Raw genomic sequence first — 53689 nt, forward strand, 5'->3', positions numbered from 1 at the left:
AACCTGACCCTGGCCGACACCAACACTGAAGCGGCCAACAGCCAGGCGCTGTCGACCCGCCAGTCCATCGCGGTCTCGGCGCTGTCGCTGGCCAACACCTCGCAGCAAAGCGTGCTCCAGCTGCTCCGCTAATAAGTATCTGTAATTACAACAATAACTACGAGCGGCGGGGCTTCGGCCCCGCCGCTTTCTTTTTGGCGCAGGAACCGCGTGAGACCGGGGGAGGGGGCGCTAACCCCGCATTAACCGTATCCCTTAAACCGGCGTTAACCATACTTTAAAGGACAGGCTCTAATACTGGACAAAAGCCCGCTTCCAGACCCGCGTGGCCGATTCGTATCCGGTTCAAGAGGAAGACCTGCCAATGTCCAACATCGTTCTCTCGGCGTCCGTTCGCCAGAACCTGTTGTCGCTGCAGTCGACGGCCGACTTGCTGGCCACGACGCAGGAGCGGCTGTCGACCGGCAAGAAGGTCAACACCGCGCTCGACAATCCCACCAACTTCTTCACGGCGCAGGGACTGGATAACCGGGCGAGCGACATCAGCAACCTGCTCGATGGCATCAACAACGGTGTCCAGGTGCTCCAGGCCGCCAACACCGGCATCACCTCGCTGCAGAAGCTGATCGACTCTGCGAAGTCAATCGCCAACCAGGCGCTGCAGACCACGGTCGGCTACTCAACCAAATCGAACGTCTCCACCACGATTCCCGGTGCGACGCCCGCCGATCTCCGCGGCACGACCTCCTATGCCAGCGCGACCGCCAACAGCAACGTGCTTTATACCGGCGCACCTGGCGGCGTGACGCCGGTAACGTCAGGCGCCTCGCTCGGTGCGTCGCTCGGATCGACCGCCGGCACACTGACCGGCGCGGTTGCCAAGGCAGCCGACAACGCCACGAACCTCGCCGGCACCAACACGCTGATCGGGGCGACCGCCGCGACCACGTTCGGATCGTCGCCGGCAGACGGCGACTCGATCACCGTGAACGGTAAGACGGTCACGTTCCGCACCGGTGCTGCACCTTCGGCGCAGCCGACCGGCTGGGGCCTCGACCCGAGCGGCCATATCGCCACGGACGGCACTGGCAATTCGATCATCTACATGGGAACGACTGGCGCTCCCACAGCTACGGTCAATGACCTCCTCAGCGCGGTGGACCTTGCCAGCGGGGTCAAGACAGCGACGATCAGCGCAGGCGCCGCCACGATCGCGACGAGCGGCGCGACAGTCGGTACGGCCCAGACGCCGTCGTCCATTACCGCGGGCGCGGTTACGCTGAAGAGCTCGACCGGTTCCGATTTGAGCGTGACTGGCAAGGCCGACTTCCTGAAGGCGCTCGGACTGACCTCGGCGACCGGCGCAGGCAATGCCAGCGTGAGCGCCAACCGCCAGACGACTGCGGGTTCGCTCGGCAGTCTCGTCAAGGATGGCTCGACGCTGAACATCGACGGCCACACCATTACCTTCAAGAACGCCGAGACGCCGCAATCGGCCACGAGCGTGACCTCCGGCGGCGTTAGCGGCAACATCGTCACCGACGGCAACGGCAACTCGACCATCTATCTCCAGAGCGCGACGCTGACTGACCTGCTCAATTCGATCGACCTTGCTACCGGCGTGAAGACCGCCAGCATCTTCCTGGGTGCCGCGACGCTCTCGACCACCGCAGGCCAGATCCCGTCCTCGGTGAATACCAGCGGCCAGCTGGCGCTCTCGACCGGCATCAACGCCGACCTCTCGATCACCGGCACCGGCAATGCGCTCGCCGCATTCGGCCTCAGCGGCAACACCGGAACGGCGACCGCCTTCAGCGCGGCGCGCACCTCCGGCGTTGGCGGCGTCAGCGGCAAGACGCTCACCTTCAGCTCGTTCAACGGCGGCACGCCGGTGAACGTCACCTTCGGTGACGGCACCAACGGCACGGTCAAGACGCTCGACCAGCTCAACGTGCAGCTTCAGGCCAACCATCTGACGGCGACGATCGACGCCAATGGCGTGCTGACCGTCACCACCGTCAACGAATACGCCTCTTCGACACTCGGTTCGACGGCCGCGGGCGGCGCGGTCGGCGGTACGCTCACCGGTGTGCTCGCCTTCACCACCGCACAGCCCCCGATCCAGGATCCCGTCGCACAGACGGCGCGCTCCGGTCTGGTCAGCCAGTTCAACAACATCCTGGCGCAGATCGACACGACCTCGCAGGACTCCTCCTTCAACGGCGTCAACCTGCTCAACGGCGACACGCTGAAGCTGGTCTTCAACGAGACCGGCAGCTCGACGCTCGGAATCAATGGCGTGGTGTTCAACGCAGCGGGGCTCGGCCTCAGCAATCTCGTCCCCGGCACGGACTTCATCGACAACGGCGCAACCAACAAGGTGCTGACGAGCCTGAACGCGGCCTCGAGCACGCTGCGCTCGGAAGGTTCCGCGCTCGGCTCCAACCTCTCGATCGTGCAGGTGCGCCAGGACTTCTCGAAGAACCTGATCAACGTGCTGCAGACCGGCTCATCCAACCTGACGCTCGCCGACACCAACGAGGAAGCGGCGAACAGCCAGGCGCTGTCGACCCGCCAGTCGATCGCGGTGTCCGCGCTGTCGCTGGCCAACCAGTCGCAACAGAGCGTGCTGCAGCTGCTCCGCTAATCTCGGAGCGCAAGATACTGAATCGGAATATCGCGGCGGGGCTCATGCTCCGCCGTTTTTATTGAGATCGGTAAGGCAGGATCGCGATTGATGCGCATCATGGAAGCGTGTTTACAGCATGCATCCGCGCATCTAGCTTCACGACGAAGGACTCCGGGCCCGTATTTATCCGGAGCCCCTCCAAGCACTCACGTAAGCAAATCTTAAGCGGTGCTGCCTAGGGTCGGGAAAGAAATCCTTAAGCGCGTTCAACGGGCTGGGTAACCTCCAGGGTGTGATTGATGTCGAATTCCGCTGCCTCGGCCTACGCGCGTGTTGCAACGACCACCGCATCTCCTCGCGACATCGAAGCGCAGACCCTGCTCAAGGCCGCGAACAAGCTTCAGGATGCGATCAACAGCGCCGAGCCGTTCAGCGAGCAGACCACGCAGGCTCTGATGTTCAATCGCAAGCTCTGGACGATTTTCCTGAGCGAGGCCATGCGCGAGAACAATCCGCAGCCGATCGACGTCCGGCAGAAGATCGCCAACATCAGCGTGTTCGTGCTGAGCCAGACCGCCGCACTGCAGATGAGCCCGCAGTTCGATCATTTCCGTCCGCTGATCGAGATCAACCGCAATATCGCCGCTGGTCTGTCCGGCCGTCCGTGATCGAGCACGGCTCGTTTCTTCGGCAACACCAAATTCATGCTGACGTATACCGGCAAGACGCAGATCAGGAACGTCGTCACCGGTCCCGCGACCGGTTCGAGCGATCTCGATGTTGCCGTTGCGACGCTCGACGCCTGATTGTCAGGCGCTGCGGTCCGTGCTGGCCGGACGCGAGGGCTCGGATTTCAAATCCTGCGCATGGAAATAGGCCCGCCGGCGCAGCATTGCTTCGTCGGGGAACTGGTTGACCACCGCGTCGGTCCTGTCGTTGACGACCTGGAAGACGAACGACGCCGCCGCCTGGTCGAACACGACCTGGCGTGAGACGTTCTCGTTGCTTCGCAAATCATTGCGTGCAGGCGCGCTCGCCTCGCCAGCGGCCACTGTCTGGCTCACGGGCAGATCGGTTTGTACGGCCTCGTTCGCCGCCGCATTCGACGTCGCTACGATCTGCACGGCAACCGGTATCCCCACCGGCCTGATGCTGAAATCTGTACTCATGGCAGCCTCCTGGTTGCCTCACGTGAGTCAAATCCCAACCCCTCTCAATACGCAACCATGGAACACCGGGATTGAACATCCGGTAAGGAAACGTGCCTAACCGCGCGACGATGTTGCCGCGCGGTTTTTCATAAAATTGTCGCTTGTTGTTGCGCGCGCTCAGAGCGAGCGGCTGACCGCGAGCGGCGTGATGTGGCGCGGGCCCGGCGTGGCGCGTCGTCCCGCGGCCGTATAGGTGTTCGGCACGTTGCGCTTCTGGATCTCGGCGTTGACGCCGCGCACGACGCTCTCCGACACGGCGTGAGCGGTTGCGAGCACGGTGAGGTTGACCTGGAGCATCGCGCGGAATGCATCGTGGTGCCGATGCAGCGTCGAGAGCAGCTCGGGCGCGGATTTGGCGAGCTGGGCTTGGTTCGCCTTCAACCGGGTGACGGCGCCGACATAGTTTCGCGACAGCTCCTGCTTCTTGCTCTCGAGGGTCATCGCCTCGCGGACTTGGCCGGCGCGCACGAGCTCGGTCTCGCGCTCGATCAGACCGAGCAGGGCGCTCATCGCATCCATCAACTGCTCGGCGATCTTGCGCGACTCGGCGCTGCCGGGTGCGGTGTTCGGGCGCTGCGCTTGCACGGGCTGACGCGAGGCGTTGAAATGGTTCATCTCGTTTGACCTTATGCCGTGCGGATCGTTTTTGCCTGCTGCATGATCAGGGTGCGATAGACGTCGCTTGCGATGCCGACGCCGCCGGCGTTGGCGAAGTTCTTGGAATATTGCTCGGTCAGCATCGAGCGCCACACGCCGGTACCAGGCGTGTCGCCGAACGGGCCTTCGCCCTTCAGGCCCGAGGTCATCTGCGAGAACATGCTGTTGAGGAACATCGCCTCGAAGTCGGTGGCGATCTTCTGCGCCTTGGCCTGCTGCTTCGGCGAGACCTTTTGCAGTGCCGCGGCGAGATCGAAGTCCGGCCGGCCATTGCGGCTCTCCACCGAGAAGGCGGAGCTGGCGAGCCGTGCGGTGTTGACCATGCCGGTCTGCATCACATCACCTCGATGTCGGCTTCGATCGCACCGGCGGCCTTGATCGCCTGCAGGATGCTGATGAGATCGCGCGGGCCGATGCCGAGACCGTTAAGGCCGTCGACGAGCTGCTGAAGCGAGACGCCGTCCTTGACGACGGCGAACTTCTTGCCGTCCTCGGTGACGCTGACGCTGCTGCGTGGTGCGACCACGGTCCGCCCCCGCGACAGCGGGTTGGGCTGGCTGACCTGCGGGCTCTCGGAGATCGTGACGGTGAGGTTGCCCTGTGCGACCGCAACGGTGGCGACGCGGACGTCGCGACCCATCACGATGATGCCGCTGCGTTCGTCGATGATGATCTTGGCGGCGAGATCCGGATCGACCTGGAGCTGCTCGATCTCGGTGAGAAAGGCGACGACGTTACCCTTGAACTCCGGCGGGATCGCAAGCTGCACGGTCGATGGGTCGATCGGCTCGGCGGTCTTGACGCCGAGATAGTCGTTGATCGCGGCGGCGATCCGCTTGGCCGTGGTGAAGTCGGCATTGCGTAGCGCAAGCCGGACGTTCGGCAGGCGATTGAGCGCAAATTCGATCTCGCGCTCGATGATGGCACCGTTGACAATGCGTCCGACGGTCGGCACGCCACGCACGATTTTCGCCGCCTCGCCTTCGGCCTGGAAGCCTGAGATCGCGAGCGAGCCCTGTGCGACCGAATAGACGTTGCCGTCGGCGCCGAGGAGCGGGGTGACGAGCAGGGTGCCGCCCTGGAGATTCTTGGCGTCGCCGAGCGCGGAGACGGTGACGTCCATGCGCGTGCCCTGGGTGGCGAAGGCCGGCAGATTGCCTGTCACCATCACGGCGGCGACGTTGCCGGTGCGGATGGTGGCGCCGCGGATGTTGACGCCCATGCGCTCGAGCATCGCTTGCAGCGACTGCTTGGTGAAGGGGATGTTGTTCAGGGTGTCGCCGGTGCCGTTGAGACCGACGACGAGCCCGTAGCCGATGAGCTGGTTCTGCCGCACGCCTTCGATGTTGGCGAGATCCTTGATGCGCGATGTCGCGCTTGCAGAATTGACCGAGAGCGCCAGCGCTGACAGCGCGGCGCAGGCCACCCCCACAAGTCTCACCCAACGAACGCTTGGCATCCTCTGCTCCCCGAGGCTCCTCAAATCAAAGGACCATCACGACACTCCCATGACGAGCTGGTCCGACGCTGTCCTTGCGAGCGCTGTGCCAACTCGGGGCAGCGGGGGTAGGTCGCTGAATAGGTTGAATAAATCTGTTTCGAGCGACCTCAGCCTGCGTTGTCCCTGAGGAGCGAAACTGCCGCCTGTCGGCAGATTTTGCCGGGCTGTTTACGGGCCGTTAACCATAAAACGGCGAATGTGGCGCATCGATCACCCGGATTGCTTCGGATGCGCATCTACGGACCGAATGGCACCACGCTTGGAACGCCGGCCAGCCAGGCCAGGCGGACGAGCTCCGGCACCTTCGTGCTGCCCGACACCTCGTCGGCGCCGGAGACGCGAGGCGCCGCCGCACCGAAGGCGGCCGCCAACATCGACGGGCTGCTCGCGCTGCAAGGCATCGAGGAGGATCCGGTCGAGCGTCGCAAGCGCTCGGTCGTGCGCGGAAAGACCGCGCTCGACGTGCTCGACGATCTCAAGATGGGGCTCCTCTCCGGCAAGCTCGATGCCTCGACCGTGATGCGGCTGCGTGACGCTGCGGCGAACCTGAAATCGTCCTCCGGCGATTCCGGCCTGGATTCGGTGCTGTCCGAGATCGAGCTGCGCGTCGAGGTCGAGCTCGCCAAGGCCGGGCAGGCGTAGCGGCTTACGCCGCTTCATCCTTCAACTGCGCGTCATAGCGGCGCTGGGCGGCGAGCACGTCTTTCAGATTCTGTTCGGCCCAATCGCGCAGCGGATCGACGGCGGCGGCGAGCGTCACGCCGAGCTGCGTGATCGAATATTCCACGGTCACCGGCACGGTTGCGATGGCGTGACGCTTGATCAATCCGTCGCGCTCGAGCGACTTGAGAACCTGGCTCAGCATCTTCTGCGAAATGCCTTCGATCGTGCGGCGCAATTGATTGAAGCGCATCGGATCCTCGCGCAGCAGCAGCAGGATCAGCACCGCCCATTTGTCACCGACGCGGTCGAGGATCTGTCGCGTGGGGCAGTTCGCTGCATAGACGTCTGGCTTCATCGTCGGGTCCTCACGATCCATTCCGCTGATTTGCCGGCCGCCGCCGGTTACTCCCGTGTAATCAGGTAAGCACAAAGTGCTCTCTTAACACCAGCGCTCTTTGCGATATTTAGTCACCGTTGGTTACTACAGAAGCAAAGGAGCCTTGCATGAAAATCGCAGTTGCCGGCGCCTCGGGCCGGGCCGGGTCGGAGATCACCAAGGAACTGTCCCGCCGCGGCCACGCGGTTACGGCCATCGCCCGCAACCCGGAGAAGATCGCGGTCCTGCCGAACGCCACGCCGACCAAGGGGGATGTGCTCGACCAGCCAGCCCTTGCCAAGCTGTGGGCCGGGCACGACGTCGCCGTGAGTTCCGTGCACTTCCTGGCCAGCGACGCGCTCAAGCTGATCGGCGCGGCCAAGGACTCCAAGGTCGGCCGTTACCTCGTCGTCGGCGGGGCCGGCAGTCTGGAGGTCGCTCCGGGCGTCAAGCTGGTGACAACTCCCGGTTTTCCGGCTCAGTACAAGGCTGAGGCGGAGGCGGGTTCAGCCTTTCTCGACCTGCTGCGGCAGGAAAAGGAGCTGAACTGGACCTTCATCTCGCCGTCGGCCCTGTTTATCGAGGGAGAGCGCACCGGCAAATTCCGGCTTGGGACGGATCAGCTTCTCGCAGATGCGAACGGAAAGAGCTGGATCACCTTCGCGGATTACGCCATCGCGCTCGCCGACGAGATCGAGCGGCCGGCCCATGAGAGCCAGCGTTTCACGGTCGGCTACTAGGCCGTCGGCCGCTCCCGGGCCCTCCAGGATAAACCTTCCTGTGCAAGGGCTTGGGGGCGCCGGTCAGGCGATCAGGGAAACATTGTCTGTCACAGGAGGCCGCTATATAACGCCCCGCTCAGCGGACCCCGTTCCGTGTACGAGTCGTTGCTTAGACAGATAGGCCGCCCTTGGAAAAGTTGAAAAACTACCGACCGACCGAAAAAGAGCCTTTCATGAACGACAGGCAGAAGGAGTACTTCCGCCTGAAGCTCCTCGCCTGGAAGGATGAGATCCTCAAAGAGTCCAAGCTCACCCTGCAAGCCCTGCAGGAGGAGAATGTGAACCACCCCGATCTCGCCGATCGGGCATCGTCCGAAACCGACCGCGCCATCGAACTCCGTGCCCGCGACCGCCAGCGCAAGTTGATCGCCAAGATCGACGCCGCGCTCCAGCGTATCGAGGACAACACCTACGGCTATTGCGAGGACACCGGCGAGCCGATCTCGTTAAAGCGGCTCGAGGCCCGTCCCATCGCGACGCTTTCGGTGGAGGCGCAGGAGCGCCACGAGAAACGCGAGAAGGTCTATCGCGACGAATAGAGTCCGAGCCGCAGCGATGCGGCTCTTTGTTTTTTGAACGCAAGGTGCGCCTTTTCGCGCCGTGATCAGCATTTTGCCTGTCGCTTGCAACCGCGCGTTTCGGCGCGCGGGCGCAATCGCGAAAAGTGAATCGCGATCAATGGGCTAGACTCAACTCCTCCGAACTCACGTGAGTTCGGATGAGAAACAGCCTTCACTTCAGGTGCGAGAGGTTTTGCGAGTCGCATCAAGGACATCGACTCGAATGCTGAGGCGCTGATCCAGCAGCTTCATACATTGCTGCAATCAGGCCTGTTGCGACGCTACAAGGCGTGCATCCCCATAAAGCCCGGACCAGCTCAATATTTCCTTAAACGCCGGCGCCGCCCGTGAGGCTTGCCATGATGTGGAACGATCAGCGTCCGCATCTCATCCAGCCTGGGCTGGCATGACGTGCTGCCGCGCGGCGCCCTGCGCTTGTCACGCCCCGGCGGGGATGCTGAAGTGCCGCCCTCGATTGTGGTGTGTAGGAGCCGGCGCCGATGGACAGAATTCTCGCAGCCGCAAAGGCGATCGCGCTGGCGCGCCGCAACCATGCGCCGCTAGCGGCGCTCGAAGTTCCTCCGGCCGATGAAGCCGAGGGCTATCAGGTCCAGCGGGCGCTGCACGATCTGCTGCTGCCGCATGCCGGCCCGCTGGTCGGTTACAAGATCGGCTGCACCAGCCAGGTGATGCAGGATTACATCGGGATTCCACACCCATGCGGCGGCGGCGTGTTCCAGAAAGGCGTGCACGACAGCGGCGTGCAGCTCGCGGCTGCCGACTATGTCCGCGTCGGCGTCGAATGCGAGATCGCGGTGCGGCTGAAGCGCAATCTCGCCGCCGGCGAGGCGCCGTTCACGGCCGAATGGGTCGGCGAAGCCGTCGAGGCCTATCATCCCGCGATCGAGATCGTCGACGACCGCTATGTGAAGTGGGAAACGATGGGCGCGCCGACGTTGATCGCCGACGATTTCTTCGCCGCCGGCTGCGTGTTGGGCGAGATCGTGCCGCGCTCGTCGGTGCCGGACCTGAAGGCCGTCAAAGGCCGCGCTATCGTCAACGGCGAAGAGGTCAGCCACGGCACCGGCGCCGACGTGCTCGGCCATCCCCACAACGCACTCGCCTGGCTCGCCAACCATCTCGCCGCCGAGGGCAAGGGTCTTCACGCGGGACAGCTCGTCCTGACGGGGAGTCTGGTCAAGACGCTGTGGCTGAAGGCCGGCGACAAGGTGCGGATGGAGCTGGACGGGCTGGGCGTGGTGGAGGCGGAGTTTACGTAGGCTCTGCGGGCACCGCGTCGTCATTCCCCGCGAAGGCGGGGAATCCAGTACGCCGCGGCTTCTCGGTTCATCGCTGACGTCTCGAAATACTGGATCGCCCGCCTTCGCGGGTGATGACAGTCGAAGGGGCGGAGAGGGGATAGCGGCGTCGCTACAATCGCGCGTCGCCGAGCGCTGTATGCAGCCATCGCCAAAATACATGCGGCCCTCGCCAGGGGAGCTAGCGAGGGCCGCGTCGTACATCGTCGTCCGCGCCTAGGTTCGCGAACACGATGTGGGAGCTCGGGAGAAGCTAGAAGGGCAGCAGCACGTCCATGACTTGCTGGCCGTAGCGCGGTTGCTGCACGTCCATGATCTGGCCGCGGCCGCCGTAGGCGATGCGGGCCTGCGCGATCTTGGTGGAATCGATGGTGTTGTCGCTCTGGATGTCTTCGGGACGGACGATGCCGGCGACGATGAGCTCGCGGATTTCGTAGTTGACGCGGATTTCCTGCTTGCCCTCGACCACGAGGTTGCCGTTCGGCAGGACCTGGGTGACGACCGCCGCGACGTTGGTCTGCAACGCTTCCTTGCGGTCCACGCTTCCTTTGCCCTCGCTGGACGCGGTCGAGTCGGCGGTGAGGATGCGGCCGGGCAACACCTTCTGCGCTTGGGCCCCCAATGTCTTGGCGCCGATGAAGTCGGTGATCCCGGAATCTTCCTTGTTGGTGCGGCTGCGCTGGGTGTCGTTTTCGATATTGGCCTTGTCGGTGATGTTCACGGCCACCGTCAGGATGTCGCCGACCTGATGGGCACGCTGGTCCTTGAAGAAGGCCCGGCTGCCGCTGCGCCACAGCGAGTTCGGATTGTAGGAGGCGACCTCGGGCTTCGGCATCGGCATCTGCACCGGCTTGTAACCGGGCTGCGTCGTCGGATTGTCGATCGCCGACAATTTCGGCTGCTCGCCGATCTGCGACAGACGGTCGATCGAGGAGCAGCCGCTCGCCAGCGCGCACGTCGCCAGCAGCAGGGCAGAGATCGCGATGCGACGGGGACGAAAAGCCGAACTGAACGTGGACATGACTTACTCTGACTTGGCTGGAGCTTGCGAGACGCGAACTTGCGGGATCTGGGCTTGTGCGATCTGGGCCGGGGATGCCGGGGCTTGGACCAGGTTCCGGACGAGGGCTGCGGTATCGACGGGGGCGGGCGCCTCGTCGCGCTTGAGCGAGGAGGTCTGTTCGACCGCGGCCGGCATCGGCGCGGCCTGGCTGGCGCCCTGGACCGTCACCTGGCCGCGGCCGCTGACGACGCCGCTCAGCGTGCGCTTGGTCTGCAGGTTGAGCACGCTGATGGTATCGCCCTCGGCGCCGCTCTCGATCGCCTTGCCGCGCGTGGTGAGATAGATTCCGGGAACCTGGTAGATGACGGTGACGTTCTGGTCGCGCTGCACGAAGTCGGGCTTGACGATGTCGGCGACGCGGATCGGCGTCCCCGCCCGCATCGGCCGGCGGAGCTGCATGCCGAGCGTGCGATCGCGCGAGGCGGCCTCACCGGTGACCTCGGCCTTCGGCCGCCGCTCCATGGCGACATCGGACGCCTTCAGGAGATCGACGCGGTCGATGTCGCGCGTCAGCACGGCCACTTCCACCGTTTCGATCGCGGTGCCGGTGAAACGCAGCTTGGTCGGTGCCGGATTGTTGTCGTTGTTGATCTCGAAGGCGATGTCGAAACGGCCGCTGCGGGCGTCGTAGCGGGTTGCCACCGGCTGCAGCACGCCGGTGTTGGAGGCATCCAGCCGCATGTCGGCAATGCCGCGGTCGAACGTGACGGTGATGTTGGCGGCATCGCCAAGTCCAAAGCGGCGCTCGAGCGCCGAGGCGACCGCGGTCTCGAGGTCCTTGTTCACGAGCGTGCGGGCGAGACGGGTGACCTGGACCTCCTTGATGTCGCCGGTCATCACGCCGATCACCTGCTTTGCGCGCAACACCGCCAGCACGTGGGCGACCGGCAGCGCACCGGTGGTGCCGAGATCGGGCGAGCGGTAGACCGGGATCAGCGCGGCCGAGCCGGCATTGTCGATGAGATCGCCGACCCGCACCACGTCCGAGGTCACGGTGATGCTCGCGCGCAGCGTCGGCGTCGCGATGAAGTCGTCGGCGGCCCGTGCGGGCAGCGCCAGCACGAGGAGAGCGGAGATCGTGGCGAGGGTGGTGCGGATCATCGTCATCACCTCAGCGGAACAACGCCGTGGTCGACTGCATCATCTGATCGGCGGCGCTGATCACCTTGGCGTTCATCTCGTAGGCGCGCTGGGCGGCGATCAGGTCGCTCATCTCCGAGACGACGTCGACATTGGCCTGCTCGAGGCTGCTCTGGGTGATGTTGCCGAAACCCTCGGAGCTCGCGGTACCGTCCTGCGGCGGGCCGGAGGAGGGCGTCTCGGTGAACTGATTGTTGCCGACCGGCTGGAGGCCCGCCTTGTTGATGAATCGGGTCAGGCCGATCTGGCCCTGGACGGCCGAGGTCGACGAACCCGGCAGCGTCACCGAGACCTGGCCCTGCACGTTGATGGTGAGGCCCGAGGCGTTGTTCGGGATCGTAATCGTCGGTTGCACCGGGTTGCCCTGCGCCGTGACGATGCGCCCCTGATTGTCCATCTGGAAGGTGCCGTCGCGGGTGTACTGGTAGCTGCCGTCGGGCATCAGGATCTTGAAGAAACCTTCGCCCGTGATGGCCATGTCGAGGTCGTTGCCGGTCTGCGACAGCGTGCCCTGGGTCATGCTGCGCGGCGTGCCGACGGTCTTGACGCCGCCGCCGATGTCGACGCCGACCGGCAGGATGGTGCCCTGGTCGGACGACTGGGCGCCGACCCGGCGGACGTGTTCGTAAATCAGATCCTGGAACGCCGCGGTCTGCTTCTTGAAGCCGGTGGTGCGCAGGTTGGCGATGTTGTTGGAGATCACCTGAACGTTGAGTTCCTGTGCCGCCATTCCGGTTGCTGCGGTGTGAAGCGCCTGCATGTCAGTTCTCCCTCAATCAGGCCGGAACGTCGGCGAGCTTCTCGATCGCCGACTTGTGCATGTCACTCTGCTGCTGGAGCAGGTTGGCGATGGCGGTGTAGCTGCGCATGACTTCGACCATGCGGCTCATCTCACCGACCGAGTTCACGTTCGACTTCTCGACATAGCCCTGCTGCACGGTCGACTTGGTGTCGGCCTGCGGGACCGCGGAGCCGATGTCATAAAGGTTGGCGCCCAGCTTGGTCAGCTTGGCCGGATCGTCGAACGACGCCATGCGGATCTTGCCGCGGATCGAATCGTTTTTGGCCGTGCCCTCGAGCACCGTGACGGTGCCGTCCGGCGCGACGTTGATGTCGTGGTCGGTCGGCTGGAAGGTGATCGGGCCGCTGGTGCCCAGCAGGAGGTTGCCGTCGGAGGTGACGAGCTGGCCGGTGCTGTTGAGCGAGAATTTTCCGTCGCGGGTGTAGCGCTCGGCGCCATTGGCCTGAACCGCGAAATAGGCGTTGCCGCTGATCGCCATGTCGAGCGGATTCTTGGTCGGCTCCATCGGCCCCTGGCCGACGTCGCGGAAGGTGCCGCGGTCCTGCACATAGGAGACCCGGCGGTCGGAGCCGACGAAATTGTCCTCACGCGCGTTCGAGTTGAGGTACTCCTCGAACAGCGAATGATCGGCCTTGAAGCCGTTGGTGTTGGCGTTGGCGACGTTGTTGGCGATGACATCCATCTGCCGTTCCAACGTCATCTGTCGTGACAAGCCGATCAGAAGCGCGTTCTGCATCGGAAATCTCCCCTGAGTGAGATCTGCCAGCTCGCTCTCCCAAGCGCATTGGCCGATCCCGTGAACGAGACCTCGGGTTCTCCCAAACCCTGGGTCTCGGTCCTTTCTCAGCGAAACTCGTGCCAGGCGGGAAAATTATGTACTTTCAATGCCTTGTCTGTTTTTCGAGGATGCGGGGAGGCGGCAGAAAGGGTCTGTTAGCCATGTTTGCCCGGCAGATTTTTCCTAGTGAAGGCCCAATCGAAAGGTTCCGTTAACCATTATTACCGTAGCGTTTGCGCGTAAGAGGAGCACTGCGCTGGGGCATTTGTATCGCGTCACTGTCTGCCAGGAGCTTCGCTCTTTCGACCCTTTTGAGAGATGAGCGAGCGCGGCGATCATGGCAGAGAATGAAGCGGAAGGCGGCGGAGCCGCTGAGGGCGCGGAAGCCGCTCCGCCCAAGAACAAGTTCAAGCTGATGATCATGGTGGTGGGCCTGCTCGCCGTTCTCGGCGGCGGCGCCGCGACGTGGTTCTTCTTTTTCCGTCACGGCGACGACGAGCATCACGCCGAGGCGGCGCCTCCGCCGAAGCCGCCGGCTTTCGTCGAGGTTCCCGACATCATGGTCAACCTCGCCGGCGCGCCGGGCGAGCGCGTGCAATATCTGAAGCTCAAGATCGTGCTGGAGCTGAAGGAAGAGAAGCAGGTCGAGGCGATCAAGCCGACGATGCCGCGCATCACCGACATCTTCCAGACCTATGCGCGCGAGCTGCGCTCCTCCGACCTCAACGGTTCCGCCGGCATCTTCCGCCTCAAGGAAGAGCTGACCAAGCGCGTCAACGCCGCGGTGGCTCCGGTCCAGGTCAGCGCGGTGCTGTTCAAGGAAGTCGTGATCCAGTGAGCATGACGGGCTAGGGATCATGGCAGGCACCGACCAACCAGACCAGGATGCAATTGCCGCCCAATGGGAGGCCTCGCTCGATTCCGAGGATCCCGCTGAGGCCGCGAAGGCTGCTGCCGAAAACGAACTATCCGAGACCATGGCCCTGCAATGGGCGGCCATGGTCGAGGATGGCAGCCGCGATCTCGGCGCCGGCAAGAATTCCGGCGAACGCGTGCTGTCGCAGGAGGAGATCGACAACCTCCTCGGCTTCGCGGTCGGCGACGTCACGCTCGACGATCATTCCGGCATTCGCGCCATCATCGATTCGGCAATGGTCTCCTACGAGCGTCTGCCGATGCTCGAAATCGTCTTCGACCGCCTGGTGCGATTGCTGACGACGTCCTTACGCAATTTCACCTCCGACAACGTCGAAGTCTCGCTCGACCGCATCACCTCGGTGCGCTTCGGCGACTACATGAACTCGATCCCGCTGCCCGCCGTCCTCACCGTCTTCAAGGCCGAAGAGTGGGACAATTTCGGCATGGCCGTGGTCGATTCCAGCCTGATCTACTCGATGATCGACGTGCTGCTCGGCGGCCGCCGCGGCTCGAGCCAGCTGCGCATCGAGGGCCGGCCCTACACCACGATCGAGACAGAGTTGGTCAAGCGGCTGGTCGAAGTCGTCATGGCCGATGCCGAACAGGCGTTCCGGCCGCTGTCGCCGGTGACCTTCACCATCGACCGGCTCGAGACCAACCCGCGCTTCGCCGCGATCAGCCGTCCTGCCAACGCAGCGATCCTGGTGCGGCTGCGCATCGACATGGAAGATCGCGGCGGCAACATCGAGCTGTTGCTGCCATACGCGACCATCGAGCCGATCCGGGGCGTCCTGCTCCAGATGTTCATGGGCGAAAAGTTCGGCCGCGACCAGATCTGGGAAGGCCACTTCGCAACCGAGATCGTCCAGGCCGAGATCTCCGTCGACGCCGTGCTCTACGAAGCCGACATTCCGCTCAAGCAACTGATGCGGCTGAAGGTCGGGGACACGCTGCCGCTGGACATGCGCGCGGATGCCAGCGTCACCGTTCGCTGCGGCGACGTCACCATCACCGAAGGACGCATGGGCCGGGTCGGCGACCGCGTCGCGATACGGGTGACGAAACCCTTGCGCAAGCCAAGTACGACACTTGCGATGTTCGAAAAGGTCGACGAGCAGAACAAGATGATGGAGGCCCCATGAACCACTCCCTGGGAATGGCGATCGAGACGCTGGTGGCTATCCTGCTGATGCTGACCATCGTCTACTGCGTCACGCTCAACAAGCGACTGACGCGGCTGAAGGCGGACGAGCATTCGCTGAAGGCGGTCATCGGCGAGCTGATCACCGCAACCGAGATCGCCGAGCGCGCGATCGGCGGGCTGAAGCTCGCCGTGCGCGACGTCAACGAGAACCTCGGCAGCCAGCTTGCGGCGGCGACCCAGATGTCCGAGCAGCTCTACAAGCAGCTCGGCGAAGCCGACAACGTGGTGCGGCGCCTGTCCAAGATCGCGATCGCCGCGCGCCCCGTGACGAACCCGGAAACGGTCGCCGCGCCCGCAGCCAAGCCTTCATCGGCGAAGGCGGTGGCGGCTGCGGCCGAAGCCTTCTCCGAGCGCCGACGATCCAACGGTCTTGCGGCATAAAGTCAGGGTATGAAGTCTTTTCGCAACATCCGCGTCATTCCGATCGTGCTGGTTGCCGTCGCTGGCTTGGCCACGCTGAAGGTCACGGGTCTTGTGATCAACGGCGGCTATGTCTTCGACTATAAGCCGAGCCAGACCAAGAAGTCGTGGGCGCAGGAGAATCTGAACTTCCCGGCCAGCCGCGAGGATCCCGATATCACGGGCTCGACCCATGGCGCGCCGAAGGAGGCGCCGAAGCCGGCCGCACCCGACACCAAGTCCGAAGGCGCCGCGGTCAAGGAGGAAGCCCAGCCGCAGATCTCCGCCTCGGAGCGCGCGATCCTGGAACGCCTGCAGTCGCGTCGCCAGGAGATCGAGGCCCGCCAGCGCGAGATCGACATCCGCGAGAGCCTGTTGAAATCCGCCGAGAAGCGCATCGAAAACAAGGTCGAGGAGATGAAGGCGGTAGAAACCCGTATCTCCGCGACGCAGGCCGAGCAGAAGGCCGCCGAAGCCCAGCGCATGAAGGGCCTCGTCACCATGTATGAGGGCATGAAGCCCAAGGACGCCGCGCGGGTCTTTGACCGGCTCGAGATGGGCGTGCTGATTGAGATCGCCTCGCAGATCGCGCCGCGAAAAATGTCGGACATCATGGGATTGATGTCCCCGGAGGCCGCCGAGCGGCTGACGGTCGAGATGGCCCGCAGGGCCAGTGGCGGCGGCGATCAGTCCGCCTCGGCCGGCGAGCTGCCCAAGATCGACGGCAAGCCGACGCAAAAGCCGAATTGAGGGCTCATACTTAAGAAGTCCTTAATTGCCAAAATCTACAGTCTGGGGCAGGGGCCGGCAGCAATGCCGGCGTGGACCGTCGAACCGGAAGTAATGCCGCCAATGGCGCGAGACGCTGCCGCTGGATTTGTGTCGCGAGCCCGCGCCCTGGCGCGGAGGCTGTCGCGTCATGTCCGCGCGGCGCCGCTGCTGGCAGCCAGCCTGCTGATCGGCTTCACGGCGCCTGTCCGGGCGGCCGACGCGATCAGGGGCGAGGCGACTTTCTCGGCCAGCGGCGGCTTTGCCCGTCTCGTGATCAAGCTCGGGGAGGACGTCCCCTCCGAGGTTACGACGGCCGGCTCCATTCTCGTCATCCGTTTCGACCGGGCGGTCGACGTTCCCGTCGATCGCGTCCCGGAAGGCGCGCCCGACTACGTCAACTCCGCCCGCCGCGATCCCGATGGCGGCGCCATCCGCCTGTCGCTGGCGCGGCGCGTCACCGTCAACACCATGAATGCCGGCGAACGTACCTTCATCGACCTCTTGCCGGAGGGTTGGAAGGGGCCGCCGCCGAGCTTGCCGATGGACGTGGTCAAGGAACTCGCCGAGCGCGCGCGCGTCGCCGAACGCGCGCTGCGCGCCCAGCGCGCCGCGGCGGAGAGTAAGAAACGGCCGCAGATCCGCGTGCGCGCGTCGGTGCAGCCGACCTTCGTCCGCTTCGTGTTCGAGATGCCGGATGGCGTCGGCGTATCCTCCGTGCTCAATGAACAGAAGCTCACGCTCGCCTTCAACGCCAACCTGAATTTCGATCTGGCGGACGCGGTCGTCGCAGCGCCGCCGAACGTCGCCTCGATCAAGCAGAAGGCCGACATCGACCAGACCAGTGTCGAGATCGCGCTGATCGGCGATTCCGACGTGCATTCGTTCCGCGACGAGAAGAACTACGTCGTCGACATCTCCTTCCAGCCGGACAAGGGCAAGATGGCCACGTCGGCGGAAGCTGCGATCGCGCAGGCCAAGCCCGCCGCTCATGGACCGGCGCCTGCGCCTGAAAAGCCGGCGGCCGAGAAGCCCAAGGACGCGCATCGCGAGATCGCGCCGCCGACGTCCGAGACGATCGCGCGCGAAGCCAGGATCGATGCCAAGCCCGAGGTGAAGCCGGAAGCGCCCGCCGCCATGCCGCCCGCTGAAGCGCCGAAATCGGTGCCGGCTCCTGCATCCGAAGCCGCGCCCGCTGCGCAAGCCCCCAAGGAAGCGCCCAAGGAAGTTTCGAAGTCTGTCGCGCCAGTTGCAGACGCTGCGGTCGCGCCCGCCAAGCCGGTCATGGCCGAAGCGCCTCAAGAGGTCGTGAAGGATGCTGCCAAAGAGCCGGTCAAGGAGCCCGTCAAGGCCGCGCCAGCAGAGGCGCTCGCTGCGCCGCAGCCGACTGGTGCCAGCGTCGATGTCCGCCGCGACAGCGACGGCCTGCGGGTAACTTTCCCGCTTCAGGTCGCAACCCCTGCGGCGGCGTTCCGCCGCGGCGACACCGTTTGGCTGGTGTTCGATACGGCAAAGCCGATCGACGTCGAGGCGATCCGCACCAAGGGCGGCGCGATGATCGGCGAGGTCGGCCGCGTCCCGCTCGAGAAGGGACAGGCGGTGCGCATCCGTCTCACCCGGCCGCTGGTCTATTCGCTGTCGAGCGAGGAGGTCGGCAAGCAGACCAACTGGCTCTTGACCCTCGCCGACAAGATCCAGGCGACGCCGCTGCCGCTGATGATCTCGCGCAACATCACCGACCCGGCGCTCGCCAACATCGCGATCCCCTTCGCCAATCCGGGGCTCCTGCACAAGCTCACCGATCCCGATGCCGGCGACACGCTCTATGTCATCACCGCGCAGCGGCCGGTGCGCGGCTTCATCAAGCGGCAGGACCTCGTCGATCTCGCGCTGCTGGAATCCGCGCATGGCATCGCGATCCGGCCGAATTCCGACGAGGTCGGCGTCGAGGTCGGGGCCGACAAGGTCATCCTCGGCAAAAAGGGCGGGCTAACGCTGTCGCCGGTCGACATCTCGGCCGAGCGCGCGCCGACCGCAGTGCGGCCGGTCTTCAGCCCCGAAGGTTGGCGCAAGGGCCAGTCGGAAAATTTCATAGCGCGCCAGAACGAGCTGATCACGGCGATCGCCAACCTCGAACCGGCGATGCGTTCGCTGCCGCGGCTCGACCTCGCGCAATTCTACATGTCGCGCGCGATGTATCACGAGGCGAAGGCCGTCACCGAATTGATGCTCGCCGATCCTCTCAACAAGGAGGAGAGCGGTGCGCTGATCATGCATGCGATCGCGAGCATCCTGATCGGTCGGCCGGCGCAGGGCCTGAAGGACCTCGCCAACCCCGTGATCGGCAACAGCCACGATTCCCAGCTCTGGAAAGCGCTCGCCTATGCGCGCCAAGGCAAATGGGCGGACGCGCGCGAGAAGTTCAAGAACGTCGAATTCGCCATCGCCTCGCTACCGCTCGACATCCAGCGCATCGTGACGATGGAGGCGATGCGGGCTTCGCTCGAGGTGAAGGACTATGCGGGCGCCTCCAAGCGCCGCAGCGAGCTCGAGGTGGTCGGCGTCTCGCCCGAGGCCGCGCCCGGCTTTGCCGTGCTGCGCGGCCGGCTTGCCGAGGCGCTCGGCCACGACAGGGACGCGCTCGACGACTACAAGTTCGCGGTCGGCTCGTCCGACCGGCCGGCTGCGGCCGAGGCCAAGCAGCTCGAGGTCGCGCTGCGGCAGAAGCGCGACGAGATCAGCAAGGAAGACGCGTTGCGCGAGCTCGAAACGCTCTCGATGACCTGGCGCGGCGACTCGATTGAGGTCAAGACGCTGCAGATGCTGTCGCAGATGTTTGCAGAGAACGGACGCTACCGGGACGCGCTCACCGCGGCGCGCACCGCGACAAAGCTGCAGCCGAACGCGGAAGCCTCGCGCCAGGCGCAAGACCTCGCCTCCGACCTGTTTACGCAGCTCTTCCTGGGACCCAAGGGCGACGAGCTGCCGCCGATCGAATCGCTCGGGATGTTCTACGAGTTCCGTGAGCTGACGCCGATCGGCCGCCGCGGCGACGAACTGATCCGACGCCTCGCCGACCGTCTCGCCTCGATCGATCTGCTCGACCAGGCCGCCGAGCTCCTGCAATACCAGGTCGACCATCGCCTCGAAGGCGCGGCGCGTGCGCAAGTCGCCGCGCGCCTCTCCATGATCTATCTCGCCAATCGCAGACCCGACATGGCGATCACGGCGTTGCGCGCGAGCCGGATCAGCGACCTCTCAGGCGAGCTCAGGCAGCAACGCCTGCTGCTGGAGGCGCGTGCACAGAGCGACGTCGGCCGCCACGATCTTGCGCTCGATATCGTCTCCAACGTTACAGGCCGCGAGGTGCTGCGCCTACGCTCGGATATCTTCTGGGCGGCGCGGCGCTGGCGTGAATCCGCCGAGCAGATCGAGCTCTATTACGGCGAGCGCTTCCGTGACTTCAAGCCGCTCAACGCGGTGGAGAAAAGCGACATCATCCGCGCCGCCGTCGGTTATGCGCTCGCCGACGACTCGATCGGCATGTCGCGCTTCCGCGAGAAATATGCGCCGCTGATGAGCGAGAGCGCCGATCGGCTCGCCTTCGACATCGCGAGCAAACCGACCGGCGCTTCCAGCGCCGAATTTGCCGATATCGCCAAGCTGGCTGCCAGCGTCGACACGCTCGACGGCTTCCTGCGCGAGATGAAGCAGCGCTTTCCCGACGCCACCGCCCGCGCGCCGGCCTCTCCACAGGCCAAGGACGAGTCCGACCACACCGGCTCGCTGCCCACGATCCCCGTCGTGCGCCAGATCAAGATGCCGCGATAGGATCGCCGCTCCTTCTTGGCCTCGCGACAGGGACCCGTGAGCCAGCTCTCAAGTGACGGGCAGGGCCGAAGACTATCGCCCGCGTACTCATCAACCCGATCAGTCCGCGAGGACGTAGGCCTTGTCCATTCAGTCTTTGAGACCGGACATCGCCCGTTTGCCTTTGCTAGTCGGCTGAGGGCTCCAGGTCCCTTGTGAGAAACATATGCCCCGTGAACCGATCGTAGGGCGTGGAAACAGGGAAGCAGCTAAGGCCAGCAAGCGACGTTAACGGGCCTAATTGAGCTTTCCCCGCACCTGATAAATTGCCGAGGCCAAGCTCGAGGCAAGCACTAGCACAAGACCAAGCCCGATCATGGGGTTGCTTGCGATCACCGCCGCAAGCGATACGCCTAGCGCCGCGGCCAACATCTGCCAGAAACCTAACAGGGCCGAGGCAGCACCGGCGCGATCGCCGAATGGCGAAAGAGCTTGCGCGCTGCAGAGCGGATTGACCATGCCCATGCCCAGCAGGAATACACATGCGCCGACAAGAAATGGCAAAAAGCGCCCGTCGAAAAGCGCGAATAGCAACACCATGCCGCCGCCGACACAGGCCAGCGCGAGACCGATGCAAATCGATCGGTCGAGACCAAGGTGCGGAACAATTCTGGTAGCGATAATGCCAGCACTAAAGACGATCATGACAGTGCCTGCGAAGAACAGGCCGAGTTGCATGGGTGTGAAGTCGAGGCCTTCTATCAAGACACGCGGCAACGCCGAAAACATTGCAAACAGCGCACCTAAGATGAGGCTAACAGTTGCGGCAGGAACCAGGAAACGGCGGTCAGTCAATAGCGACCAGTAATTCTTGGAGATCGTCGAGAAATCGAACTCGGCCCGTGGCGCGTGGTGCGTTTCTCCGAAAGCCGCAAGAAATGCTGAAGCGGCGACGACGGCGAAGATTCCGACGAACACAAAGGCTGAACGCCAGCCAAAAAAATGATCCAGCGCGCCACCGACCAGGGGCGAGAATCCGGGCGCCGCTGCCATCGCAACCATAACAAAGGTGAGCACGCGCGCTAGCTTTTCGCCCTGGAAAAGATCTCTTGCGATAGCTCGCGAAAGGACAGACGTGGCACATGCGCCACCGGCCTGCACAACGCGACCAATCAATAGTGCCGCCAAATCATTGGCTAACGCGCACCATATGCTACCTGCGAAAAATACAGCAAACCCGATCATCACGGGTATGCGCCGGCCGAAACGATCCGACAACGGACCGACAACGAGTTGTCCGACCGCGAACATGGCGAGGAATATGGTGATAGTTGACGTTACCTGAGCGCTGGTGACGCCTACCGCGACGGCGATACTCGGTAGCGAAGGCAACAGAATGTTGGTGGCCAACGTGCCACTCGCAGACAACGCAGCAAGAACGGCGACCTGAAGACCAAGCGGCACGACCCGAGCGAGCAGATGGTTTTCGACGTTGCTGGTCATAAGCCGCTTCGGATCTAGGGATGATGACCATCATATCAATGACCCAATGAATGCGCAACCTGAGCATATTCCGATATGTCACGAGCCGCCGAACGCGCTGACGATGGCAGGCTTCCGCCTTACGCTGGTAAGCTCAAGTGCACGCCTACAAGCATCGGGCTAGAGAGGATAGGGTCGCTGACCGCTGCCCAGGACCGCTACCCCCCGTAACTCTGCACCAGACTGCCTGCCACCAGCGACCAGCCGTCGACCAGCACGAAGAAGATCAACTTGAACGGCAGCGAGATCGTTGCCGGCGGCAGCATCATCATCCCCATCGACATCAGCACGGACGCGACGACGAGGTCGATGATCAGGAAGGGGAGGAACAGCAGAAAGCCGATCTCGAAGGCACGCTTCAGCTCCGAGATCATGAAGGCGGGGACGAGGATGCGTAAGCCGAGCTCGTCGGGGGTTGCCGGCGGCGGCTCGCCGGAGAGGTCCAGGAACAGCTTGAGGTCCTTCTCGCGCACGTTCTTCTGCATGAAGCCGCGCAGGGGGACGGAGGCGCGCTGAAGCGCGTCCTCGACGCCGAGCTGATTTGCGACGAGCGGACGGATGCCTTCGTCGTAGGATTTTTGCAGGACGGGTCCCATCACGAAGAAGGTGAGGAACATCGCCAGGGCGATGATCACCGAGTTCGGCGGGGCGGTCGCTGTGCCCATCGCGGTGCGCAGCAGCGACAGCACGACCACGATGCGCGTGAACGACGTCATCATGATCAGGATCGACGGTGCGATCGACAGCACCGTGAGCAGCGCGATCAGCTGGATCGCGCGCTCGGTGACGCCGCCACCGCCGGCGCCTCCGCCGCCGAGATTGATGCTGATGTCCTGCGCATGTGCCGGCATCGCGAGCGAAGCCGCGCCGATCAGGACAGAAAGAAGAAAAACTCTACGCGGGAGGGCCGGCAGCCTCACGAAGACGGCTTCGGACGGCCGAGCAACGAGGCCATCTCGTCTTCGAGATTTTCAAAGCTGGTCTTTTCCGGAGCCGGCTTTGCGGCAGGTGCCGGTGGCGCCGGCGGCTCGCTGCGGGCCACACGCGGAGGAGCGGCCGGGGGCTCCGGGGCGACCGGTGGGGCAAGCGTCTCGCCGGCGGGGCGGCGCAGCGCAGCTTCGAGCCGCTGCGCCATCTCGGCGAGATTCTGCTCGGCGCTCGATGGCCCCCCAGGAGCGGACGCCGGCGGCGGAACGGGCGGAGCCTGCGGCACAGGCGGAGGAGGCGCGGCTACGCGCTCGGAGCGCACCGGAGGCGCCTTTACCGGCTCGCTCTGGCGGGGCGGGCGCGGCATCAGAGGGGGTTCGTTGCGCGCAACGCGCGGCGGAATAGGTTCGGGACGCGGCTCGCGCTCGGGGCGCGGCGCGAGCGGCTCGGAGGTGAAGCCGGCCAGTGGCGGCTCGTTGCGGCGTTCGGCCAGCCCGGGAGCGGGCCGGCGCACTTCGTCGGCGAAGGAGGGACGCGCGGGCCGCGGTGGCGGCTCGGGCATTTGCGGCTCGGGATGATCGAGCAGCTCGGGCCGCGGTGCTTCGTCGGCCCAGCTGCTGGTATCATGCATCGGCGCAAGACGCGGCGGCTCGGCGGCATTGGAACGCTGCGGGAGCTGGTCGCGGCCGGGTGCTGCGCGCACGATGTTGGGTTCGACGACGATGTCGGTGGGGCCACCGATCATCAGAAGATGCTCGACATTGTCACGCCGGACCAGCACCAGACGGCGGCGGCCGTCGACCGCGGCGGCATCGATCACGGCGAGCCGGGGCATCCGGCCGCGCTGGGTGTTTGCGCCAAGCCGGCTGGTGGCGAATCGGCGAACCAGCCATGCAGCGACGCCGATCAACGCCAGAACGACGATGAACGCGACGATGAAGGTGATAGGGCTGCCTTGCATACTTGTCCCCGACAAATGGCGCTTGTCTCGGGCCAGTGGTCAGATGCGCCAACCACCGGCTTACGTTGCCCCAAACTGCGATTTCTTAACGTCCCACGGCAAGTTTTGCCGTCCCCAACTCTTAATAACCCATGAATCGCTCGATCCAAAACGACTTCTTGACCTGTGAATGCGCCGCCAAGCGGTTGGGTTAATGCCGCTTTTGGAGGCGTAGAATCACGGGGCACGCGCAGTGGTGTCCCGCCGGGGGACAGCTGCCTGCGACCTCCTTAACCGGCTGTTAACCATACAGGCGGCAAATTCTGCCTAGCTTCGGACCATGGGTCCTGCGAGGCGGAAGGAGCCGCAACGATGTCCATCAACGATCTTCCGGTGCTATCGGCGCTTCGCACCAAGATGCAATGGCACCAGGAGCGCCAGCGCGTCCTGTCCGAGAACGTCTCCAATTCCGACACGCCCAAATTCCGTCCGCGCGACCTGGTCGAGCCGAAGCTGGACAAGAGCGGCGCCGTCACGGGTTCGATGGGTCCCTTGGCGCTCACCCGCACCAGCGGTTCCCATATGGCGCCGTCGGGCGCGGCCTCCGGATTCGACCAGAACAAGAATGCGGGTTTTGAGACACGCCCCGCCGGCAACGCCGTCAATCTCGAAGAGGAGATGATGAAGGCCGCCAGCAACCAGATGGATTATGCGGCGGCGACCTCGCTCTATTCGAAGAGCCTGCACCTGCTCAAGACCGCGATCGGCAAGGGCTAGGGCTGGAGATAGACCATGGCGAATGACAGCAGCGACTTTGCCCGTTCGATGGCGATCGCGACCTCCGGTCTGCGGGCGCAGGCCGGGCGCATGCGGGTGATCTCGGAGAATATCGCGAATGCGGATTCGACCTCGCAGACCGCCGGCGGCGATCCTTACCGGCGCAAAGTGCCGACCTTCTCCTCCGCGCTCGACCGTACACTCGACGCGCAGGTCGTCACCCTCGGCAGGATCAAGCCCGACCAGTCCAATTTCCGCACCAAATACGAGCCGAACAATCCGGCGGCGGATGCGACCGGTAACGTCAAATATCCCAACGTGAACTCGGTGGTCGAGATGACCGACATGCGCGACGCGCAGCGGTCGTACGAGGCCAACCTCAACATCATCAGCGCGACGCGCCGGATGATCCAGCGCACCCTCGACATCCTCAAGAGCTGAACAGGACATTTGAACCATGGCAACACCGACAATTGCCGCCAACGCCTATGCAAACCTCGCTCGCGTGCTGGAGAACAGCGGTGCCGGCAAGGGCAGCGAGCCGAGCGGGCAGTCCTTCGCCTCTCTTCTGAAAGATACTGTCGGCAGCGTCCTGGAGTCCGGCCGTAAATCGGACGCACAGACGGTGGCGATGGCCGCCGGGAAGGCCAACGTGATGGACGTGGTGACGGCGGTCGCAGATACCGACGTCGCCGTGTCCACGCTGGTCTCTGTCCGCGACCGCGTGATCGCGGCCTATGAAGACATCATGAAGATGCCGATCTGATTTTTCTGGTTCGTGTGTCCTCATCAAGAGGTGGGGATGAGAGTTGAATAAAGGAACTGCGAAATGACCGGACCGGAAACCCTCGACGTCGCGCGTGATGCGATCTGGACGATCGTGATCGTGTCGTCGCCCCTGATGGTGGTCGGCCTCGTGGTCGGCGTCGTCGTGTCGCTGTTCCAAGCGCTGACGCAGATCCAGGAGCAGACGCTGATCTACGTGCCGAAAATCCTGGCCATCTTTGCCACAATGCTGTTGGCCTTGCCATTCATGGCAGACGCACTGCATTCCCACATGCTGCGGATATCGTCGCGAATCATCGGCGGCTGAGGCACTATGCGCCTATCATGCGCATCGACGTCTCGCTGCTGCCGGCGCTTGCCGCCTCCTTCATGCTCGCCTTTGCCCGGGTCGGCGCGATGGTGATGCTGTTGCCGGGCCTGGGCGAGACCAATATCCCGACACGGATCAAATTGTCGATCGCGCTGCTGCTCACGCTGATCATCCTGCCGCTGCATCGCAATGCCTATCAGGTCGACATGGGCTCGATCGCGCCGCTGCTGGTCCTGATGCTGCATGAGATCGTGATCGGCATCGTGCTGGGAGCGACCGCGCGGGTGACGTTGTCGGCGCTGCAGGTTGCCGGTGCCGTGATCGCGCAGCAGATGGGGCTCGGCTTCGTCACTTCGGTCGATCCGACTCAGGGACAGCAGGGCGTGCTGGTCGGCAACTTCCTGACGATACTGGGGGTGACATTGCTGTTCGCCACCGACAGCCATCATCTGGTGATCGCGGCGCTGAACGACAGCTACACGATCTTCGCGCCGGGCGAGACCGTGTCGAGCGGCGATGTCGCCGCACTGGCGACGCGCGCCTTTGCCGCCGCGTTCCGCCTGGGCTTGCAACTTTCCGGACCGTTCCTGGTGTTCGGCCTCGTCTTCAACATCGGACTCGGCGTGCTGGCGCGGCTGATGCCGCAGATGCAGGTCTATTTCGTCGGCGTGCCGCTGTCGATCTTCGCCGGCTTCCTGGTGCTTGCCGTCGTGCTCACGGCGATGATGGGCACCTTTCTCGACTACTTCATCGGTGTCATGCACCAGATGATGCCACTCAAGTGACCGGGTGATCGATGGCGGAAGACAACGATCCAGAGAGTCAAACAGAAGACCCGACGCAAAAACGTCTCGAAGAGGCGCTCGAACGCGGTGACGTCGCCAAGAGCCAGGAGATCAACACCTGGTTCATGATCGCGGGCGCCACGCTCGTCGTCTCGAGCTTCTCGGGATCGGTCGGCAGCGGGCTGTTGGCGCCGATGCGCAACCTGCTCGCCAATTCCTGGATGATCAAGACCGACGGCAGGGCTCTGCTCGCCCTGATGCAGCAGATCGAAGTCGCGGTGCTGGCGGCGGTGGGCGTGCCGCTACTGATGCTGGTGCTGGCGGCAATTGCCGGCAACGTGCTGCAGCACCGACTGGTCTGGTCGGCCGAATCCCTCAAGCCCAAGTTCAGCAAGCTGTCGCCTGCCGAAGGCCTCAAGCGCATCTTCGGCAAGCAAGCGGCGGCGAACTTCCTCAAGGGTCTCGGCAAGCTGATCGTGCTCGGCGCGGTCATGACCGTGATCCTGTGGCCGGAGCGGCATCGCATGGAGGCGATGGTCAGGCTCGATCCGGCTGCCCTGCTCGGCGCCTCCACCAGCCTGACCATTCATCTGCTCGGCGCGGTGGTCGCGGCGCTCGCGATCATCGCCATCGGCGACTATTTCTTCCAGTATCGCAGCTGGTTCCAGCGGCAGAAGATGTCGCTCCAGGAGATCAAGGAAGAGTACAAGCAGTCCGAAGGCGACCCGCACATCAAGGGCAAGCTCAGGCAACTGCGCCAGCAGCGCTCCAAGAAGCGCATGATGGCGGCGGTTCCCAAGGCCTCGGTGATCATCACCAACCCGACCCACTATTCGATCGCGTTGTCCTACGAGCGCGGCATGTCGGCGCCGATCTGCGTCGCCAAGGGCGTCGACAACCTCGCTTTCAAGATCCGGGAGATCGCGCGCGAGCACGACATCCCGATCGTCGAGAACGTGCCGCTCGCCCGCGCGCTCTACGCCACCGTCGAGATCGACGAGGAAATCCCGACCGAGCACTACCATGCGGTCGCCGAAGTCATCGGCTACGTCATGCGTCTAAAGAGCGGATTCGGTGCCACCCGGCAATAAAACCCCTGAAAAGTACTGGAAATGGCCGTAATCTGGGAATCAGCGTACCTTTCGCCCCTGCTGCCCTTGCGCCTGCGGGTCCGATTCAGGCAGGGAGGACCCTGCGCGCCCTGTAGCGCGTTGATTCTCTGCCGACAGGCTGTGCCAGCTTGAGATGACTGCCGAGACCGACCACGACCTCACACGCGAGCCCGTTGCGGCGCACGAGCCGGCGCCGCGCTCGGGCAGCATTGCGCTGGTGCTGCTGGTGGCCGCCGGTCTCGTCGCCGTTGCCGTGGGGTTGATGACGCTTGGGCGCGCGCAGGCCCAGCCCTATATCCTCGGCATCCTCGCCGTGCTGGCCATGGTCGGCCTGTTCAACCTGTTCGCCTTCGCCGCCGGCATCATCCGCTTCGTCGACCGCAATCTCGACGATCCCGTGATGGGGCGCATCGCCGACCACGCCTTCGACGGCCTCGCCGTGACCGACCCGCGCGGCCATGTGGTCTATTCCAATGCGGCCTACCTGACGCTGACCGGCGCCGCCGGTCCGCAGGACGTGCGCCCCGTGGAGCGCGTCTTCATCGGCAACCCCGACGTCTCCGAGGCGGTGTTCCGCCTGTTGAAAGCCGCGCGCGAAGGCAAGCGGCAGCAGGAAGAGGTCCGCATCTCCGGCAATGATGGCAGCCAGGGCCGCTGGCTCCGCATGCGGGTGCGGCCCCTCGGCACCGGCAAGCGCGAGACGAGATACGCGGTGTGGTCGATCGCAGACATCACCCGCGACCGCGAGCGCCAGGAGGACGTGTTCCAGGAACTCCAGCACGCGATCGAATATCTCGATCACGCGCCCTGCGGCTTCTTCTCGGTCAATCCGGCCGGGGAGCTCGCTTACGTCAACGCGACGCTGGCGAACTGGCTCGACTACGACCTCGCCGAGATCGGCTCGGGCGGGCTGAAGCTCACCGACATCGTCTCCGGCGACGGTGCTTCGCTGCTCACCGCGATCGTGGCGGTGCCGGGCGAGGTCAAGACGGAAGTCTTCGACATCGACCTGCGCATGCGTACCGGCAAGACCATGCCGGTTCGGCTCTATCACAAGCTCGCCTTCGGCGCCGACGGTGCGCCGGGCCCGTCGCGCACGCTGGTGATCAGCCGTGCCCGCGACGAGCGCAGCGATCCCGACCGCGCCGCCGAAGTGCGCTTCATGCGCTTTTTCGACCATACCCCGATGGCGATCGCCACCGTCGACCGCGGCGGCAACGTCGTGCGCGCCAATGCGCGCTACGCCAAGCTCGGGCAGGCACTGGGGCTCGACAGCGCCAGCAAGTCGATCTTCCGCGCGGTCAATTCGCGCGACCGGCATCTCTTGATCGCGGCCATCAACCAGGCTGCGGAGGGCCAGGCCGACGTCGCGCCGGTCGAAGTGGCGCTCGAAGGAACCAGAGAGCGCTGGGGCCAGTTCTTCGTCACGCCGGTGGATGCGGCCGAGAACGACGCCGAAGTCGCCATTGTGCACATGCTCGAGACCACCGAGCGGCGCGCGCTGGAGAACCAGATCAACCAGTCGCAGAAGATGGAGACCGTCGGCCAGCTCGCGGGCGGCATCGCCCACGACTTCAACAACGTGCTCTCCGCCATCATGATGGCGAACGACTTCCTGCTGAACGCGCACAAGCCGACCGACCCGTCGTTCCAGGACATCATGCAGATCAAGCAGAACGCGACGCGGGCCGCCACGCTGGTGCGACAGTTGCTGGCGTTCTCGCGCCGGCAGACGCTGCGGCCGCAGGTGCTCGACCTCGGCGATGCGCTCTCCGATCTCGCCATGCTGCTGCGCCGGCTGATCGGCGAGAAGGTCAAGCACGAGACCATCCACGGCCGCGATCTCTGGCCGGTCAAGGTCGACGTCTCCCAGTTCGAGCAGGTCATCGTCAACCTCGCGGTCAACGCGCGCGACGCCATGCCCGACGGCGGCAAGCTGATCATCCGCACCGCAAACGTCACCACCGAGGAAGCGGCCAGGCTGGCCTACAAGGGCATGCCAGCCGCCGACTATGTGCGGATCGAGGTCGCCGACACCGGTACCGGCATTCCCGCCGACATCCGCGACAAGATCTTCGAGCCGTTCTTCTCGACCAAGGAGGTCGGCAAGGGCACCGGCCTCGGGCTCTCCACCGTCTATGGCATCGTCAAGCAGACCGGCGGTTTCATTTACGTGGACTCCGAGCCCGGGCAGGGCACCTCGTTCCACATCTTCCTGCCGCGCCATCATGCCGAGCCGGAGGTGCAGGTCGAGCAGCCGGCGCCGGTCGTTGGCGCCAGCAATGGTGCCGCGAAGGAGGCCGGGTCCGTGGCGGACGCCAAGCCCCGCACCGATCTCACCGGACAGGGCACCATCCTCCTGGTCGAGGACGAGGAGGGTCTGCGCGCGCTCAACGCACGCGGGCTGCGCTCGCGCGGCTACACCGTGGTCGAGGCCGAGAACGGCGTCGAGGCGCTGGAGGTGCTGGAAGAGCAGAGCGGCGGAATCGATCTCGTCGTGTCCGACGTCGTCATGCCGGAGATGGACGGCCCGACATTGCTCAAGGCGATGCGCGAGAAGAACCCCGACATCAAGTTCATCTTCGTTTCCGGCTACGCCGAGGACGCGTTCGAGAAGAGCCTGCCCGAAGGCCAGCAGTTCGACTTCCTGCCCAAGCCGTTCACACTTAGCCAGCTCGTGGCGGCCGTGAAGGAGACGATGGCGAAGGCGGGGTGAGGGCGCGGGCTCCACATTCTCCGTCATTGCGAGGAGCGAAGCGACGAAGCAATCCAGTTGCCTCCGCGGAAACAGCCTGGATTGCTTCGCTTCGCTCGCAATGACGGAAAAAAGCTGAACTGCTGTCGCCAAACCGACCGGTAGCCGGCGACCGCGGCTCCTTTGCACACCCGGCCAAGCCGCCGCCAAATATGGGCTTTTGCCACATCCCCGCGACTGAGGGCCGCAGCCATAAGTTCCGATAGTGGCTTCCTTTTTACGGAAGGCTGCCCATCTTAGGGGCACATCCCCATGCCGGGGATCTGGGAAACCAACATGAATTTCTCGCAACGCTCCCGCAGTCTCTTCAAGACGATTGCCGTCGTGCTGGCGCTTGCGCTGCCGACTGCGCTGGCGATCTCGTCCGCCGACGCGCGCGTCGGTGGCGGTATGTCGTCGGGTTCGCGCGGTTCGCGCACCTATTCGGCCCCGCCATCGACCACGACCGCGCCGGGCTCGACCTCGCAGTTCAATCGGACCTACACCCAGCCGGGCGCAGGCATGAATTCGGCTGCCGCCGCACCCGCGCGTGGCGGTCTGTTCGGCCGGGCCGGCGGCTTCATGGGCGGCCTTGCGGCCGGGTTCCTCGGCGCGGGCCTGCTCGGCATGCTGTTCGGCGGTGGCCTGTTCGGCGGCCTCGGTGGCCTGTCGTCGATCATCGGCCTGATCATCCAGATCGTCCTCGTGGTGCTCGTGGTTCGGCTGGCGATGTCCTGGTGGCAGCGCCGCCACACCCCGCAGGCGGCCTATGCCAATGCTGACGCCGGTGCCGGTCCGGGACCGCAGGCGAACAATCGTAGTGGTCTTGGCGGTGGCTTCGGCTTCGGCGCCAACAACGCACCGCTCGAGATCAAGCCGGACGACTATGAAGCGTTCGAGCGCCTGCTCAGCGACGTCCAGTCGGCCTGGTCCAACGAGGACGTGGCCAAGCTGCACACGCTCGCGACGCCGGAAATGGTCTCCTATTTCGAGCAGGACCTCGGCCAGAACCGCGCGCGCAATGTCGTCAACAAGGTCAGCGGTGTGAAGCTGTTGCAGGGCGACCTCGCGGAATCCTGGCGCGAAGGCGAGACCGATTACGCGACGGTGGCGCTGCGCTTCGCGCTCACCGACAAGACGCTCGACCGCAATACCGGCGCGATTGTCGCCGGCAGCGAGCAGCCGGGCGAGGCCACCGAAGTCTGGACCTTTGCCCGACGTCCGGGCGGCACCTGGGAATTGTCGGCGATCCAGCAGACCAACTGATCGCCCGTATAGCGACAAACGAGGGCGTCGTGCTTCGGCACGGCGCCCTTTTTGTTTGAGCGGCGCGTTTCCGGTCAGGCGGCCATTTGGGGGAAGCACTTAATTGCTTGTTGGCCGCGCAGAGCTGCCGCAATTTCGCGCCTGCCGGTTGGATGAGGAGATATTCCGTGAGCCAGTGTGTCGCGCGCCTCAGGACAAACTACGAAGGCATTGCCAGGAGTTCGTCCCTGCTGCTGGAGGCGATCGGAACGGCGTATGACCGGATCGAGGCCGAGCGCGACCGCAATTGCTGGATCTATCTTCGCCCGCGGCAGGAGGCACTCGAAGAATGCCATAAGCTGGTGGCGCGCGCGCGGACGGGCGAAAATCTTCCGCTGCTCGGCATTCCATTTGGTGTGAAGGACAACATCGACGTCGCGGGAATGCCGACCACTGCCGCATGTCCGGCGTTCAGCTATACGCCCTGGCATTCCGCGCATAGCGTCGAACGCCTCACCGCAGCCGGCGCAATTTGCCTCGGAAAGACCAATCTCGATCAGTTCGCCACAGGCCTGTCCGGCGTGCGCTCGCCCCATGGCCCCTGCGCGTCGGTTGCCGATGCGCGCTATGTTGCGGGCGGTTCCAGTTCCGGCTCCGCGGTCGCCGTGGCGGCGGGGCACGTCGCCTTTGCGCTCGGCACCGATACCGGCGGCTCGGGGCGCATACCTGCCGGGTTCAACAACATCGTCGGAATCAAGCCGACCGTTGGGCTGGTGTCATCACGTGGCCTGGTGCCGAATTGTCCGACGATCGATTGCGTGTCGGTATTCTGCAATACCGTCAGCGACGGCGAAGCAATCCTCGACATCATCGAAGGGTTTGATTTCGAAGATCCCTACAGCCGCCTGCCCAGAACCTTTTTCCCCGCCAACGGTGCGGCGGCATCATTCCGGTTCGGCCGCGTTGCGCCAGCAGATCTCGAATGCTTCGGCATGTCGGAATGCGGCGAACTCTACGAGAGTGCCTGCGAACGTCTTGCTCATATCGGAGGAACGGCGCTCGAGGTGGACTTCGCCCCATTCCGCCAGGCCGGGGAGTTGATGTTCAGCGGTCCCTGGGTCGCGGAGCGGCACTCGGCCATCGCTTCGCTCATCGACGTCGAATCCGGCGCCTTGCTTGATGTCACGAGGACCGTGCTGGGCTCAGCCGCCGGGTATTCGGCGATCGACACGTTTGGCGCCATTCACCGGCTGCACCGGCTTCGCCGCGACGCCGAAGCAATCTTTGCCGGCATCGATGCCCTGGTGGTTCCGACTGCACCGCGGCCGTTCACACTGGAGGAGATGCATCGTGATCCGATCACCCTCAACAATCGTCTGGGCTACTACTCGTACTTTGCCAATCTACTCGATCTCTGCGGCGTCGCCGTTCCGAATACGAAATTGCCGAACGGCATGCCCATGGGCGTGACCCTGCTGGCGCCGGCCTGGCACGATCGCGCGCTGATCGGACTCGCACGGCGGTTCGAGGCCGGCGCAGACGGATCGGCATTCGAATTGAAGTCTGGCGGCTAACGGGCGGACATTATCCCATCGCCTGCCCAAGTGTAGGAACATCCAGGATCGCAATCACGGATCTTTCGTATCTGATCACGCCTTCATCCTGGAGCCGCGCGAGTTGCACGGTCACCCATTGGCGGGTGGATCCGATCAGATTGGCAAGGTCGCCGTGCGTAAACGGCATGCCGACGACGATCTCGCCGTCGCGTTTCACGCCGTAGACATGCGACAGGAAGATCAGCAGGCTATGCAGCCGCTCGGTGACCGAGCGCGTCCCAAGCATCTGGGCCATTGCCGAATAGCATCGCGCCTTGAATGCGAGGGCATCCAGCAAGGCGACGGCGATTGCCGGCGATTCGAGCGCAAGCCGCCGCAATGCCAGTCCGGGCATGAACGTCAACCGGCTGCGCTCGGCCGCAACCGATGTCCACATATGCGGGCCTGTCCCGAAGATGTCGGGCCCGCCGACGAAGTTGCCTGGAAACCAATAGGCGAGCGTGACTTCGCGCCCCGACGGTGCGGCATAGTAGCTGCGTATGCGCCCCTCGCTGATCAGGTAGATCCCGGCCTGTGCGTCGCCCTGGGACCACACCAGTTGGCCGGCTTCCAGGATCTTTTCGCGTCCGATCGCACGCAAGCGATTGCAATCAGCCCGGTTGAGACCATCCAATAAGCCGGGCAGCGGTCTGACGAGATCGTCCGACTCCGCGAGCATCACACCTGCCGCTATCGCGCTGTTCGCCCTGTGCATGGCCGGCTCCGCATGTGAGACCTGGCATCGGCTATTCAAGAACCATGCCAGCTCCCTGCGTTCGCCTCAGACGCGGACTCCGCGTCATCAGTCCGCGTCCGACTGATTGAATGCCCGCAACCCTTCTGCGCGGATGACGTCGAGACAATCTTTCTTGAGCGAAAGATATGCTGGCTCGACCATGACAGAACTCGACCGCGGGCGCGGCAGCTTGACCGCGACTTCGCGCAGGATGCGGCCAGGTCCCGCGCTCATGATGAGAACGCGGTCGGCCAGCACGATGGCTTCATCGATGTCATGCGTCACGAACACGATCGTCGCCTTGATCCGGTCGCGCAGCGCCAGCAGATTGTCTTGCATCACGGCGCGGGTCTGCGCGTCGAGCGCCCCGAAGGGCTCGTCCATCAGCAGCACACGGGGCTGATTGGCCAGCGCTCGCGCGATCGCCACGCGCTGTTGCATGCCGCCGGACAGCGTCATCGGATAAGCGTCGGCGAAACGCTTGAGGCCGACCATCGCGATCAGATCGTCGGCGATGGCATACGCTTCCGTCGTGGACTTTCCGAGCATCCTGGGACCGTGGGCGATGTTGCTGCGGACGGACTTCCAGGGGAAGAGATGCGGCTGCTGGAACACCATGCCGACATCGGGACGCGGACTGTAGACGGGCGCACCCTCGACCAGGATCTCGCCTTCGAACGGCACTTCCAGCCCGGCGATCGTATTGAGCACCGTCGACTTGCCGCAGCCGGAGGGACCGGCGATGCAAACGAACTCGCCAGGCGCCACGTCAAACGAAACGCGATCGACCGCGATGATCTGCCCGCGCTTGGTGTCGAAAACGATGCTCAGGTTCGAGACTTGAATGGCCGGTTGTTTTCGCGCCGATTCGACGGAGGCAGGCGAACTTGCCAGTGCCAGTTTCATGCCCGATCGAGATCCCGACATCAGCGCCACCAGACGATACGTTCGGCAAGAGCCGCAAACAGCCGGTCGGCGATGAACGACATCAACCCGAGCGCTGCGAGCCCGCCCATGACCTGGCCCGTTTGCAAATTCTGCTGCGCAATCTCGATCCTGTAGACAATGCCGGCGAAAGCGCCGGCCAGTTCAGCCGCGACGAGCGTGTAGAAGGAGATGCTGACGGCGGTGCGCAACCCGACGACAATGTAGGGAAGCGCGCCCAGCAGCACTATCTCCTGCAGCATCTGCCGTCGGGGCGTGCCGAGCATCAATGCCGCCCGAATCAGGCCGCGGTCGACCTTCTGCACGCCGATGTGAGTCGAAAGCCACACCGTGAAGAATACGCCCCATACGACGAGGAACAATTTTCCCGCCTCCGACAGGCCGAACCAGAGGATGACGATCGGCACGAACGCAATCGGCGGAATTGGCCGCAAGATATGGAATAGCGGGGACAGCAAGCTCGAGATAACGGGGAATTGGCCGGTGAGAACACCGAGCAGGATGCCGAGCGCGCCGCCTATGATGAATCCCGTGGTGACGCGAAAGAGGCTGGCCAACAGATCGCTAAAGAACTGTCCGCTTCGTATCCACTCAAGCACGGCCGCAGCAACCACCGTCGGCGGTGGAAACAGCACCATGTTGACGGTCCCGGAACGGGAGACCAGTTCCCAGAACCCAATGAACAAGGGAAGCGAAAGCGCCCCGACCAGAATATTGAGGCGGCGAAGCCGAACTGAATTCGGCCGAGCGCGACCGCCAGTGCGGATGGCAATATCGCGTCCTGCTGACGTGGCTTCCTGCATGGCCGCGCGGGTGCCTATTTCCACGACAGGGTGACGCGTGCGGGATCGACCTTTTTCAGTGGCTCGGTGACGACGACCTTGCTGAAGTCGGGCATCGCCGCTCCCGGAGGATGGTTGCCGCTCTCGAGGCGCCATGCGGAATGGGTCTTCAGAATCTCGATGAGCCGGTCGTCGAGACGCACCCGGTAAACATAGTCGGCCCAGATGGGGGCGAGTTCGTCCCGCTTCATTCCAACTGCGTCCGCGACTGTCGTGATTGCTTCATCCGGCTGTGCCTTCATCCAGATCTCGGCATCGATCAGTGCGGCGATGAATTTCTCGACCAGCACTGGGTTGGCGTCCAGGTACGGCTTCATGACGACGATATTGAACGTCTCGGAATAGGTGCCTTTTGTATCTACCTCAGTGACGGCTTCGCCCATTGCCTTCTTCGCGTTGGCGACGTGGGGCTCCCAGGTGTCGATCGCGTCGATGCTTCCGGCCGCGAGTGCCGGCAGCATCTCCTGCGGCCGCAGATTGACGAGGGTGACATCCTTGGGCGTCAATCCCGCCGACTTCAGCAAGGTCGCCGTGTAAACCTCGCTACCGGTGCCGGCAGTGAAGGCGATTCGCTTGCCGCGAAGATCTGCCTTGGTCTTGACGCCGGCCTTGGCCGCGACGAGCGTCTTGAGATCGGAATATTCCATCCCGGCGATGAAGGCGATGGGCTGGTTTGCCATCGTCGATGCGGTGACCGGCGCCTCCGCCGTGGTCGCGATGTCGGCACCGCCCCCGATCACGGTGTCCAGGCACTGCTTGCCGGACGTGAAGTTCGAAACCGTGATGTCCAGACCGTGCTTTTCGAAGATTCCCTTCGACTTGGCGACGATCGCAAGGCCGGAGATCGGTGCGAGATTTTGCGCCAGCCGGGCTTTGAGCAGTTCCGCGGCCAAGGCGCAGTTCGGACCCAGGGCAAGACCGACGGCAAGGCAGCAAAGGGTGGCGCGGCCGGCAATTGTCGTGATTGGGCGGATTGTGGTCCGGTGCATGAACGATCTCCCCTTGCGCCGCGCGCTACGCAGCCCCGATGTCATCGCGGATGCCGCCCTGAACGGTCCCGCCACAGTCCCCCGCGTCCTCCCCTGGACGATCACTTGAGGATCGGCCCATTTGGTATGCTCGCCCGGCACCATTGTCCCGGGAAGCAATTAATCGACATGGCAGTCGGGAAGCGGCTGGGAATCGTCGGCGATCCCGTCGACCAACTGATCGCAGACGACATGAAAAAAACAGGGCATCGTGCTCCTTGCACGGGGCCTTTTTCTTTTGGGCGTCTCGCATCGCGGCATCGGAATAAGCGGGCTTGCGTCGGGTTGAAATCTGGCGGCCAACGACAACACAAATGGAGGACAGGATGATCCGCATTGAGAGAACCATGACGATTTCAGGCCTCGCGCTCGCTGCGGCCTTGCTTGCGGCGCCATCGGCGCAGGCGCAGTCGGCCAACATGACGTTCTTCGTGACTTCCAACGGTCCTGGCAAAGGCGCCGATCTCGGCGGTCTGGAGGGGGCCGATGCGCAGTGCCAGAAGCTGGCCCAGGCCGGCGGCGCCGGCAGTAAGACCTGGCGCGCCTATCTCTCCACGCAGGCCGCCGACGGCAAGCCGGCCGTCAACGCGCGCGACCGCATCGGCAAGGGACCGTGGCAGAACGCCAAGGGCGTGGAAATCGCCAAGGACGTGGCCGATTTGCACAGCGCCAACAAGATCAGCAAGGAGACAGCGCTGACCGAGAAGGGCGAGATTGTAAACGGCTATGGCGACCAGCCTAACCGGCACGACATTCTCACGGGATCGCAGTCCGACGGCACCGCGTTTGCGGGTCCCGACGACCGCACCTGCAAAAACTGGACGTCGAGTACGCAAGGCGCGGCGATGCTCGGCCACTCCGACATCAACGGCCCTGCGACCAACCCGACGGTCAAATCCTGGAACACCGCACACCCCTCGCGCGGACCCGACGGCGGCTGCTCGCAGGCCGATCTGAAGAGCACCGGCGGCGACGGCCTGCTGTATTGCTTCGCGTCGAATTGAGGCTTCCGTCATTGCGAGGAGCGCAGCGACGAAGCAATCCAGAGTCCCTCCAGGGTGACAGTCTGGATTGCTTCGCTGCGCTCGCAATGACGGAGCGTGGGGTGCCGCCCTTCCGCCCCATCCTGACGGAACCTTGTCGCGCGTGATAGATTGGTCCCGTCGCTTCCACGCTCACGGACCCTTCCATGAAATACGAGCTCTATTATTGGCCCGAGATCCAGGGCCGCGGTGAATATGTGCGGCTCGCGCTCGAGGAGGCTGGCGCGGCTTACATCGACGTGGCGCGTGGCCCACGCGGTACAGCTGCGATGATGAAGATGATGGACGCACACAAGGGCACGCCGCCCTTTGCGCCGCCGTTCCTCAAAGCCGGCAAGCTCGTCATCGGCCAGACCGCGAACATCCTGCTCTATCTCGGCGCCCGCCACGCCCTCGCCCTGAAGTCGGAAGCGGGTCAACTCTGGGTGCATCAGCTCCAGCTGACGATCACCGATTTCATGGTCGAGATTCACGACACCCATCACCCGCTCGGGCCCTCGCTCTACTACGAAGATCAGAAACCGCCGGCAAAGAAGCGCACCGCCGACTTCTGGGGCGAGCGCGTGCCGAAATATCTCGGCTATTTCGAGCACCTCCTTCAGGACAATGGCGGCGCCTATGTCACCGGCCGCAAGCTGACCTATGTCGATCTCTCGCTGTTCCAGCTCGTCGCGGGACTACGCTATGCGTTTCCGAAGCGGATGAAGGCGTTCGAGACAGATATCCCGGCCCTCGTCGGCATGCACGACCGCGTGTCGGCGCGCCCGAACATCAAGGCTTATCTCGAAAGCGAGCGCCGTATTCCCTTCAACGAGCAGGGCATCTTCCGCCGCTACCGCGAATTGGATGGCTAGAGCGCCTGCGAACGCTTCCGCCGACGTCAGTCGATCGGAGGGAACACTTTTCTGCGATTTACAGAGTGATGCGCGCGCTCACCACACGCCAGGCAGCAGGCGATAGCGCACGTGCGTCACATAGTCGGCATAGCCCGGCAGGCCCTCGCGCAGCGTGCGCTCCTCGATGCGAATGCGGCCCGCAAACAAGACGAGGAATAGCGGCACCATCAGAAGTCCCCACCATGAGCCCAGAAGCAGCGGCACGCCGGCGAAGAACAGGATCATGCCGCTGTACATGGGATGGCGCACATGGGCATAAGGCCCCGTCGAGATCACGTGCTGCGCGCGCTCGGCTTGCAGCTTCACCACGGGCGCCGCGAACGAGTTCTCGCGGAAAACCCAGAGGATGAACAGCGTCGAGAGCAGGAACAGGGCGAGGCCGAGCACCTGCAGCGCCATCGGCATGTCGGAGGACCGCGTACGCCGGTCGAGCCCCATCGCCGCCAGCCAGACCAGCATCGCGACGACGAAGACGGTCATGAACACCTTGTCGGCAGCGGGCTGGTCCTTTTGCAGGACCGGCCGCAGACGTTCGGCGAGCAGTGCGGGGTCGACCCGGTAAAGCCACCAGCCGCAAAGCGGGCCGAGCAGGGCGGAGGTCGCGAGGAACACCCAGGCCGACGGCCAATGCAGGGTGCCGGCGGACGCGAACAGCAGCGCGCCCATGGCGGCGGTGGTGATCGTGCTCTGCAACAGGAGTCTTGCGATCATGCAGGTCTCAGGGTAGCCGCGCACGATATTGGTCCCGCTATCCGGCGAAGTTGCGGCCGGACACGCGAAAAGCCCGATCGACCGGATCGGGCATTTCATCTTCGACACGGCTGATCAGGCGAGCTGATCGATCCGCGTACCCTGACCCGGCGGCAGCGGCGCAGGCGGCGGCGGCTTATAGGTCGGGTCGTTGTCCTTGGTCTTGGTCTGATCGTCCTGCTGCTTGGTCGTGTCGTAGCTCGGCACCACGATCGCGATCGGCGGCGGCGTAACGGTAGAAACGCTCATCCACAAATCCTCACATATGGAACAATTGACCCTGCGCCGCGAGACGCAAAATTTCCTTCAAGCCAATCGTTAAAATGCGAGGGATCCGGTGCGGTGGAGAGGCCGCTTTCGTGCCGCCACACGCGCTGCTTCCGCGAGAGGACAGACCTCTCCTCGTCATTGCGAGCGAAGCGAAGCAATCCAGTCTGTCTCCGCGGAGGGATTCTGGATTGCTTCGCTACGCTCGCAATGACGGTCTGTAGTGGGCGGTGTGCTGTCAGGCGCACACCGCGCGGGGACCGCCTATTCGTCCTTGCCGCGCGTGATCGCGATGGACGCATCCGTCTTGGTGCGGGCGCATTCCATGTTGAGACGCCGGTAACGCATGCTGATCTTGTCGCCGCGCAAGAGCCCCATCCGCTTCAGGCAGCGTGTCGCGCCCGTCGTCGTATCGTCCTTGGTCACGGTGAAGACGATCGCGGCCATCGACCCCACCAGCGCAAAGAACTCCGGCTTGGGCTTGCGATCGCCCTTGGCATAGAGCTCGATCGAATATTTGTCGCCACGGCAGGCCACGGACAATTCCTTGGCCGCCGGATGAGTCAGGTAGACGACGTTGGCGGCGCGGAAATTCACCTTGAGGCGATCGACCTGGTTCGCCAGCTCCTTGGCGCTGTCATCGCAGCGGTCCGCGCGGGCGGGCGAGGCGATGGTCACAAGGCCGGTGATGGCGGCGGCGACCAGGATCGCGCCGCGGACGTGCAAGTTCAATGTCATGATGAAAGGCCCCTTAGCGGGCGCATTCAACCGTCGTCGGGCGCGTAGCGCAAGGGGTGCACCCAGGGTCTTCACCGGCATCATGAGAGCTTGGTGTCCGCCGACAGCCGCCGAAAATAGGTCGCCGTGTCGCCGAATCGGGATGCCCCGACCGCACCAGAGCGCCTTCCCTTTGCAGCAAAAAAGCTTAGAACGCTTCTATGAAAGGGGCCCATGCGAGGGCTCCAAAACCCCGAGATTCCCGCCCATGAACGCTCCTACCGCCTTTCCCGATCCCGCAAAGCCCGTTCCGCCCTACAAGCACACGCCGCTGTTTCCGCTGGGCAAGGACGAGACGCCCTACAAGAAGGTCTCGTCCGAGGGCGTCAGGGTCGAGAAGGTTTTGGGGAAGGACATGCTGGTGGTGTCCCGCGACGCGCTGCGGGCCCTGTCGGAAGCGGCCTTTGGCGACATCAACCACTATCTGCGACCGGGTCATCTGAAGCAGCTCCGCGCGATCCTGGAGGATGGCGAGGCGAGCCCGAACGACAAGTTCGTCGCGCTGGACTTCCTCAAGAACGCCAACATCGCTGCAGGCGGCGTGCTGCCGATGTGCCAGGACACCGGCACCGCGATCATCATGGGCAAGAAGGGTTGCAACGTCATCACCGATGGTGACGACGAGGCGGCACTGTCGGAAGGCGCGCGCGATGCTTACCTGCGCCGCAATCTGCGCTACTCGCAGGTCGCGCCGCTGTCGATGTACGAGGAGAAGAACACCGCCAACAACATGCCGGCGCAGTGCGAGATCTACGCCGAAGGCGATGACGCCTACAAGTTTATGTTCATGGCGAAGGGCGGTGGCTCCGCCAACAAGAGCTTCCTGTTCCAGGCGACGCCCTCGGTGCTGACCAAGGACCGGCTGCTCGCCTTCCTGAAGGAGAAGGTGTTGACGCTGGGCACCGCGGCGTGCCCGCCCTATCACCTCGCGATCGTCATCGGCGGCACCTCGGCCGAGCTCTGCATGAAGACGGTGAAGCTGGCGTCGGCTCGCTATCTCGACGCGCTGCCGACCCACGGCTCGCCCGACGGCAACGCGTTTCGCGATCTCGAGATGGAGCAGGAAATTCTGAAGATGACGCAGTCGCTCGGCGTCGGCGCGCAGTTCGGTGGAAAATATTTCTGCCACGACGTCCGCGTGATCCGCATGCCGCGTCATGGCGCCTCGCTCCCGATCGGGCTCGGCGTGTCCTGCTCGGCCGATCGCCAGGTGCTCGGCAAGATCACCAGGGAGGGCGTCTATCTCGAAGAGCTCGAGCACAACCCGGCGCAGTATCTGCCCGAGGTCGAGCAGTCGCTCGGCGGCGAGGTCGTCAAGATCGACCTCAACCAGCCGATGAAGGATATCCTTGCCACGTTCTCGAAGTACCCGACCAAGACGCGGGTATCGATGACCGGCACCATGATCGTCGCGCGCGATTCCGCGCATGCCAAGCTGCGCGAGCGGCTCGACAAGGGCGAGCCGCTGCCGGACTATTTCAAGAACCATCCGGTCTATTACGCGGGCCCGGCCAAGACGCCCGAGGGCTATGCCTCCGGTGCGTTCGGCCCGACCACTGCGGGCCGTATGGATTCCTTTGTCGATCAGTTCCAGGCCGCCGGCGGCTCGATGGTGATGGTCGCCAAGGGCAACCGCGCGCCAGCCGTGCGTGAGGCCTGCAAGAAATATGGCGGCTTCTATCTCGGCTCCATCGGCGGCGCCGCGGCGAATCTTGCCGAGCACTGCATCAAGAAAGTCGAGGTGCTCGAATATCCCGAGCTCGGCATGGAAGCGATTTGGCGCATCGAGGTCGTCGACTTCCCGGCGTTCATCATCATCGACGACAAGGGCAATGACTTCTTCAAAGAGTTGAATCTCGGCTAGCCAGGTCCTGCGTCCTTCCGCCGGTTCTTGGACCGGCGGAGGATTTACGCAGCCTGCGCTCAGCGCTTTATGCTGAACGATACAGCGCCGCCATTTTCCACGCTGTCGAACATGACGAGGGCGCGAATGCTGGCTGAGTCTTCCTCGAGGGGAAGTAGAATCTCCGCTTTGGCGTCCGCTGTGACGGTGCTGAGGTCGAGCGTTGCCAACGGCTTTGCCGTCTTGCTGCTGCCGTCCCACAACCAAATTGTATAGGAAAACCTTTTCATTCCGCGTCGGGCCTGCGAGAATCAAGATGCCGTCGTTCACCGCGGCAAGGTCCCGGATCCCGGTATTTTCCCCGAGTTCTAACGGGATCTAGTCCAGCTTGAGGTCGTCGGCCTTTGTGAACAGTGCTCCCGCATCGACGCTGAGCACATAGGCTTGCTTGTCGAGCGACGGTCCTCGCAGCCCGAAGTACATGCGTCCGTTCCTGACCGCGATCCCTTCGATATCAACGCCGCCCTCCGCAAGAGGCTTGTTGAATTTCGCTTTTACATATTTGTCGTTTTCAATAACCTCGCGCATCCGCGGGCTCGCCTCCACGCCATCGACCTTCTTAGCGTTGGGTTCGGTCTTGGGAATACCGTTTTGCGGATCCACAGCGATCCGAAACACGACGTAGCTCGACAGGTTCTCCTTGTCTTTCTTGCGGCTGCGGCCGTGCGAGCCGGTCACATAGAAGAAACCCTTTTCGTAGGCGACGCCTTCGGCATCGGGATCCTTGTCTTCATCGGAAAGCCGGATGAGCTTCCGTGGAACGAGGACGTTTCCTTCGATCGAGAAGAACTGCGCGTATTTCTTCTCATCATTGGCAATCAGGCACGACGTGAATTTTGGTGTCGTCGGCACGCACGCCGCGCCGCTCAGATTCATGCGCGGCTGATCCTCGAACTTGTCGTCCTTGTCTTCCTTCTCAAAGATCGAGGCAGGCTTCCAGGCAGTCGCCTCCGGCGAAATCTTCGGCGGCAACGGTTCGCCGCGGCCGGCCGACGCCGTAGCTGCCAGCACAATGCAAACGAAGGTGGCGGTCAGTGATCGATGAAATGAAAGCGTGTCGTTGTGCGGCATTTTTCCCTCCCGCGTGCAATGCTTAACTACAACCCTGAATTGTTAAGAAGGCAAGGGCGGCGACTGTCGCGGAGCGGGATTTTCTCGTCAGCTACAATTCGTGACCTGGTTGGAGCACAGCCCGCGCCACCAGCCGCGGACGCCGTCCTGGCTCTCGACCAAGCCCCAGAGGCCGCTGCAGGCAAAGATGTGCTTCGGTCCGCCGTCGGTGTCGATCGCGCCGCCGAGCTCGCGCTGGGCGGGCGTCCATTTCGCATCGACGAAGGGTGCTTGGAACAGGCCGCCCATGCGTGTCGCGCCATTGGCGTAGGACGCGCCGACCTTGTTGGAGGCGACCCAGCCGCGTCCGGCATAGGGCTTTGGCGCGCTGCGCGGATATTTCTTGTCGTCCTCGTAGTCCTTGCCCGGCGGCTTGGCGCCTTCGATCAGAAACCAGCCGTTCTTGAAGCCGATGATGCGGAATTCGGTAAGCCAGCCGCCATCCGGCGTATTCTCGCTGCCGCCGAGCTTGAGCCGGTAGGGCGGCGGAAGCGTGCCGAGCACACGCGCCTTGATCGATGGTTCGGCACGCACGTTGAGGCCATCAGGATCCTTGTCGACGGACCATGCGCCGAAATCGCAGGGCTCGGTACCGTCGGGAAGCGTTGAGCGCCTGGCGGCGAGATCGGCATGCAGCTTTGCGAAGTCGGTGTCGTCGTTGTCAGAATCGGGCCCGCTACGCGGCTTCAATTCGGCCGAGATTGCGCGCGTCGCATCCGGCGTCAGCGCGACCACGAGAACCTGGCGCGTGGCGAACACGCTTGCAGGTGACTTCGGATCGTTCGACGAGATCGGATAGACGGCGAGGTAGCCCGTCGGCCCTTCGGTTCGATAGGCCGTGCCGGCGACATAGCCGGCCGGTAGCATGGCGAGCGCGCTTGCCCGCCACGCCGGTTCGGCGTCGTCCGCGCTAGCCGCTTGTGTCGCGACACACAGGATCGTCGCCGCGATGAGACCGAGCGCGCGCACCGTTGCCGCGCGGCTTAGGCGCGCGTGCCGGTGAACGGGAAGCTGCCCATCGGGCCGATGCCCATCTCACCGCTCATGCTGTCGCCGGAGACGGTTCCGATGAATTCGAGCGTCAAGGGCATCGGATTGGTGATCGAGACCTTCCAGTTGACGGCATCGCCGCTGACGGTGCCATCGAAAATCTCGGCTGTATCGCCTTCCGCGCCCTGCGTCCCCGTGAGCGTGCCGCCGGCAGCCGCCAGGCTCAGCGTCGCCTTGCGCTCGCCCATGGGGGTCGTCAGGGTCAGAGTCCAGTTGCCGTCGACGGCCATTCGCGTCTCCCAAGATCCCGGCGGACCGCGACGATCCGCGGGCCAGTCCCGGCCGAGCGTATAGCGCAACTCGCCGCTCGCGCCTAACGCTCCGTTGGAGGCATTTAGGCGCGGGCGGCGGCGCGTCGTCGGCTGGTGACGATGAGGCGAAGCACGACGTATTGCACGGCGAAGGCGAGGATCTTGGCGCCGCCCGCGACCACCGTGATGTAGAACGCCCACAGCTTCAGATCGCCTGTGGAGGCGACGGCGATCATGCCGGCGCCGATTACGAACATCAGCGCGGCCCAGGCATAACCTGCAGCCGTCACATATTCCGGAACGGTCTCGACGACAATCGGCGGCATGTAGCGCAGCATCCAGCCCCGCTTGAGCATGATGGCGCCGATCGCGAAATGCGCGATCGAGGGCTTTGCGAGCATGAAGCGGGGATCGTTGGTCAGCAGCGTGACCGTGCCGAGCACGACGACGAGCGCGACGCTCGCATAGGTCATGTAATTGAGCTGCTGCCCCTTGACGCGCGCGTAGATCACCTGCGCGATCGCTCCGGCAATCGCCACCGACGTTGCCAGGACGACGTTGTCGGTGATGATGTAGATGACCAGGAAGACGATGGCAGAGAAGAGGTCGGAGGCGAGGCGGGCGAATACGTCCTTCATCGTCGATCCTGTTCAGCGGGAGTTGGACATTGGGCTGGCCGGCGCACCGTACTTGATTTGCCGATATTCGGGATACCATTTGGTGAAATAGATCGCGCTGTTGCGGGCGGCGAAGGCGACCGCAAGGCTCGACCAGAGCGGCAGGCCGGGGACATAGAGCAGCACGAGATTGGCGGCCGCCATCAGCAGCGCAGCCGCGGTCCAAGCGCCCGTGATGACGTAATTGGCATAGAGAAAGCCGGGCATTGCCGCGGTCTCGGCCGGCACGGATTCGACCGCGTATTGCAGCGTGAAGGGACGCCGGACCAGCATCGAGCCGAGCGAGATGACGAAGATGCCGATGTCGACCGACAGCTTGACACCGAGCGTGCCAAGCGCCGGGTCGAACAGCGCGAGGTGGAGGCCGATTGCGGCGAATAGCAGCGCCGAGCCCATAGCCAGGATCTTCAGCGAGCGACCGCGCACGACATCGATCGCCACGGTGGCCAGACAGGTTGCCGAGGCTACGAATACGCTGATCGTGGCAGACGTCATCAGCATCAGGAAAGTGAAGGCGCCGTAGGGCGCGAGGATCAGGAAAATCGCCATGGTTCGCCTCGGTCAGGCCTTATCTTTACGGTGTAAAGATCAATATGTCAGGAGCGAGGCGAGGTCAAGTAGAATCTTTACAGTGTCAAAATGACGTAAGCGACTTCCAAAAATTGGATTGCTGCAACGGCTTGGTCGGCCATCTCATCAATGAAGCCGGCCCGGGACAGGTGCGGCAGCACAGGTAACGCACAGGCGATCGAGAGGACGAAGGCGAGCAAGATACCGCCGTTGAAGATGGTTTGGCCGCTCCGCCGCGGCCGGATCATCGGGAGCGTGATCCCGGCGCAGATCGGGAACAGGATCAGGACAGCGAGGCGGTCCGCGGTGATCGAGGGCATATGCATGAGAGACCTTTTGGTGACATCAGCGATGTCGAGAGGAGAGCTACCGCGCGCCGACCCAATTGCCGTGAAAACCGTCGGGCACGCGATGGCCGAGCTGCACCAGCGCGACGGGGCCGGCCTCGACATCCTTGGCATTGAACACGGCGAGGTCGCTGCGGTTTTCCCGCGCGCGCCAGACCACCGCCAGCAGCCAGCCGTCGCCTTCCGCCGCATCTTTCGACCGCTCGACGAAGACCGGGTCGGAGATGGTGTCGCCGGCCGGCAGCAGATAATGGCCGAGGCGCGTTCCATTGCCATCGACATGGACGACGCCGGACAGCGCGCCGAACATCGGCAGCTTCGGATTGGCGCAGGCGTACCAGCCGTGACGGCTCTTCAATCCGGCGCGGCGGTCGTCGATGCGCGGGAATTCGCCGGTAAGATCGTCGAGATAGGTCTGCTGGAAGCGGTCGGTCTTCCCGGCAAGATCGAAGGTCCAGCGGGAGTGGCGAGCGAAGGATTTCTCGGGATTGGTGGGCGTGCCGTCGGGATGCGTAAATAGTGGTGCTTCCTCGAACTGCATGACGTCCGCGATGATGCGGTCACCGTCCTCCCAAGCATTCATGACGTGGAAGACGTAGCAGGCTTCAGCACGAAACCAGACGATGTCCTTCGCGCTGCCCTTGCGCTTGATCACGCCGACATAGGCGCCCTTGTCCGGTTCCCAGGCATAGGGCGGCCGCCCGCTGATCGCGCGCTCCATGCTGCCGGTGACGGGCAGGATCGGAAACAGCACGTGGTTCTCGGTGACGATGAAGTCGTGCACCATGCTTGCATAGGGCGCCTCGAAACGTTCGAAGCGCGTCGCCTTGCCGGACGCGTCGATCGAGCCGTAGGAGAGGGCAGGCGTCAGCGGACCCGCGGCGTTGTAGCCGAAGAACACCAGCTCGCCGGTGACGGGATCGATCTTCGGGTGCGCGGTGAAGCTGCCGGCGACACGGCCCTGATAATTGTGATAGCCGCGGGTTGCGAGCGTGCCCGGATCGATCTCAGTCGGCAGATGGGCTTCTTCCAGCGCAAGCAGCTTGCCGGCATGGAAGATGATGTTGGTGTTGGCGACGCCGCCGTCGGTGAGGTCTTGCGGCGCATCCGGCAGCTTGCGGCCGAAGCCCCCGAACAACGCGCGGCCGGCATCGTGCTCGGCCAGCCATTTCGGCGTACGGACCCAGCGATTGCGATGGCTGGCGCGGCCGTTCTCGAGGTGAAAGGCGTGCAGCATGCCGTCGCCGACGAACCAGTGCGCGCCGGGCGAGTCGAACTGCGGATTGGGGCCGTTGCGATAGAGCGTGCCGTTCAGTTCGCGCGGCAATTCACCGATGATTTTCAGGAAGGGCGCGTCGGCCTCGAACGGAATCGGACCGAGGTTGTGGCGGCGTTCGGCAACGGCGTCCTGCTGCACGGCGTATCCCTTCCTTATCTTTACATCGTAAAGATCAAATAGCCGTACGAGGGGTTTTGGTCAAGTGAAATCTTTACACTGTCAATATTGCGTCCTATAGCTGGCCCATGGGCAAGAGTGAGATCAGGACAGAAACCGCGCGCGGTGCGCGTACTTCAAAGAAGGCGAGCGCGCCGGCGCGTCCCGCGCGACGACCGGCGAGCGTCAAGTCCGAGGCGCCCTATCACCACGGCGCGCTGCGCGAGGCGCTGCTCCAGGCCGCCGAACGGGTGCTGGAGCGTGACGGGCTCGCCGGCCTGACATTGCGCGCGGTGGCGCGCGAGGCGGGCGTCTCGCATGCCGCGCCCACCCATCATTTCGGTGACCTCACCGGGCTTCTCAGCGAGCTCGCGGCGGTCGGCTTCCGCCAGTTCAATGCGGCGATGGCGTCGTCCTCTGACACCGCCACCACCCCGCTTGAGCACGCGCTGGCGCGGCCGAAAGCCTATGTTGCCTATGCCCAGGCTCATCCCGGCATGTACGGCATCATGTTCCGCACCGAGCGCCTCGACTATTCCAGGCCGTCGCTGCACGAGGCCGCCGAGGCGTCCTTTGCGGGACTCGCCAATGCCGTCGGCATGATGCGGCAGGAGCAGATCCGCGGCGACGCGCTGACGCTCAATCAGGGCGCTGCGATCGCGCGCGCCTGGTCGATGGTGCACGGTTTTACGATGCTGCTGCTCGATGGACGGCTCGAGGATATTCTGGGGCGTTTGCCCGAGGGCACGACTCCCGAACGCCTGCTCGAGGCCATGCTGATGTCGCCCGTGACGGGGAAGCCGCCGGGCCCCTGATCGATTGCCGGCGAGCGCCTAGCGCATCGTCGCGGGCTCGACCGCGCGGCCGCGTGCGCCTATGATCTTCACCTCGTCCTTGCCGCAGGTAAAGCTGCGGGCGAACTCGTCCGCGGCCTTGCGCGCGAGCTCATTGGCGTTCGGGTTGGCGATCGCGTCGACATAGGCGACGTGGCAGACGGGGCCGGGTGGCAGCCGGGTCACGATGAGCATGGCCTTGGTGTTCGGCCGCCCGTGCTTGTCGGGATCGGTGCCATCGGCGATGTGCCAGCGCTGGATCATCGCAAACGGCTTGGCCCCAGCGGTGCGCCATTCGACGGTGGTTTCGGACGAGTTGAACGGAGCGAACCAGACTTTAGCCGCCGGTTCCTCGGCCGCGGCCTCGCGATTGCGGCCGACGGAGACGATTTCGCGAAGATCGTCTTCGGCGATCAGGACCACGAGGCCATCCTTGCCCTTGCAGACCCGCGTGGTGCTGCCGTCGAGCTCGCTGGGCTTTCCGATCTGGCCGCAATCCTTCGGGGCCGTCGAGGTATATTGGCTGCCCACGGATCGGGCGTCGGCGCGGTCGAGACCACTGCACATCAGCAACATGGCCAAGAGCAATATGGCCAAGCCTGCGGTGGTGATGCGGAACATGACGACGCCTTTGATCGAGTGGGAACTCCGTACCATCAGACGTCTTGATTGTGGGCAAGGTTCAAACGGGGTCAACAGACACCTGACAGCGGCGCGGAATCGTTCTAGAAGAGCGGCTTCGCTTGGGCTCTTTCAGCCTCGTTCGCGTCCTCGTTTTTCGTGATCATGCCAGCCACCTCGTCCAACAAACCTTATCGCGTCGGCCGCTCGAAAACCGGGCTCGGCCTCTTCGCCACCAAGCCGATCAAGAAGGGCACCCGGATCATCCGTTATTACGGACCGATCCTGGACTCCCGGATTCCCGAGCACGACGACATCGAGAACAAATACCTGTTCGAGCTCAACGGTCGCTGGACCATTGACGGCTCCGTGCGCAAGAACCTCGCGCGCTACATCAACCATTCGTGCAGGCCCAACGCCGAATCCGACGTGCGGCCGCGCGAGCGCAAGGTTTTCATCCGCGCCATCAAGAACATCGAGCCGGGCGACGAGATCAATTACGACTACGGCACCGATTATTTCAAAGCCTACCTGAAGCCGATCGGCTGCAAGTGCGAATCTTGCGAGAAGAAGCGCAAGAAGCTGCGCGCCGAGGCGCGGGCCGAACGCGCCAAGGTGAAGGCGCGCGCGGAGCGCAAAGCCGAGAAGGCGAGCGTGAAGTCCGCCAAAAAGAAGAAGCTTAATGGTCATGCCGTCGGCAAGGCGAAGGGCCGCGCGCGGGCCTAGCCTGAGTTCGAGCTTCTGGGATAACTGTCATGCCCCGCGAAAGCGGGGCATTCAGTACGCCGCAGCTCCGTATGCGACGACTACCTCTGGAATACTGGGTCGCCCGGTCCAGCCGGGCAACGAGCGCGAGTGATGTGGCCTCAGGCAGCCAGCACACTCCCGCTCCTGCGCAATCCCACATATTGCAGTTCGGCAAACACGCCGGTCGCGATCGCCTGCGCCACGACCATGAGCTCGCCGGCAAGGTTCGGCGACACCGCGCCCGAGAGCAGCAGCGCAATGCTGCCGACGGTCCAGGCCGCGTTGCCGACCACGACCAGCAGCACGAGCGGCTTTGCCACGGAGGCGCGTGAGGCGAGCCAGCCGACCAGCGCCGTGTAGGCGATCAGGAACAGGCCGGTCTCGCGCAGCAGCGCTTCGGGTAGGTTGAACAGCGAGGCGAACGCGCTGGCGCCGAACGTGAAACCGAGAGCGGCCACGCCGCTGAAGATCGCGTCGGCAAGAAGCGCGCGGCGAAGGAAGGTGGATGCGTCGATCATCGTGGGTCTCCATGGTTGGGGTGGGCTCGAGGTGAAACTCAGTGCAATCCACGCCACCAGGCGCGGAGCAGGCGGGCGAGGCGGAACGGGCAGAGGCTCCTGCCGACGCTGTGCTCGAAGGCCGTGACCTGCGCGACGACGTAGTCGCCGGTCGAATGCACCAGCGGCTCCGGCATGTTGAGGCTGCGCGCCAGCATCCGGGTTGCGAGCGCCATGGCCCAGGGAACTAGCTGGTCTGTGACGGTCCGGTAGAGCAGCAATGCGATCATGGTCGTCTCCTGTTGCGACCCAAGATGCGCCGGCCCGAGCCCCAATTCGATTACCTCCGACGTAATGGAAGGGCCGAAATCTGCGTGCTAGGTTTTCGACCATGAACGCACATGCATCCACCGCACAGGCCGAACGCAGCCAGCCGGTCCATATCGGCGACCATTTGCGCGAATGGCGGCAGCGCCGCCGCATGAGCCAGCTCGATCTCGCCGGTGAGGCCGAAATCTCGGCGCGGCATTTGAGCTTCGTCGAGACCGGCCGCGCCGCGCCCTCGCGCGACATGGTGCTCAGACTCGCCGAACGTCTCGACGTGCCACTGCGCGAACGCAACGTGCTGCTGGTCGCCGCCGGCTATGCCCCGGCCTTTCCGCAACGCACGCTGGAGGATCCCGCCTTGAAATCAGCCCGCCAGGCGATCGACCTCGTCCTCAGGGCGCATGAGCCGAATCCGGCGCTGGCCTATGACCGGCACTGGAATCTGGTCTCCGCCAACCGCATGCTGGCGCCGCTGCTCGCCGGCATCCCGCAGCGGCTGCTCGGTCAGCCCTTCAACGTGCTGAGGCTTGCCTTCCATCCCGAGGCGCTGGCGCCGCGCACGGTCAATCTCGCGGAATGGTGCGGACATCTCCTGGAGCGGCTGCACCGGCAATGCGAGGCCACGGCCGATCCCGAGCTGATCAAGCTGTATAACGACTTGAAGAGTTATCCGATCCCGGCGCGCGCGGCGCCGCTGTCGAGCGACAATGTCGCGATCCCCTTCAAGCTGCGCCACGAGGGGGAGATACTAAGTTTCTTCTCCACCACCATGGTATTCGGTACGCCCGTCGACATCACGCTGTCGGAGCTGGCTCTGGAAACCTTCTTCCCGGCCGACGAGCGCACTGCCGAGCGGCTGAAGCAGATGGCGGCTGGCTTGCAGTAGTGCCGTTTACAGGAGGCGGTGACGCTCGCATAATCCGCGGATGGACACACGCTCGTCCCGGCCATTACGGTCGGCCAATCCGGTCGGCGACCTTTTGCGCCGCTGGCGCATGCGCCGTGCATTGAGCCAGGCGGAGCTGGCGTTCGAGGCCGGCATTTCGATCAAGCATCTGAGCTATGTCGAGACCGGCAACTCGGCGGCAAGCCGGGAGATCCTCCTGCAGCTCGCGACCGCCCTCGGTTTGTCGCTGCGTGATCGCAATGCGCTGCTGGAGGCCGGGGGTTTCGCGCGACTATACGGCGAGCGCGATCTTTCAGCGCCGGAGCTTGCCGACGCGCGGCGCGCGATCGATCTTCTGCTCCGGCGGCACGAACCGTTTCCCGCGATCGCGACCGATCGGCGCTGGAACGTGATGGAGGCCAACTGCGCCGCGTCGCGGCTGATGACGATGCTGCTTGGGCAAGAACGCATGCAGCGGCCGCTCAATCACATGCGCATGTTCCTCGCGCCGGACGAGCTCAAGCCGTTCGTCGAGAATTGGCCCATCGTCGCGACCGCGTTGTTGTCGCGTGCGCGGCACGAAGCGATGGCTGCACCGCTCGACGAGGCCCTGCAATCGACGTGGCGCGAATTGACGCGGCTGCCGGAGCTTCCCGCACTCAGGATCGAGGACAACGTCGCGCCGGGGCCGCTCTGCGAAGTGCGCTTACGAAAGGGCGACGCCCGCATCGGTCTGATCGGTGCGGTGCTGACGCTCGGGACCCCGCAAGACGTGACGCTTCAGGAGCTTCGCGTTGAAATGTTCATGCCGGCGGATGCCGTGTCCGAGGCCACTCTGATCGCGCTTGCGGCTCAGGAGGCCTGAGCTCGCTCGGCGTCGCGGCGCTCAAAGCTCATGGCTTGCATCACCTCCGCAAACGGACCTTTGAGATCGCTCAGTGTCGCCATGGTCAGGCCCGCGCCGTTGGTGCCGACGCGCGTGGCGGCGCGGATCAGGATCCATTCGCTCTCCGGCGGTCGGAAGAAGTAGAGGCTGATCTCGGGATTGATAAAGGTCCAGTTGCGCATGTCGACGATCTGCGCAACGCCGCTCGAAAAGTCCGCGGCCTGCACCGCTTGGAGCAGTGGTGTGTTCGGTTCGCCCTCGACCAGGGGTGCATCAAGTCGCATCCAGGCGGCGGCCGGGCCGGGCTTCTCCAGCGCGCCCTCGATCAGCCGCACCGACACGTTCTGGAAATACCGGCTCCATTTCTGCGCGAAGGCCGCCGGTGCTGCGCCTGTCTCAGGCGTCTTGTCGATAGTCGCGGGCCTGGCGAAGGGATCGACGGGCGATTCTCCGCTCGGCGCCGTCAAGAGCGCCGTGCAACGGCCGATCTCGGTCTCTCCGTCCATCAGCCGCACCTGGGCGGTCTTGGCCTTGCGGCCGTCGCGCAACAATTCGGTGGTGGTCTGGAAGACGCGCAGGCCCGCCGGTCGCCACAGGTCGAAGGTCAGGCGCCGCACCGCGAAGCCGGATTCGGTGGCGAGACGGTCGATGTCGCGGGTCATCAGGGCGGTGGTGGCGCTTCCCTGCAACATGTCAGGCGACCACGGGCCGCCGGCATGCTCCGTAGCCCGGAACTGCTGGCCTTCCGGCTTGAAAATAGCGGTCATCGCGGTTTCCCCTCGTGCTTGATCGTGGCCGCGAGTATCGGGTCGGGTGAGGCCTGTCACAATAACCGCAGAGGTGAAGTCGTGAGCCATGCAGGACCGGTGCCTTGCGCCGCCTCCGGTTCGGTTTATCTTCCGACGAACCCGTACCGTCCGAAGGAGACGTCC

General features: G+C 64.1%; 59 protein-coding genes. 28 read left to right on the forward strand and 31 right to left on the reverse strand.

Annotated features, from left to right (window positions below; all coding sequences use genetic code 11):
• From AC0L3B_RS13025 to flaF, 3 genes are all read left to right on the forward strand, one after another.
• A partial coding sequence (locus tag AC0L3B_RS13025) for a flagellin (protein WP_473380623.1) occupies nucleotides 1-132 on the forward strand: 132 nt, incomplete at its 5' end.
• A 232-nt stretch (nucleotides 133-364) separates the two neighbouring features.
• Nucleotides 365-2647 carry a DUF1522 domain-containing protein gene (locus AC0L3B_RS13030; protein WP_085358971.1) on the forward strand — a complete coding sequence of 761 codons (2283 nt, stop codon included), beginning with the start codon at nucleotides 365-367 and terminating at the stop codon, nucleotides 2645-2647.
• Nucleotides 2648-2928: 281 nt separating this feature from the next.
• Entirely contained in the window at nucleotides 2929-3297 is a 369-nt protein-coding gene (gene flaF / locus AC0L3B_RS13035) for a flagellar biosynthesis regulator FlaF (protein WP_007612319.1), read from the forward strand.
• A 141-nt stretch (nucleotides 3298-3438) separates the two neighbouring features.
• Here the strand turns inward: flaF and AC0L3B_RS13040 are convergent, their stop codons facing one another.
• The 4 genes from AC0L3B_RS13040 to AC0L3B_RS13055 all read right to left on the reverse strand — a co-directional run bounded on the left by AC0L3B_RS13040 (nucleotide 3439) and on the right by AC0L3B_RS13055 (nucleotide 5956).
• On the reverse strand, nucleotides 3439-3798 hold the full coding sequence (locus AC0L3B_RS13040) for a hypothetical protein (protein ID WP_085358969.1): 360 nt from the start codon (nucleotides 3796-3798) through the stop codon (nucleotides 3439-3441).
• Nucleotides 3799-3957: 159 nt separating this feature from the next.
• Entirely contained in the window at nucleotides 3958-4455 is a 498-nt protein-coding gene (locus AC0L3B_RS13045) for a hypothetical protein (protein WP_085358967.1), read from the reverse strand.
• An 11-nt stretch (nucleotides 4456-4466) separates the two neighbouring features.
• Nucleotides 4467-4832 (reverse strand): flagellar assembly peptidoglycan hydrolase FlgJ, encoded by a 366-nt coding sequence (flgJ, locus tag AC0L3B_RS13050; protein WP_085384327.1) that lies wholly within the window; start codon nucleotides 4830-4832, stop codon nucleotides 4467-4469.
• Entirely contained in the window at nucleotides 4832-5956 is a 1125-nt protein-coding gene (locus AC0L3B_RS13055; protein ID WP_026233176.1) for a flagellar basal body P-ring protein FlgI, read from the reverse strand. Before AC0L3B_RS13055 ends, flgJ begins: the two co-directional genes overlap by 1 nt.
• A 270-nt stretch (nucleotides 5957-6226) precedes the next feature.
• Between AC0L3B_RS13055 and AC0L3B_RS13060 the strand changes: the two genes are divergently transcribed.
• Entirely contained in the window at nucleotides 6227-6640 is a 414-nt protein-coding gene (locus AC0L3B_RS13060) for a flagellar assembly protein FliX (protein ID WP_085349418.1), read from the forward strand.
• Between the two features lie 4 nt (nucleotides 6641-6644).
• Here the strand turns inward: AC0L3B_RS13060 and AC0L3B_RS13065 are convergent, their stop codons facing one another.
• A complete protein-coding gene (locus AC0L3B_RS13065; RefSeq protein WP_026233175.1) occupies nucleotides 6645-7016 on the reverse strand; it encodes a winged helix-turn-helix transcriptional regulator in 372 nt (123 codons plus the stop codon).
• Between the two features lie 149 nt (nucleotides 7017-7165).
• Here AC0L3B_RS13065 and AC0L3B_RS13070 point away from each other — a divergent pair, with 149 nt between their 5' ends.
• The 3 genes from AC0L3B_RS13070 to AC0L3B_RS13080 all read left to right on the forward strand — a co-directional run bounded on the left by AC0L3B_RS13070 (nucleotide 7166) and on the right by AC0L3B_RS13080 (nucleotide 9659).
• Complete coding sequence (locus AC0L3B_RS13070; protein WP_473380496.1) at nucleotides 7166-7777, forward strand: NAD(P)-dependent oxidoreductase; 612 nt, start codon at nucleotides 7166-7168, stop codon at nucleotides 7775-7777.
• A gap of 215 nt (nucleotides 7778-7992) precedes the next feature.
• On the forward strand, nucleotides 7993-8358 hold the full coding sequence (gene dksA, locus AC0L3B_RS13075; protein WP_008554760.1) for an RNA polymerase-binding protein DksA: 366 nt from the start codon (nucleotides 7993-7995) through the stop codon (nucleotides 8356-8358).
• Between the two features lie 521 nt (nucleotides 8359-8879).
• Nucleotides 8880-9659 (forward strand): 2-keto-4-pentenoate hydratase, encoded by a 780-nt coding sequence (locus AC0L3B_RS13080; RefSeq protein ID WP_018456425.1) that lies wholly within the window; start codon nucleotides 8880-8882, stop codon nucleotides 9657-9659.
• A gap of 292 nt (nucleotides 9660-9951) precedes the next feature.
• Here AC0L3B_RS13080 and flgH read toward each other — a convergent pair whose 3' ends face one another.
• Genes flgH through flgF form a run of 4 tightly spaced genes read right to left on the reverse strand, consistent with a single transcriptional unit; the run spans nucleotide 9952 to nucleotide 13439 of the window.
• On the reverse strand, nucleotides 9952-10719 hold the full coding sequence (flgH, locus tag AC0L3B_RS13085) for a flagellar basal body L-ring protein FlgH (RefSeq protein WP_018456424.1): 768 nt from the start codon (nucleotides 10717-10719) through the stop codon (nucleotides 9952-9954).
• Between the two features lie 3 nt (nucleotides 10720-10722).
• Nucleotides 10723-11862 carry a flagellar basal body P-ring formation chaperone FlgA gene (gene flgA / locus AC0L3B_RS13090; RefSeq protein ID WP_473332408.1) on the reverse strand — a complete coding sequence of 380 codons (1140 nt, stop codon included), beginning with the start codon at nucleotides 11860-11862 and terminating at the stop codon, nucleotides 10723-10725.
• A 10-nt stretch (nucleotides 11863-11872) separates the two neighbouring features.
• Nucleotides 11873-12661, reverse strand: a complete 789-nt coding sequence (flgG, locus tag AC0L3B_RS13095; RefSeq protein ID WP_007602131.1) for a flagellar basal-body rod protein FlgG — start codon at nucleotides 12659-12661, stop codon at nucleotides 11873-11875.
• A gap of 16 nt (nucleotides 12662-12677) precedes the next feature.
• A complete protein-coding gene (gene flgF / locus AC0L3B_RS13100; RefSeq protein ID WP_473380497.1) occupies nucleotides 12678-13439 on the reverse strand; it encodes a flagellar basal-body rod protein FlgF in 762 nt (253 codons plus the stop codon).
• A 379-nt stretch (nucleotides 13440-13818) separates the two neighbouring features.
• On the opposite strand from flgF, the gene fliL reads away from it, so the two are divergent.
• From fliL to AC0L3B_RS13125, 5 genes are all read left to right on the forward strand, one after another.
• Complete coding sequence (fliL, locus tag AC0L3B_RS13105) at nucleotides 13819-14319, forward strand: flagellar basal body-associated protein FliL (protein ID WP_007602133.1); 501 nt, start codon at nucleotides 13819-13821, stop codon at nucleotides 14317-14319.
• A 19-nt stretch (nucleotides 14320-14338) separates the two neighbouring features.
• Complete coding sequence (fliM, locus tag AC0L3B_RS13110; RefSeq protein ID WP_018456420.1) at nucleotides 14339-15541, forward strand: flagellar motor switch protein FliM; 1203 nt, start codon at nucleotides 14339-14341, stop codon at nucleotides 15539-15541.
• On the forward strand, nucleotides 15538-15984 hold the full coding sequence (locus AC0L3B_RS13115; protein WP_026233172.1) for a DUF6468 domain-containing protein: 447 nt from the start codon (nucleotides 15538-15540) through the stop codon (nucleotides 15982-15984). The genes fliM and AC0L3B_RS13115 overlap by 4 nt, the downstream gene beginning before the upstream one ends.
• Nucleotides 15985-15993: 9 nt before the next feature.
• Nucleotides 15994-16752, forward strand: coding sequence for a MotE family protein (locus AC0L3B_RS13120; RefSeq protein ID WP_473332410.1), 759 nt, complete (start codon nucleotides 15994-15996; stop codon nucleotides 16750-16752).
• A 102-nt stretch (nucleotides 16753-16854) separates the two neighbouring features.
• Nucleotides 16855-20601 carry a tetratricopeptide repeat protein gene (locus AC0L3B_RS13125; RefSeq protein WP_473380498.1) on the forward strand — a complete coding sequence of 1249 codons (3747 nt, stop codon included), beginning with the start codon at nucleotides 16855-16857 and terminating at the stop codon, nucleotides 20599-20601.
• A 276-nt stretch (nucleotides 20602-20877) separates the two neighbouring features.
• Here the strand turns inward: AC0L3B_RS13125 and AC0L3B_RS13130 are convergent, their stop codons facing one another.
• The 3 genes from AC0L3B_RS13130 to AC0L3B_RS13140 all read right to left on the reverse strand — a co-directional run bounded on the left by AC0L3B_RS13130 (nucleotide 20878) and on the right by AC0L3B_RS13140 (nucleotide 24010).
• Nucleotides 20878-22083 (reverse strand): multidrug effflux MFS transporter, encoded by a 1206-nt coding sequence (locus AC0L3B_RS13130; protein WP_473380499.1) that lies wholly within the window; start codon nucleotides 22081-22083, stop codon nucleotides 20878-20880.
• A 197-nt stretch (nucleotides 22084-22280) separates the two neighbouring features.
• The gene (fliP, locus tag AC0L3B_RS13135; RefSeq protein WP_035994574.1) at nucleotides 22281-23042 is read right to left on the reverse strand and encodes a flagellar type III secretion system pore protein FliP; all 762 of its coding nucleotides are present in this window, start codon (nucleotides 23040-23042) and stop codon (nucleotides 22281-22283) included.
• A complete protein-coding gene (locus AC0L3B_RS13140; RefSeq protein ID WP_085358955.1) occupies nucleotides 23039-24010 on the reverse strand; it encodes a flagellar biosynthetic protein FliO in 972 nt (323 codons plus the stop codon). Before AC0L3B_RS13140 ends, fliP begins: the two co-directional genes overlap by 4 nt.
• A 351-nt stretch (nucleotides 24011-24361) precedes the next feature.
• Between AC0L3B_RS13140 and flgB the strand changes: the two genes are divergently transcribed.
• The 9 genes from flgB (at nucleotide 24362) to atzF (ending at nucleotide 33312) form a co-directional block, all read left to right on the forward strand.
• Entirely contained in the window at nucleotides 24362-24766 is a 405-nt protein-coding gene (gene flgB, locus AC0L3B_RS13145; protein WP_204511683.1) for a flagellar basal body rod protein FlgB, read from the forward strand.
• A 15-nt stretch (nucleotides 24767-24781) separates the two neighbouring features.
• On the forward strand, nucleotides 24782-25207 hold the full coding sequence (gene flgC, locus AC0L3B_RS13150) for a flagellar basal body rod protein FlgC (RefSeq protein ID WP_007602149.1): 426 nt from the start codon (nucleotides 24782-24784) through the stop codon (nucleotides 25205-25207).
• 16 nt (nucleotides 25208-25223) lie between these two features.
• Nucleotides 25224-25532 (forward strand): flagellar hook-basal body complex protein FliE, encoded by a 309-nt coding sequence (gene fliE / locus AC0L3B_RS13155; protein ID WP_007612285.1) that lies wholly within the window; start codon nucleotides 25224-25226, stop codon nucleotides 25530-25532.
• Nucleotides 25533-25595: 63 nt separating this feature from the next.
• Nucleotides 25596-25859 carry a flagellar biosynthesis protein FliQ gene (gene fliQ, locus AC0L3B_RS13160; protein WP_007612284.1) on the forward strand — a complete coding sequence of 88 codons (264 nt, stop codon included), beginning with the start codon at nucleotides 25596-25598 and terminating at the stop codon, nucleotides 25857-25859.
• A gap of 17 nt (nucleotides 25860-25876) precedes the next feature.
• Nucleotides 25877-26647 carry a flagellar biosynthetic protein FliR gene (gene fliR, locus AC0L3B_RS13165; protein ID WP_007612283.1) on the forward strand — a complete coding sequence of 257 codons (771 nt, stop codon included), beginning with the start codon at nucleotides 25877-25879 and terminating at the stop codon, nucleotides 26645-26647.
• Nucleotides 26648-26658: 11 nt separating this feature from the next.
• Nucleotides 26659-27738, forward strand: a complete 1080-nt coding sequence (gene flhB / locus AC0L3B_RS13170) for a flagellar biosynthesis protein FlhB (protein WP_085349408.1) — start codon at nucleotides 26659-26661, stop codon at nucleotides 27736-27738.
• Between the two features lie 154 nt (nucleotides 27739-27892).
• On the forward strand, nucleotides 27893-30475 hold the full coding sequence (gene cckA, locus AC0L3B_RS13175; protein ID WP_473380500.1) for a cell cycle histidine kinase CckA: 2583 nt from the start codon (nucleotides 27893-27895) through the stop codon (nucleotides 30473-30475).
• Between the two features lie 291 nt (nucleotides 30476-30766).
• Complete coding sequence (locus tag AC0L3B_RS13180) at nucleotides 30767-31759, forward strand: Tim44 domain-containing protein (protein ID WP_085349406.1); 993 nt, start codon at nucleotides 30767-30769, stop codon at nucleotides 31757-31759.
• Between the two features lie 167 nt (nucleotides 31760-31926).
• Nucleotides 31927-33312, forward strand: coding sequence for an allophanate hydrolase (atzF, locus tag AC0L3B_RS13185; RefSeq protein WP_473380501.1), 1386 nt, complete (start codon nucleotides 31927-31929; stop codon nucleotides 33310-33312).
• Nucleotides 33313-33322: 10 nt separating this feature from the next.
• Here atzF and AC0L3B_RS13190 read toward each other — a convergent pair whose 3' ends face one another.
• The 4 genes from AC0L3B_RS13190 to AC0L3B_RS13205 form a co-directional block, all read right to left on the reverse strand.
• Nucleotides 33323-34048: a Crp/Fnr family transcriptional regulator gene (locus tag AC0L3B_RS13190; RefSeq protein WP_473380502.1), complete on the reverse strand. Its 726-nt coding sequence runs from the start codon at nucleotides 34046-34048 to the stop codon at nucleotides 33323-33325.
• 87 nt (nucleotides 34049-34135) lie between these two features.
• Entirely contained in the window at nucleotides 34136-34975 is an 840-nt protein-coding gene (locus AC0L3B_RS13195) for an ABC transporter ATP-binding protein (protein WP_162496421.1), read from the reverse strand.
• Between the two features lie 20 nt (nucleotides 34976-34995).
• Nucleotides 34996-35817 carry an ABC transporter permease gene (locus AC0L3B_RS13200; RefSeq protein WP_245329551.1) on the reverse strand — a complete coding sequence of 274 codons (822 nt, stop codon included), beginning with the start codon at nucleotides 35815-35817 and terminating at the stop codon, nucleotides 34996-34998.
• 14 nt (nucleotides 35818-35831) lie between these two features.
• Nucleotides 35832-36749 carry an NrtA/SsuA/CpmA family ABC transporter substrate-binding protein gene (locus AC0L3B_RS13205; RefSeq protein ID WP_317246108.1) on the reverse strand — a complete coding sequence of 306 codons (918 nt, stop codon included), beginning with the start codon at nucleotides 36747-36749 and terminating at the stop codon, nucleotides 35832-35834.
• Nucleotides 36750-37210: 461 nt separating this feature from the next.
• Here AC0L3B_RS13205 and AC0L3B_RS13210 point away from each other — a divergent pair, with 461 nt between their 5' ends.
• The gene (locus AC0L3B_RS13210) at nucleotides 37211-37888 is read left to right on the forward strand and encodes a lectin (protein WP_085349432.1); all 678 of its coding nucleotides are present in this window, start codon (nucleotides 37211-37213) and stop codon (nucleotides 37886-37888) included.
• Between the two features lie 185 nt (nucleotides 37889-38073).
• Nucleotides 38074-38781 carry a glutathione S-transferase gene (locus AC0L3B_RS13215; protein WP_085349401.1) on the forward strand — a complete coding sequence of 236 codons (708 nt, stop codon included), beginning with the start codon at nucleotides 38074-38076 and terminating at the stop codon, nucleotides 38779-38781.
• Between the two features lie 78 nt (nucleotides 38782-38859).
• Here AC0L3B_RS13215 and AC0L3B_RS13220 read toward each other — a convergent pair whose 3' ends face one another.
• The 3 genes from AC0L3B_RS13220 to AC0L3B_RS13230 form a co-directional block, all read right to left on the reverse strand.
• Entirely contained in the window at nucleotides 38860-39534 is a 675-nt protein-coding gene (locus AC0L3B_RS13220) for a methyltransferase family protein (RefSeq protein ID WP_026233169.1), read from the reverse strand.
• 114 nt (nucleotides 39535-39648) lie between these two features.
• Nucleotides 39649-39822, reverse strand: a complete 174-nt coding sequence (locus tag AC0L3B_RS13225; RefSeq protein WP_166517615.1) for a hypothetical protein — start codon at nucleotides 39820-39822, stop codon at nucleotides 39649-39651.
• Nucleotides 39823-40104: 282 nt separating this feature from the next.
• Nucleotides 40105-40578 (reverse strand): hypothetical protein, encoded by a 474-nt coding sequence (locus AC0L3B_RS13230; RefSeq protein WP_026233168.1) that lies wholly within the window; start codon nucleotides 40576-40578, stop codon nucleotides 40105-40107.
• Between the two features lie 247 nt (nucleotides 40579-40825).
• On the opposite strand from AC0L3B_RS13230, the gene AC0L3B_RS13235 reads away from it, so the two are divergent.
• The gene (locus AC0L3B_RS13235; protein WP_018456404.1) at nucleotides 40826-42481 is read left to right on the forward strand and encodes a fumarate hydratase; all 1656 of its coding nucleotides are present in this window, start codon (nucleotides 40826-40828) and stop codon (nucleotides 42479-42481) included.
• Nucleotides 42482-42540: 59 nt separating this feature from the next.
• Here the strand turns inward: AC0L3B_RS13235 and AC0L3B_RS13240 are convergent, their stop codons facing one another.
• The 8 genes from AC0L3B_RS13240 to AC0L3B_RS13275 all read right to left on the reverse strand — a co-directional run bounded on the left by AC0L3B_RS13240 (nucleotide 42541) and on the right by AC0L3B_RS13275 (nucleotide 47942).
• A complete protein-coding gene (locus AC0L3B_RS13240) occupies nucleotides 42541-42750 on the reverse strand; it encodes a hypothetical protein (RefSeq protein ID WP_473380503.1) in 210 nt (69 codons plus the stop codon).
• 88 nt (nucleotides 42751-42838) lie between these two features.
• Nucleotides 42839-43591 carry a DUF3616 domain-containing protein gene (locus AC0L3B_RS13245; RefSeq protein WP_473380504.1) on the reverse strand — a complete coding sequence of 251 codons (753 nt, stop codon included), beginning with the start codon at nucleotides 43589-43591 and terminating at the stop codon, nucleotides 42839-42841.
• 87 nt (nucleotides 43592-43678) lie between these two features.
• Nucleotides 43679-44599 carry an SH3 domain-containing protein gene (locus AC0L3B_RS13250; RefSeq protein ID WP_473380505.1) on the reverse strand — a complete coding sequence of 307 codons (921 nt, stop codon included), beginning with the start codon at nucleotides 44597-44599 and terminating at the stop codon, nucleotides 43679-43681.
• A gap of 14 nt (nucleotides 44600-44613) precedes the next feature.
• Complete coding sequence (locus AC0L3B_RS13255; RefSeq protein ID WP_085396038.1) at nucleotides 44614-44910, reverse strand: hypothetical protein; 297 nt, start codon at nucleotides 44908-44910, stop codon at nucleotides 44614-44616.
• Nucleotides 44911-45014: 104 nt separating this feature from the next.
• On the reverse strand, nucleotides 45015-45569 hold the full coding sequence (locus AC0L3B_RS13260; protein WP_085349396.1) for an inner membrane-spanning protein YciB: 555 nt from the start codon (nucleotides 45567-45569) through the stop codon (nucleotides 45015-45017).
• Between the two features lie 12 nt (nucleotides 45570-45581).
• Complete coding sequence (locus AC0L3B_RS13265; protein WP_085396039.1) at nucleotides 45582-46157, reverse strand: hypothetical protein; 576 nt, start codon at nucleotides 46155-46157, stop codon at nucleotides 45582-45584.
• Between the two features lie 77 nt (nucleotides 46158-46234).
• Complete coding sequence (locus tag AC0L3B_RS13270) at nucleotides 46235-46504, reverse strand: hypothetical protein (protein WP_085396041.1); 270 nt, start codon at nucleotides 46502-46504, stop codon at nucleotides 46235-46237.
• Nucleotides 46505-46544: 40 nt separating this feature from the next.
• On the reverse strand, nucleotides 46545-47942 hold the full coding sequence (locus tag AC0L3B_RS13275) for a carotenoid oxygenase family protein (RefSeq protein ID WP_473380506.1): 1398 nt from the start codon (nucleotides 47940-47942) through the stop codon (nucleotides 46545-46547).
• A gap of 107 nt (nucleotides 47943-48049) precedes the next feature.
• Here AC0L3B_RS13275 and AC0L3B_RS13280 point away from each other — a divergent pair, with 107 nt between their 5' ends.
• Entirely contained in the window at nucleotides 48050-48775 is a 726-nt protein-coding gene (locus tag AC0L3B_RS13280; RefSeq protein ID WP_018456399.1) for a TetR/AcrR family transcriptional regulator, read from the forward strand.
• A gap of 18 nt (nucleotides 48776-48793) precedes the next feature.
• Here AC0L3B_RS13280 and AC0L3B_RS13285 read toward each other — a convergent pair whose 3' ends face one another.
• Entirely contained in the window at nucleotides 48794-49414 is a 621-nt protein-coding gene (locus AC0L3B_RS13285) for a hypothetical protein (protein WP_473380624.1), read from the reverse strand.
• 165 nt (nucleotides 49415-49579) lie between these two features.
• Between AC0L3B_RS13285 and AC0L3B_RS13290 the strand changes: the two genes are divergently transcribed.
• Nucleotides 49580-50140, forward strand: coding sequence for an SET domain-containing protein (locus tag AC0L3B_RS13290; protein WP_085358931.1), 561 nt, complete (start codon nucleotides 49580-49582; stop codon nucleotides 50138-50140).
• A 140-nt stretch (nucleotides 50141-50280) separates the two neighbouring features.
• Here the strand turns inward: AC0L3B_RS13290 and AC0L3B_RS13295 are convergent, their stop codons facing one another.
• A complete protein-coding gene (locus tag AC0L3B_RS13295; RefSeq protein ID WP_018456396.1) occupies nucleotides 50281-50679 on the reverse strand; it encodes a hypothetical protein in 399 nt (132 codons plus the stop codon).
• A 38-nt stretch (nucleotides 50680-50717) separates the two neighbouring features.
• Nucleotides 50718-50948, reverse strand: a complete 231-nt coding sequence (locus AC0L3B_RS13300; protein ID WP_026233166.1) for a hypothetical protein — start codon at nucleotides 50946-50948, stop codon at nucleotides 50718-50720.
• 101 nt (nucleotides 50949-51049) lie between these two features.
• Between AC0L3B_RS13300 and AC0L3B_RS13305 the strand changes: the two genes are divergently transcribed.
• Both AC0L3B_RS13305 and AC0L3B_RS13310 read left to right on the forward strand, forming a co-directional pair.
• Nucleotides 51050-51871 (forward strand): helix-turn-helix domain-containing protein, encoded by an 822-nt coding sequence (locus AC0L3B_RS13305; protein WP_204511671.1) that lies wholly within the window; start codon nucleotides 51050-51052, stop codon nucleotides 51869-51871.
• Between the two features lie 40 nt (nucleotides 51872-51911).
• The gene (locus AC0L3B_RS13310; RefSeq protein ID WP_473380507.1) at nucleotides 51912-52736 is read left to right on the forward strand and encodes a helix-turn-helix domain-containing protein; all 825 of its coding nucleotides are present in this window, start codon (nucleotides 51912-51914) and stop codon (nucleotides 52734-52736) included.
• On the opposite strand, the gene AC0L3B_RS13315 is transcribed toward AC0L3B_RS13310, so the two are convergent.
• On the reverse strand, nucleotides 52724-53524 hold the full coding sequence (locus tag AC0L3B_RS13315; RefSeq protein WP_085396044.1) for a thioesterase family protein: 801 nt from the start codon (nucleotides 53522-53524) through the stop codon (nucleotides 52724-52726). The genes AC0L3B_RS13310 and AC0L3B_RS13315 overlap by 13 nt on opposite strands.
• Nucleotides 53525-53689: the final 165 nt, after the last annotated feature.

It is taken from the genome of Bradyrhizobium sp. Kon56 (assembly GCF_055807635.1).

Excerpts from the sequence above, each read along its gene's own strand:
- AC0L3B_RS13040 (WP_085358969.1), bottom strand. The coding sequence starts at position 3,798 with ATGAGTACAGATTTCAGCATCAGGCCGGTGGGGATACCGGTTGCCGTG.
- AC0L3B_RS13190 (WP_473380502.1), bottom strand. The coding sequence starts at position 34,048 with ATGCACAGGGCGAACAGCGCGATAGCGGCAGGTGTGATGCTCGCGGAG.
- flgJ (WP_085384327.1), bottom strand. The coding sequence starts at position 4,832 with ATGCAGACCGGCATGGTCAACACCGCACGGCTCGCCAGCTCCGCCTTC.
- AC0L3B_RS13285 (WP_473380624.1), bottom strand. The coding sequence starts at position 49,414 with ATGTTCCGCATCACCACCGCAGGCTTGGCCATATTGCTCTTGGCCATG.
- fliL (WP_007602133.1), top strand. The coding sequence starts at position 13,819 with ATGGCAGAGAATGAAGCGGAAGGCGGCGGAGCCGCTGAGGGCGCGGAA.
- AC0L3B_RS13115 (WP_026233172.1), top strand. The coding sequence starts at position 15,538 with ATGAACCACTCCCTGGGAATGGCGATCGAGACGCTGGTGGCTATCCTG.
- flgB (WP_204511683.1), top strand. The coding sequence starts at position 24,362 with ATGTCCATCAACGATCTTCCGGTGCTATCGGCGCTTCGCACCAAGATG.
- AC0L3B_RS13140 (WP_085358955.1), bottom strand. The coding sequence starts at position 24,010 with ATGCAAGGCAGCCCTATCACCTTCATCGTCGCGTTCATCGTCGTTCTG.
- AC0L3B_RS13305 (WP_204511671.1), top strand. The coding sequence starts at position 51,050 with ATGAACGCACATGCATCCACCGCACAGGCCGAACGCAGCCAGCCGGTC.
- AC0L3B_RS13270 (WP_085396041.1), bottom strand. The coding sequence starts at position 46,504 with ATGCATATGCCCTCGATCACCGCGGACCGCCTCGCTGTCCTGATCCTG.
- flgF (WP_473380497.1), bottom strand. The coding sequence starts at position 13,439 with ATGCAGAACGCGCTTCTGATCGGCTTGTCACGACAGATGACGTTGGAA.
- AC0L3B_RS13230 (WP_026233168.1), bottom strand. The coding sequence starts at position 40,578 with ATGACATTGAACTTGCACGTCCGCGGCGCGATCCTGGTCGCCGCCGCC.
- AC0L3B_RS13315 (WP_085396044.1), bottom strand. The coding sequence starts at position 53,524 with ATGACCGCTATTTTCAAGCCGGAAGGCCAGCAGTTCCGGGCTACGGAG.
- fliE (WP_007612285.1), top strand. The coding sequence starts at position 25,224 with ATGGCAACACCGACAATTGCCGCCAACGCCTATGCAAACCTCGCTCGC.
- fliQ (WP_007612284.1), top strand. The coding sequence starts at position 25,596 with ATGACCGGACCGGAAACCCTCGACGTCGCGCGTGATGCGATCTGGACG.
- AC0L3B_RS13180 (WP_085349406.1), top strand. The coding sequence starts at position 30,767 with ATGCCGGGGATCTGGGAAACCAACATGAATTTCTCGCAACGCTCCCGC.
- cckA (WP_473380500.1), top strand. The coding sequence starts at position 27,893 with ATGACTGCCGAGACCGACCACGACCTCACACGCGAGCCCGTTGCGGCG.
- AC0L3B_RS13030 (WP_085358971.1), top strand. The coding sequence starts at position 365 with ATGTCCAACATCGTTCTCTCGGCGTCCGTTCGCCAGAACCTGTTGTCG.
- flgG (WP_007602131.1), bottom strand. The coding sequence starts at position 12,661 with ATGCAGGCGCTTCACACCGCAGCAACCGGAATGGCGGCACAGGAACTC.
- flgH (WP_018456424.1), bottom strand. The coding sequence starts at position 10,719 with ATGTCCACGTTCAGTTCGGCTTTTCGTCCCCGTCGCATCGCGATCTCT.
- AC0L3B_RS13310 (WP_473380507.1), top strand. The coding sequence starts at position 51,912 with ATGGACACACGCTCGTCCCGGCCATTACGGTCGGCCAATCCGGTCGGC.
- AC0L3B_RS13200 (WP_245329551.1), bottom strand. The coding sequence starts at position 35,817 with ATGCAGGAAGCCACGTCAGCAGGACGCGATATTGCCATCCGCACTGGC.
- AC0L3B_RS13130 (WP_473380499.1), bottom strand. The coding sequence starts at position 22,083 with ATGACCAGCAACGTCGAAAACCATCTGCTCGCTCGGGTCGTGCCGCTT.
- AC0L3B_RS13195 (WP_162496421.1), bottom strand. The coding sequence starts at position 34,975 with ATGAAACTGGCACTGGCAAGTTCGCCTGCCTCCGTCGAATCGGCGCGA.
- fliM (WP_018456420.1), top strand. The coding sequence starts at position 14,339 with ATGGCAGGCACCGACCAACCAGACCAGGATGCAATTGCCGCCCAATGG.
- AC0L3B_RS13070 (WP_473380496.1), top strand. The coding sequence starts at position 7,166 with ATGAAAATCGCAGTTGCCGGCGCCTCGGGCCGGGCCGGGTCGGAGATC.
- AC0L3B_RS13295 (WP_018456396.1), bottom strand. The coding sequence starts at position 50,679 with ATGATCGACGCATCCACCTTCCTTCGCCGCGCGCTTCTTGCCGACGCG.
- AC0L3B_RS13290 (WP_085358931.1), top strand. The coding sequence starts at position 49,580 with ATGCCAGCCACCTCGTCCAACAAACCTTATCGCGTCGGCCGCTCGAAA.
- AC0L3B_RS13265 (WP_085396039.1), bottom strand. The coding sequence starts at position 46,157 with ATGGCGATTTTCCTGATCCTCGCGCCCTACGGCGCCTTCACTTTCCTG.
- AC0L3B_RS13220 (WP_026233169.1), bottom strand. The coding sequence starts at position 39,534 with ATGATCGCAAGACTCCTGTTGCAGAGCACGATCACCACCGCCGCCATG.
- AC0L3B_RS13065 (WP_026233175.1), bottom strand. The coding sequence starts at position 7,016 with ATGAAGCCAGACGTCTATGCAGCGAACTGCCCCACGCGACAGATCCTC.
- AC0L3B_RS13245 (WP_473380504.1), bottom strand. The coding sequence starts at position 43,591 with ATGCCGCACAACGACACGCTTTCATTTCATCGATCACTGACCGCCACC.
- AC0L3B_RS13260 (WP_085349396.1), bottom strand. The coding sequence starts at position 45,569 with ATGAAGGACGTATTCGCCCGCCTCGCCTCCGACCTCTTCTCTGCCATC.
- AC0L3B_RS13300 (WP_026233166.1), bottom strand. The coding sequence starts at position 50,948 with ATGATCGCATTGCTGCTCTACCGGACCGTCACAGACCAGCTAGTTCCC.
- dksA (WP_008554760.1), top strand. The coding sequence starts at position 7,993 with ATGAACGACAGGCAGAAGGAGTACTTCCGCCTGAAGCTCCTCGCCTGG.
- AC0L3B_RS13045 (WP_085358967.1), bottom strand. The coding sequence starts at position 4,455 with ATGAACCATTTCAACGCCTCGCGTCAGCCCGTGCAAGCGCAGCGCCCG.
- AC0L3B_RS13225 (WP_166517615.1), bottom strand. The coding sequence starts at position 39,822 with ATGAGCGTTTCTACCGTTACGCCGCCGCCGATCGCGATCGTGGTGCCG.
- flgC (WP_007602149.1), top strand. The coding sequence starts at position 24,782 with ATGGCGAATGACAGCAGCGACTTTGCCCGTTCGATGGCGATCGCGACC.
- AC0L3B_RS13280 (WP_018456399.1), top strand. The coding sequence starts at position 48,050 with ATGGGCAAGAGTGAGATCAGGACAGAAACCGCGCGCGGTGCGCGTACT.
- flhB (WP_085349408.1), top strand. The coding sequence starts at position 26,659 with ATGGCGGAAGACAACGATCCAGAGAGTCAAACAGAAGACCCGACGCAA.
- AC0L3B_RS13120 (WP_473332410.1), top strand. The coding sequence starts at position 15,994 with ATGAAGTCTTTTCGCAACATCCGCGTCATTCCGATCGTGCTGGTTGCC.
- AC0L3B_RS13055 (WP_026233176.1), bottom strand. The coding sequence starts at position 5,956 with ATGCCAAGCGTTCGTTGGGTGAGACTTGTGGGGGTGGCCTGCGCCGCG.
- AC0L3B_RS13210 (WP_085349432.1), top strand. The coding sequence starts at position 37,211 with ATGATCCGCATTGAGAGAACCATGACGATTTCAGGCCTCGCGCTCGCT.
- AC0L3B_RS13215 (WP_085349401.1), top strand. The coding sequence starts at position 38,074 with ATGAAATACGAGCTCTATTATTGGCCCGAGATCCAGGGCCGCGGTGAA.
- AC0L3B_RS13240 (WP_473380503.1), bottom strand. The coding sequence starts at position 42,750 with ATGAAAAGGTTTTCCTATACAATTTGGTTGTGGGACGGCAGCAGCAAG.
- fliR (WP_007612283.1), top strand. The coding sequence starts at position 25,877 with ATGCGCATCGACGTCTCGCTGCTGCCGGCGCTTGCCGCCTCCTTCATG.
- AC0L3B_RS13080 (WP_018456425.1), top strand. The coding sequence starts at position 8,880 with ATGGACAGAATTCTCGCAGCCGCAAAGGCGATCGCGCTGGCGCGCCGC.
- AC0L3B_RS13060 (WP_085349418.1), top strand. The coding sequence starts at position 6,227 with ATGCGCATCTACGGACCGAATGGCACCACGCTTGGAACGCCGGCCAGC.
- flgA (WP_473332408.1), bottom strand. The coding sequence starts at position 11,862 with ATGATCCGCACCACCCTCGCCACGATCTCCGCTCTCCTCGTGCTGGCG.
- AC0L3B_RS13255 (WP_085396038.1), bottom strand. The coding sequence starts at position 44,910 with ATGGCCGTCGACGGCAACTGGACTCTGACCCTGACGACCCCCATGGGC.
- AC0L3B_RS13125 (WP_473380498.1), top strand. The coding sequence starts at position 16,855 with ATGGCGCGAGACGCTGCCGCTGGATTTGTGTCGCGAGCCCGCGCCCTG.
- AC0L3B_RS13235 (WP_018456404.1), top strand. The coding sequence starts at position 40,826 with ATGAACGCTCCTACCGCCTTTCCCGATCCCGCAAAGCCCGTTCCGCCC.
- flaF (WP_007612319.1), top strand. The coding sequence starts at position 2,929 with ATGTCGAATTCCGCTGCCTCGGCCTACGCGCGTGTTGCAACGACCACC.